At 71.7% G+C, this 57,671-nt stretch carries 48 protein-coding genes and 1 tRNA gene (1 of these 49 only partly in view); 17 read left to right on the top strand and 32 right to left on the bottom strand.

Translation table 11 applies throughout. The annotated features are described in order from the left end of the window. Together ACIPKM_RS13985 and ACIPKM_RS13980 are read right to left on the bottom strand one after the other, a co-directional pair. Nucleotides 1-409, bottom strand: partial view of a DEAD/DEAH box helicase gene (locus ACIPKM_RS13985; RefSeq protein ID WP_070416539.1) — the start only. The gene continues 1,721 nt to the left of window position 1, outside the view; 409 of the gene's 2,130 nt are visible here — the first part of the coding sequence; its start codon is at nt 407-409; its stop codon lies off the left edge, out of view. Between the two features lie 465 nt (nt 410-874). Beyond that, nucleotides 875-2,119, bottom strand: coding sequence for an aminoglycoside phosphotransferase family protein (locus tag ACIPKM_RS13980; RefSeq protein WP_071295406.1), 1,245 nt, complete (start codon nt 2,117-2,119; stop codon nt 875-877). Between the two features lie 80 nt (nt 2,120-2,199). Here ACIPKM_RS13980 and ACIPKM_RS13975 point away from each other — a divergent pair, with 80 nt between their 5' ends. Next, entirely contained in the window at nt 2,200-3,294 is a 1,095-nt protein-coding gene (locus ACIPKM_RS13975; protein WP_402736947.1) for an aromatic acid exporter family protein, read from the top strand. 97 nt (nt 3,295-3,391) lie between these two features. Here ACIPKM_RS13975 and ACIPKM_RS13970 read toward each other — a convergent pair whose 3' ends face one another. After that, a complete protein-coding gene (locus ACIPKM_RS13970; protein ID WP_139199160.1) occupies nt 3,392-3,691 on the bottom strand; it encodes a hypothetical protein in 300 nt (99 codons plus the stop codon). 216 nt (nt 3,692-3,907) lie between these two features. Between ACIPKM_RS13970 and ACIPKM_RS13965 the strand changes: the two genes are divergently transcribed. Then, nucleotides 3,908-4,585: a response regulator transcription factor gene (locus ACIPKM_RS13965; RefSeq protein ID WP_070416542.1), complete on the top strand. Its 678-nt coding sequence runs from the start codon at nt 3,908-3,910 to the stop codon at nt 4,583-4,585. Next, complete coding sequence (locus ACIPKM_RS13960) at nt 4,582-6,066, top strand: cell wall metabolism sensor histidine kinase WalK (protein WP_092383996.1); 1,485 nt, start codon at nt 4,582-4,584, stop codon at nt 6,064-6,066. The genes ACIPKM_RS13965 and ACIPKM_RS13960 overlap by 4 nt, the downstream gene beginning before the upstream one ends. 8 nt (nt 6,067-6,074) lie before the next feature. On the opposite strand, the gene ACIPKM_RS13955 is transcribed toward ACIPKM_RS13960, so the two are convergent. The 15 genes from ACIPKM_RS13955 to rplU form a co-directional block, all read right to left on the bottom strand. Beyond that, complete coding sequence (locus ACIPKM_RS13955) at nt 6,075-9,539, bottom strand: error-prone DNA polymerase (RefSeq protein WP_402736946.1); 3,465 nt, start codon at nt 9,537-9,539, stop codon at nt 6,075-6,077. Nucleotides 9,540-9,561: 22 nt separating this feature from the next. Next, nucleotides 9,562-11,139, bottom strand: a complete 1,578-nt coding sequence (locus ACIPKM_RS13950; RefSeq protein ID WP_402737014.1) for a DNA polymerase Y family protein — start codon at nt 11,137-11,139, stop codon at nt 9,562-9,564. A gap of 146 nt (nt 11,140-11,285) precedes the next feature. Beyond that, nucleotides 11,286-11,939, bottom strand: coding sequence for a hypothetical protein (locus ACIPKM_RS13945; protein WP_083295384.1), 654 nt, complete (start codon nt 11,937-11,939; stop codon nt 11,286-11,288). 303 nt (nt 11,940-12,242) lie between these two features. Beyond that, nucleotides 12,243-13,772, bottom strand: a complete 1,530-nt coding sequence (locus ACIPKM_RS13940) for an anthranilate synthase component I family protein (RefSeq protein WP_402736945.1) — start codon at nt 13,770-13,772, stop codon at nt 12,243-12,245. Next, a complete protein-coding gene (locus ACIPKM_RS13935) occupies nt 13,751-14,674 on the bottom strand; it encodes an aldose 1-epimerase family protein (protein ID WP_402736944.1) in 924 nt (307 codons plus the stop codon). Before ACIPKM_RS13935 ends, ACIPKM_RS13940 begins: the two co-directional genes overlap by 22 nt. Before the next feature lie 96 nt (nt 14,675-14,770). Beyond that, nucleotides 14,771-14,846, bottom strand: a tRNA-Ala gene (locus ACIPKM_RS13930). A 118-nt stretch (nt 14,847-14,964) separates the two neighbouring features. Further along, nucleotides 14,965-15,339 (bottom strand): ribosome silencing factor, encoded by a 375-nt coding sequence (rsfS, locus tag ACIPKM_RS13925; RefSeq protein WP_070416546.1) that lies wholly within the window; start codon nt 15,337-15,339, stop codon nt 14,965-14,967. Between the two features lie 106 nt (nt 15,340-15,445). Then, nucleotides 15,446-16,930: a hypothetical protein gene (locus tag ACIPKM_RS13920; protein WP_402736943.1), complete on the bottom strand. Its 1,485-nt coding sequence runs from the start codon at nt 16,928-16,930 to the stop codon at nt 15,446-15,448. Further along, the gene (gene nadD / locus ACIPKM_RS13915) at nt 16,927-17,526 is read right to left on the bottom strand and encodes a nicotinate-nucleotide adenylyltransferase (RefSeq protein WP_022907294.1); all 600 of its coding nucleotides are present in this window, start codon (nt 17,524-17,526) and stop codon (nt 16,927-16,929) included. The genes ACIPKM_RS13920 and nadD overlap by 4 nt, the downstream gene beginning before the upstream one ends. 11 nt (nt 17,527-17,537) lie before the next feature. Beyond that, complete coding sequence (locus tag ACIPKM_RS13910) at nt 17,538-17,738, bottom strand: hypothetical protein (protein ID WP_070416548.1); 201 nt, start codon at nt 17,736-17,738, stop codon at nt 17,538-17,540. Nucleotides 17,739-17,780: 42 nt separating this feature from the next. Beyond that, nucleotides 17,781-19,046 (bottom strand): glutamate-5-semialdehyde dehydrogenase, encoded by a 1,266-nt coding sequence (locus ACIPKM_RS13905; protein ID WP_071295401.1) that lies wholly within the window; start codon nt 19,044-19,046, stop codon nt 17,781-17,783. A gap of 324 nt (nt 19,047-19,370) precedes the next feature. Further along, nucleotides 19,371-20,189: a glutamate 5-kinase gene (gene proB, locus ACIPKM_RS13900; protein ID WP_083403307.1), complete on the bottom strand. Its 819-nt coding sequence runs from the start codon at nt 20,187-20,189 to the stop codon at nt 19,371-19,373. Nucleotides 20,190-20,196: 7 nt separating this feature from the next. Next, nucleotides 20,197-21,738, bottom strand: a complete 1,542-nt coding sequence (gene obgE, locus ACIPKM_RS13895; protein ID WP_070416550.1) for a GTPase ObgE — start codon at nt 21,736-21,738, stop codon at nt 20,197-20,199. A gap of 86 nt (nt 21,739-21,824) precedes the next feature. Continuing rightward, nucleotides 21,825-22,076 (bottom strand): 50S ribosomal protein L27, encoded by a 252-nt coding sequence (gene rpmA, locus ACIPKM_RS13890; RefSeq protein ID WP_070416551.1) that lies wholly within the window; start codon nt 22,074-22,076, stop codon nt 21,825-21,827. 14 nt (nt 22,077-22,090) lie between these two features. Beyond that, nucleotides 22,091-22,399: a 50S ribosomal protein L21 gene (gene rplU, locus ACIPKM_RS13885; RefSeq protein WP_022905369.1), complete on the bottom strand. Its 309-nt coding sequence runs from the start codon at nt 22,397-22,399 to the stop codon at nt 22,091-22,093. A gap of 188 nt (nt 22,400-22,587) precedes the next feature. Between rplU and ACIPKM_RS13880 the strand changes: the two genes are divergently transcribed. After that, the gene (locus ACIPKM_RS13880) at nt 22,588-22,851 is read left to right on the top strand and encodes a DUF4031 domain-containing protein (RefSeq protein ID WP_229085138.1); all 264 of its coding nucleotides are present in this window, start codon (nt 22,588-22,590) and stop codon (nt 22,849-22,851) included. Nucleotides 22,852-23,269: 418 nt separating this feature from the next. On the opposite strand, the gene ACIPKM_RS13875 is transcribed toward ACIPKM_RS13880, so the two are convergent. Beyond that, nucleotides 23,270-24,208: a hypothetical protein gene (locus tag ACIPKM_RS13875; protein WP_071295399.1), complete on the bottom strand. Its 939-nt coding sequence runs from the start codon at nt 24,206-24,208 to the stop codon at nt 23,270-23,272. Nucleotides 24,209-24,210: 2 nt separating this feature from the next. After that, a complete protein-coding gene (locus ACIPKM_RS13870) occupies nt 24,211-27,063 on the bottom strand; it encodes an Rne/Rng family ribonuclease (protein ID WP_402736942.1) in 2,853 nt (950 codons plus the stop codon). Between the two features lie 267 nt (nt 27,064-27,330). Here ACIPKM_RS13870 and ACIPKM_RS13865 point away from each other — a divergent pair, with 267 nt between their 5' ends. Next, on the top strand, nt 27,331-27,933 hold the full coding sequence (locus ACIPKM_RS13865; protein WP_229085097.1) for a vitamin K epoxide reductase family protein: 603 nt from the start codon (nt 27,331-27,333) through the stop codon (nt 27,931-27,933). Between the two features lie 100 nt (nt 27,934-28,033). Then, nucleotides 28,034-28,885: a thioredoxin domain-containing protein gene (locus ACIPKM_RS13860; protein ID WP_175473612.1), complete on the top strand. Its 852-nt coding sequence runs from the start codon at nt 28,034-28,036 to the stop codon at nt 28,883-28,885. 69 nt (nt 28,886-28,954) lie between these two features. On the opposite strand, the gene ACIPKM_RS13855 is transcribed toward ACIPKM_RS13860, so the two are convergent. Genes ACIPKM_RS13855 through ileS form a run of 5 tightly spaced genes read right to left on the bottom strand, consistent with a single transcriptional unit; the run spans nt 28,955 to nt 35,383 of the window. Continuing rightward, nucleotides 28,955-29,803 carry a thioredoxin domain-containing protein gene (locus ACIPKM_RS13855; RefSeq protein ID WP_071295396.1) on the bottom strand — a complete coding sequence of 283 codons (849 nt, stop codon included), beginning with the start codon at nt 29,801-29,803 and terminating at the stop codon, nt 28,955-28,957. 17 nt (nt 29,804-29,820) lie between these two features. Then, nucleotides 29,821-30,240: a nucleoside-diphosphate kinase gene (gene ndk, locus ACIPKM_RS13850; protein WP_402736941.1), complete on the bottom strand. Its 420-nt coding sequence runs from the start codon at nt 30,238-30,240 to the stop codon at nt 29,821-29,823. Between the two features lie 36 nt (nt 30,241-30,276). After that, nucleotides 30,277-30,693, bottom strand: coding sequence for a DUF4233 domain-containing protein (locus tag ACIPKM_RS13845; protein ID WP_070416559.1), 417 nt, complete (start codon nt 30,691-30,693; stop codon nt 30,277-30,279). Beyond that, a complete protein-coding gene (locus ACIPKM_RS13840) occupies nt 30,690-32,135 on the bottom strand; it encodes a bifunctional folylpolyglutamate synthase/dihydrofolate synthase (protein WP_402736940.1) in 1,446 nt (481 codons plus the stop codon). The genes ACIPKM_RS13845 and ACIPKM_RS13840 overlap by 4 nt, the downstream gene beginning before the upstream one ends. Next, nucleotides 32,132-35,383, bottom strand: a complete 3,252-nt coding sequence (gene ileS / locus ACIPKM_RS13835) for an isoleucine--tRNA ligase (RefSeq protein WP_402736939.1) — start codon at nt 35,381-35,383, stop codon at nt 32,132-32,134. Before ileS ends, ACIPKM_RS13840 begins: the two co-directional genes overlap by 4 nt. 249 nt (nt 35,384-35,632) lie before the next feature. Between ileS and ACIPKM_RS13830 the strand changes: the two genes are divergently transcribed. Beyond that, nucleotides 35,633-36,676 carry a cation diffusion facilitator family transporter gene (locus ACIPKM_RS13830; RefSeq protein WP_261647390.1) on the top strand — a complete coding sequence of 348 codons (1,044 nt, stop codon included), beginning with the start codon at nt 35,633-35,635 and terminating at the stop codon, nt 36,674-36,676. A gap of 27 nt (nt 36,677-36,703) precedes the next feature. On the opposite strand, the gene ACIPKM_RS13825 is transcribed toward ACIPKM_RS13830, so the two are convergent. Further along, complete coding sequence (locus tag ACIPKM_RS13825) at nt 36,704-38,200, bottom strand: hypothetical protein (protein ID WP_261647391.1); 1,497 nt, start codon at nt 38,198-38,200, stop codon at nt 36,704-36,706. Nucleotides 38,201-38,226: 26 nt separating this feature from the next. Then, nucleotides 38,227-38,826, bottom strand: coding sequence for a TetR/AcrR family transcriptional regulator (locus tag ACIPKM_RS13820; protein WP_070416563.1), 600 nt, complete (start codon nt 38,824-38,826; stop codon nt 38,227-38,229). Between the two features lie 32 nt (nt 38,827-38,858). Between ACIPKM_RS13820 and ACIPKM_RS13815 the strand changes: the two genes are divergently transcribed. The 4 genes from ACIPKM_RS13815 to ACIPKM_RS13800 are packed head-to-tail and all read left to right on the top strand — an operon-like array spanning nt 38,859 to nt 44,078. Then, complete coding sequence (locus tag ACIPKM_RS13815) at nt 38,859-40,487, top strand: ABC transporter substrate-binding protein (RefSeq protein ID WP_261647392.1); 1,629 nt, start codon at nt 38,859-38,861, stop codon at nt 40,485-40,487. 35 nt (nt 40,488-40,522) lie between these two features. Beyond that, nucleotides 40,523-41,560, top strand: coding sequence for an ABC transporter permease (locus tag ACIPKM_RS13810; protein ID WP_261647393.1), 1,038 nt, complete (start codon nt 40,523-40,525; stop codon nt 41,558-41,560). Continuing rightward, nucleotides 41,557-42,438, top strand: coding sequence for an ABC transporter permease (locus ACIPKM_RS13805; protein ID WP_261647394.1), 882 nt, complete (start codon nt 41,557-41,559; stop codon nt 42,436-42,438). The genes ACIPKM_RS13810 and ACIPKM_RS13805 overlap by 4 nt, the downstream gene beginning before the upstream one ends. Next, nucleotides 42,435-44,078, top strand: a complete 1,644-nt coding sequence (locus ACIPKM_RS13800) for an ATP-binding cassette domain-containing protein (protein ID WP_402736938.1) — start codon at nt 42,435-42,437, stop codon at nt 44,076-44,078. The genes ACIPKM_RS13805 and ACIPKM_RS13800 overlap by 4 nt, the downstream gene beginning before the upstream one ends. 212 nt (nt 44,079-44,290) lie before the next feature. Here ACIPKM_RS13800 and proP read toward each other — a convergent pair whose 3' ends face one another. Then, complete coding sequence (gene proP, locus ACIPKM_RS13795; protein WP_254790819.1) at nt 44,291-45,871, bottom strand: glycine betaine/L-proline transporter ProP; 1,581 nt, start codon at nt 45,869-45,871, stop codon at nt 44,291-44,293. A 274-nt stretch (nt 45,872-46,145) separates the two neighbouring features. On the opposite strand from proP, the gene valS reads away from it, so the two are divergent. Both valS and ACIPKM_RS13785 read left to right on the top strand, forming a co-directional pair. Further along, nucleotides 46,146-48,740, top strand: coding sequence for a valine--tRNA ligase (gene valS / locus ACIPKM_RS13790; RefSeq protein WP_402736937.1), 2,595 nt, complete (start codon nt 46,146-46,148; stop codon nt 48,738-48,740). A 65-nt stretch (nt 48,741-48,805) separates the two neighbouring features. Next, nucleotides 48,806-49,057 (top strand): hypothetical protein, encoded by a 252-nt coding sequence (locus ACIPKM_RS13785; RefSeq protein ID WP_071301756.1) that lies wholly within the window; start codon nt 48,806-48,808, stop codon nt 49,055-49,057. 108 nt (nt 49,058-49,165) lie between these two features. Here ACIPKM_RS13785 and ACIPKM_RS13780 read toward each other — a convergent pair whose 3' ends face one another. Continuing rightward, entirely contained in the window at nt 49,166-50,002 is an 837-nt protein-coding gene (locus ACIPKM_RS13780) for an alpha/beta fold hydrolase (RefSeq protein WP_071295388.1), read from the bottom strand. A gap of 121 nt (nt 50,003-50,123) precedes the next feature. Here ACIPKM_RS13780 and ACIPKM_RS13775 point away from each other — a divergent pair, with 121 nt between their 5' ends. Next, nucleotides 50,124-50,717 (top strand): TetR/AcrR family transcriptional regulator, encoded by a 594-nt coding sequence (locus ACIPKM_RS13775; protein WP_070416569.1) that lies wholly within the window; start codon nt 50,124-50,126, stop codon nt 50,715-50,717. 88 nt (nt 50,718-50,805) lie between these two features. Further along, complete coding sequence (locus ACIPKM_RS13770; RefSeq protein WP_071295387.1) at nt 50,806-52,833, top strand: M3 family metallopeptidase; 2,028 nt, start codon at nt 50,806-50,808, stop codon at nt 52,831-52,833. Between the two features lie 290 nt (nt 52,834-53,123). Here ACIPKM_RS13770 and clpX read toward each other — a convergent pair whose 3' ends face one another. Beyond that, nucleotides 53,124-54,404 (bottom strand): ATP-dependent Clp protease ATP-binding subunit ClpX, encoded by a 1,281-nt coding sequence (gene clpX / locus ACIPKM_RS13765; RefSeq protein WP_022907244.1) that lies wholly within the window; start codon nt 54,402-54,404, stop codon nt 53,124-53,126. 216 nt (nt 54,405-54,620) lie between these two features. Between clpX and ACIPKM_RS13760 the strand changes: the two genes are divergently transcribed. Both ACIPKM_RS13760 and ACIPKM_RS13755 read left to right on the top strand, forming a co-directional pair. Next, entirely contained in the window at nt 54,621-55,352 is a 732-nt protein-coding gene (locus ACIPKM_RS13760; RefSeq protein WP_402736936.1) for a YcnI family protein, read from the top strand. Then, the gene (locus ACIPKM_RS13755) at nt 55,349-56,059 is read left to right on the top strand and encodes a copper resistance protein CopC (RefSeq protein ID WP_402736935.1); all 711 of its coding nucleotides are present in this window, start codon (nt 55,349-55,351) and stop codon (nt 56,057-56,059) included. Before ACIPKM_RS13760 ends, ACIPKM_RS13755 begins: the two co-directional genes overlap by 4 nt. 65 nt (nt 56,060-56,124) lie before the next feature. Here ACIPKM_RS13755 and ACIPKM_RS13750 read toward each other — a convergent pair whose 3' ends face one another. Together ACIPKM_RS13750 and ACIPKM_RS13745 are read right to left on the bottom strand one after the other, a co-directional pair. After that, nucleotides 56,125-56,784 carry an ATP-dependent Clp protease proteolytic subunit gene (locus tag ACIPKM_RS13750; protein WP_070416572.1) on the bottom strand — a complete coding sequence of 220 codons (660 nt, stop codon included), beginning with the start codon at nt 56,782-56,784 and terminating at the stop codon, nt 56,125-56,127. A gap of 29 nt (nt 56,785-56,813) precedes the next feature. Beyond that, the gene (locus tag ACIPKM_RS13745) at nt 56,814-57,443 is read right to left on the bottom strand and encodes an ATP-dependent Clp protease proteolytic subunit (protein WP_070416573.1); all 630 of its coding nucleotides are present in this window, start codon (nt 57,441-57,443) and stop codon (nt 56,814-56,816) included. Between the last annotated feature and the right edge of the window lie 228 nt (nt 57,444-57,671).

The following is a 57,671-nucleotide window of genomic DNA, read 5'->3' as shown; positions in this document are numbered from 1 at the left end:
CGGGCTGCAGTTCCATGCCGCCCGCGATCATCATGTCGCGCTTCACGGTGCGGGTCGTCTCGCTGACCGACGCCTCTTCCGTGAGGAGCTGGATCACGCTGGTGTCCCGCGCCGCGGTCTTCGCGAGGATCGTCGCGACGCCGTCGAGCCGCTTGAGCTGCTCGGCGCGCTGCGAGTCGGTGAGTTCGGTGTCCGCCTTGACCCGTGCGCGTTCCTCGCGCATGAGCAGGGCGACCGCCTGGAACTTCGAACGGTTCGACGCCTTGAGCGGTCCACGCTGCGCCGCCGCCTCGACCTCGCGCACGGCGCGGGCGAGCACGGGGATGACGCCGTCGTTGTCGAGCGGCCTGGTGCGACGCGACGCGGTCCGCGTCCCGCCGGCTGCTCGCCGGGTGCCTGATCGAGCCAACGCTCCTCCTGTTCCGCCCGTTCGTGCGGGCGAGCCGCCCCGCGGGGCGGAAGTCCTGAACCGGCGCCTGGCACGGCTCCGGTGTTCCGGGGGCCACCGTGGCCCACCGCTTCGCCGGTCCCCGTCCGGGGGACGTGGAGTCCCGCGGACCGTTCCCATCGCGGCCACCGGGTGGGGCCGGATGCGACGGTCCGCGCCGGGATCCGGCGCCGTCACACGCACGTGATGCCCCCTCGGAGCGATCACGGACCCGGTTCCCACGTCGGTCAAGTGACCGACTGCTGCGTCCGGAATCGACGCGGCACGCGGGAACGCGGTGCGTGCGCGCTCAGTTTACTCCCCGACCACCGACGGAGGCGACTCGACGACGCCCGCGCGAGTCGCGCCTCCTGGATCCGCCTGCTGTCGGGTCCAGGAGGCGCGGTGCGGACCCGTCCCGCGACCGGCGTCGCGCAGGTGGTCGCGTCAGGCCTGTGGTGCGGAGCGCGGACGGAGGAGGCCGTCGGACGGGACGATCGGCGTCGCCTCCGCGAGGGCCGCCTGCGTCGCCGCCAGCAGCTGCTCCGCCGTGTGGATGCCGTTCGCGGAACCGGTCGTGGCCTGGCCGCCGGCGTGCGCGAGCAGTTGCGCGCCGATCGCCGGGCCGATCCGGTCCGACTGGTCGGGGTTGCGCGCGATCCAGTCCCGCGCGACGGCGTCGGCGAGGCGTTCGGCGGCCGCCCCGCGCTCCGCGTCGCCGCGCGACCGGTGCCACAGCCCCGTGACGACGAGGTGCGCCACCACGGCACCGATGTCGCGGACCGGGTAGCCCCAGCCCGCCGTGTCGATGTCGAGCAGGCCGGAGATGCGCCACGGCTCGTCCTCGTCGACGAAGACCTGCTCGAGGTGCAGGTCGCCGTGCACGACCTGCTTCGTCGCGGTCGCCCAGCCGATCGAGCGTCGACCGATGGCGTCGTAGAGCGCGTCGATCTCCTCGGCGTCCTGCGGCAGCGCGGCGACGAGGGTGCGGCGGTGCCAGTCGGCGTGGTCCATCGCGTCGGCGCGGGCCTGCTGCGTCATCGGGACCGTCGCGATCCGCCCGGTGAGCGCGGCGAGGGAGGCCACGAAGCGCGGGTCGTCCGCGATCTCGAGGATGCGGCTGCCGGCGGGGACCCCGCGGATGCGTTCGAGGACGAGCAGACCGTCCCCACGGCTCGAGAGCACCCGCGGCACCGGCAGTCCGGCGGCGACGAACTGCTCGTGCGACTTCTCGATCGGGGCCACCCGGTGCGGACGCACGACCTTGAGGAAGAGGGTCCCCTCGGCGGCGTCGACCCGCACCACGGCACGCTTGCCCGGTCGGTACGCCGCGACCGTGAGGGTCGGGTCGGTGACCGGCATGCCGAGCGTCGTGAGGAGCTCGGCGACGGCGTCGCGGTACGTCACCTGGGGCAGCACCGGCAGCCCGGGGTCGTTCGGGTACGCCCACACCGAGACCGGCTCACCCGTCGCGGGGTCGGTGACGATCGCGCTGTTCTGGTCGTGGGTCCCGCCGGTGTCGACGTAGGTCAGGACCGTGGCGCGCTGGCCGTTGCGGTCCACGGTGTCGACCTCGTAGCCGTACAGGTAGCCGTTGCCCGAGGGTTCGACCGAGTGCGCGCGTGCGGCCACCACGGAGGTCCCGGAGCCGGCGAAGGCCTGCGGGATGACGCGCTCATGGTTGGGCCACACGAGACCAGTCAACCGGACGGGGCGGGATTCGTCGCGTTCGTGCACGGCTCGGCGCGCGCACCGTGGCTACCGTGGTCGTCGTGAACCCGGTCGCGCGTCTCCGCAGCTCCAGTCGCACGCCGTTCCTGCAGGTCGTCAAGACCGCGGTCGCGGTGGTCGCCGCCGTGCTGCTGTGCCGGTTGCTCATCGACGGCCCGTTCCCGACCTTCGCCGCGATCGCCGCACTGCTCGTGGTGCAGCCGAGCATCAACCAGTCGTTCGTGAAGGGACTCGAGCGCAGCGCCGGGGTCGTCCTCGGCGTCGTGCTCGCCACCGGGTTCCACCTGCTGCTCGGCGACACCGTGTGGGTCGTCCTGCTGGTCATCGTGCTCGCGATCCTCATCGCGTGGGCACTGCGGCTCACCCCGACCTCGGCGACGCAGGTCGGCATCAGCGGCATGCTCGTGCTGACCGCGGGCGTCGTCACGCCGAACTACTCGGCCGACCGGATCCTCGAGACCGTCCTCGGAGCGATCGTCGCCCTCATCGTGAACGCGCTCATCGTGCCGCCGGTGCTGCTCGGTCCGGCGCACCTCGCGGTCGCGCGGCTCGCCCGGGACACCGCCGCCGCGTTCGAGCGGGTCGCGATCGGGCTCACCGAGGGGTGGGACCAGGACCGCTGGCACGAGGCGCTCCTGCAGGCCCGGGCGCTCCGGCAGCAGCACGCCCGCGCCGAGGCGTCGCTCACCGCGGCCCGGGAGTCCCTCACGATGAACCCGCGCGGCGGCCGGCACCGGACCGTCCTCGACGAGGACATCGTCGTGGCCGAACACCTGCGTGTGCTCGTCACCCGGGTCACCGGCATGACCCGGGCGATCCAGGACAACACGGCACCCGACCTCCGGGCCGACCCCGTCGTCGGGAGCATCGCCACCGAGGTCGCCCGGATCGCGGCCGACGTCCGAGCGCTCAGTGCCCGGGTCGCCGCGAAGGAGGTGCCCGTGTCGACCGCCGCGTCCCCTCGGCCCCGGTGGTCGGTGCCGACGTCGCCGCAGCACGACGAGGACGTCACGGAGCCGGCACTCACGGCGCCGCTCGAGGTGATCCGCCCGAACTCGCGGCACTGGATCCTGATCGGGGCGCTGCTCGAGGACATCCGGCGCGTGCGCGAGGAGCTGCTCGGCGAGGACGACTGACGCGGAACGTGGGCGGGCGCGTGCGCGTGCGCGCTCGTGGCGCGTCAGCGTGCGGCGGGCACCGCCTTGCTCACCGGCACGCGACGCGCGTCGCGCGTCAGCGTGCGGCCGACGCTGCCTCGGCCGCCGAGTGCACGATGTCGTCCCAGATCGTCGCCGTCGGCACGGTCGAGTCGCTCGAGACGACCTCGACGCTCGCGAACCGGCTGATCTCGGCCACGACGGCATCGGCCCCCGCGGCACGAGCGGCGACGCTCGCGATGTCCGGGACCGCCGCCCGGAGCTCGGCGACCACACGGTCGCGGCTGTCGTCCTCCATGTCGCCGAGCACGCCGATGCCCTTCCAAGCGGCGTCGAGCTCGGCACGCAGACGGACGAGGGCCGGGTGTTCCGGCATGTCGTTCATGGTGCCCCCACTGCGGATGTGACGTCGGGTACGCCGCTTCCGGTGCGCGAGCATAGCAACGAAGCAAGCAGTCCTCACGTCCCACGAACGGGGGACAGACCGTTCTACCTGTCCGGCCGCCGTGACTGTGACGAGATTCAGCGAGTTCAGCCGTGGGATCTCCCGCATGTACAGGTTCGATGCCACGATGGGGTCGAGGAGGTCGCTATGCGCCTGTTGGTGGTCGAGGACGATGACGAGATGCGCGCGCTCATGGAACGTGGGCTCGCGGCAGAGGGGTACCGCGTCACCGCGGTCGAGAACGGGGTCGAGGCGCTGATCGCGCTCGGCGACCAGGCGTTCGACCTGGCCGTGGTGGACGTCATGATGCCCGGCATGTCCGGCTTCGAGCTCGCCCGACGCATCCGCGAGCGCGAGGACCCGGTCCGGATCCTCCTCGTGACCGCGCGGGACGCCGTGGACGACCGCGTGTTCGGCCTCGACGCCGGCGCCGACGACTACCTCACGAAGCCGTTCGCCTTCGCCGAGCTCACCGCTCGCCTCCGCGCCCTCGGCCGTCGCGAGTCCGCCGGCGCCCCGCGCACCATCGAGGTGGGCGACGTCGCGATCGACTCCGAGGCCCGTCGCATCCTGATCAAGGGCCAGCGGGTCGCCGTGAGCCCCACCGAGTTCGCGCTCCTCCGGCTGCTCGCACGGTCGGTGGGCACCGTGGTCGACCGCCCGAAGATCCTCGAAGAGGTCTGGGACGGCTCGCAGCACGTCGACCCGAACGTCGTCGAGCAGTACATCTCGTACCTCCGCAAGAAGCTGACCTCGCACGAGGCGACGGTCGCGATCTCCACCGTGCGCGGCCGCGGCTACCGGCTCGATCTGCTCGGGGCGTGACCGGTTCCGGGCGTGGCCTGATCCGTCCGCTGCGGAACCTGTCGCTCCGCGCTCGGATCACCATCGGGTCCACGGCGATCGCGGCGGTGGTCATCGTGCTGCTCGTGCTCGTCATGCGGTTCCAGGTCGTCAGCGTCGTCGCGAGTGCCACGCGCACCCTGCTCGACGCGGACGCCGACCCGTACGTGGCCACGCTCGAGGTCGACAGCGATCCCGACCTGTCCCCGCCGGGCAACGCGCAGCTCGTTGCCGTGGTCTCGCCGTCCGGCGACATCGCCCTGTCGACCATGCCGCCCCGCGTCGAGCGCGCGCTCGGCAGCCTCACCGAGACGAAGGCCGGGACGTCCCTCATCCGGGTCGCCGGCTCGGAGTACCGCGTCGTCGTCGAGCACCCCGTCAACCAGGCGGGTCGGTGGACGGTCGTGGCGGCCCGCAACTCGCAGGCCGAGGCCATCGTCGTCGACGACCTGACCTCGACGCTGTCGCTCACCGGGCTCGCGATCCTGGTCGCGTTCGGCGTCGCCTCGTGGGTGCTCGCGACCGCCGCCCTGCGCCCGGTGAACCGGATGCGCCGCGAGGCCGAGCGCCTCTCCGTCGCCCCCGAACGCGCCGAGCTGCCGGTCGGGCCGGCCCAGGACGAACTCGCCTCGCTGGCGACGACCCTCAACGCCTTCCTCGCCCGCACACGCCAGGCCACCGAACGCGAGCGCCAGATGGTCTCGGACGCGAGCCACGAACTCCGCACACCCCTCGCGATCCTGACGACCCAGCTCGACCTGGCGTCCCTCGACGGGGACGACGCGGCCGCCCTCGCCGCCCACATCGAGCGCGCGAAGCTCAGCGTCGCGCGGCTGTCCCGCCTGGCGAACGACCTGCTCGCGCTGTCCCGCATCGAGGAGTCCGAGCGCCGCGAACAGGACGGTGCCGAGCAGCAGCCCACGGGCTGGTCGGACCTCGGCGACGAGGTCATGAGTGCCGTCGACCGCGTCCGGCTCATCGCGTCCGCCAAGGACATCACCGTCGACTTCGACCTGGAGTCCCCGGTCGCCGTCGGGGGTTCCGGCCCGGGCATCGGCGGCGGCACCGTGGAACCGCGGTACCGGCTCGACACCGGTGGCATGGCGCAGCTCGTCACGAACATCGCCGGCAACGCGGTGTCGGCACTCCCCCGCGGCGGCGGCGTCTTCGTCTCGTGGCGCAGTGCCGGCGGCGAGGGGATCCTGCAGATCACGGACGACGGCCCCGGCGTGCCGGAGTCGTTCATCCCCGTCGCCTTCGACCGGTTCACCCGTCCCGACGAGGCCCGGAAGTCCCGCCCGAACCCCGACCCCGCGACCGGCACGATCCCCCTGCCGGGTGGTTCCGGACTCGGGCTCGCGATCGTGCGGGCCGTGGCGGAGCGTGCGGGCGGGACGGCGTCGCTCCGGAACGTGCGGTCCGGCGGGCTCGAGGTCACGATCCGCATCCCCGAGGTGCGGTAGCCGGTCGGTCACTGGAAGTCCCTCGACCGGGTGCGGACCGACAGGGACAGGTGTTCGATCCGGTCGGCCACCAGGTTCACGACCCCGTCCGGCGACCGCTCGAGGATCCCCCGCACGATCACGGCCGGCGCCTCGCGCGCGACCCGTCGGTACCGCCCCCACACCCCGACGCTGCAGATCACGTTCACCAACCCGGTCTCGTCCTCGACGTTCATGAACGTGATGCCGGACGCCGTCGCCGGACGCTGCCGGTGCGTCACGATCCCTCCGACCTCGACCCGCCGTCCGGTCTCGGCCGTCGCGGTGTCCTGGACGCTGAGCACCCCGCGGGCCACGAGGCCGCCACGGACGTGCCGCACGGGATGGTCGTCCGTCGTCATCCCCGTCGACCACATGTCCGCGATGAGGACGTCACCGCTGGTCATCTGCCCGAACAGCGGCGGCTGCACCGTCACCTGGGTGTCGGGCAGCTGGTCGGGACGCTCGGCCGCGGCCTGTGCTGCCGACCACATCCCACCGCGCCGGTCGACCCCGATCGACGCGAAGGCGTCGGCGGCGGCGAGCGCCTCGAGCTGCGCCGTGGTCAGGCCGACACGGCGAGCGAGGTCGGACATGTCGGTGAAGGGACCGTGGGCGTCCCGCTCGGCGACGATCTTCTCGGCGCTCTTCCGGCCGAGCGAGGAGACCTCGGCCAGCCCGAGACGGACCGCGAAGGCGCCGTCCCGCCGGTGCCGCGCCGTGTCGTCGGGCGTGGCCTTGTCGAACGGCAGCACCGGGGGTTGTTCCTCGGCCAGGCAGTCGTCGTGACCCGTCGCGTGGACGTGCGCCGCGCCTCCTGGACCACCGTCGGCGTCGTCGTCGGCGGCGTCGTCGTGCAGCGGCTCCAACGTGGCGTCCACGCCGGAGCGCAGGATGTCCGGTCGCAGGACGGTGACCCCGTGCCGACGGGCGTCGGCCACCAGGGTCTGGGGTGAGTAGAACCCCATCGGCTGCGCACGGAGCAGCGCGGCGAGGAAGGCTCCGGGGTAGTGCAGTCGCATCCACGCGCTCGCGTAGACGATGAGCGCGAAGCTGATGGAGTGGCTCTCCGCGAAGCCGAAGTTCGCGAACGCCTGGATCTTGGCGTAGATGGCGTCGGCGTCCTCGCCGTGGATGTCGTTCGCAGCCATCCCGGCGTAGAGCTTCTCGCGCAGCCGGTCGATCTTCTCGTGCCCGCGCTTCGACCCCATCGCACGCCGGAGCAGGTCGGCGTCGTCCCCCGAGCACCCGCCCACCGCGATCGCCATCTGCATCAGTTGTTCCTGGAAGAGCGGGACGCCGAGGGTCCGCTCGAGCACGGGTTCGAGCGACGGGTGGATGTACGTGATCGGCTCTTCGCCCGTGCGCCGCCGGATGTACGGGTGGACCGCGCCGCCCTGGATCGGCCCGGGGCGCACCAGGGCGACCTCGATCACGAGGTCGTAGAAGCGCCGCGGCAGCAGTCGGGGCAGCGTCCCCATCTGCGCTCGGGACTCCACTTGGAACACCCCGATGGTGTCCGCGCGGCACAGCTGGTCGTAGACGCCCTGTTCCTCCTTCGGGATGGAGTGCATGTCCCACCGCTCCCCGCAGTGCTCGTCGGCGAGGTCGAACGAGTACTGCAGCGCGGCGAGCATGCCGAGCCCGAGCATGTCGAACTTCACGAGCCCCATGTAGGCGCAGTCGTCCTTGTCCCACTGCAGCACCGTCCGGCCGTCCATGCGGGCGTGCTCGATCGGCACGACCTCGCCCACGGGCCGGTCGGTGAGGACCATGCCGCCGGAGTGGATGCCGAGGTGCCGGGGGAACCCGAGCACCTGCTGCGCCATGTCGACCACGGTGTCCGGGATGTCGTGGTCTTGGCTCTCGGTCACCGAGCCCCAGCGTTCGACCTGCTTCGACCAGGCGTCCTGCTGCCCGGGGCTGTGGCCGAGCGCCTTCGCCATGTCCCGCACGGCGCCCTTCGGCCGGTAGGTGATGACGTTCGCGACCTGTGCGGCGTTGAACCGGCCGTACTTCTCGTAGACGTACTGGATGACCTCTTCACGCCGGTCGGAGTCGAAGTCGACGTCGATGTCGGGTTCCTCGTCGCGCATGGCCGACAGGAAACGCTCGAACGGCAGCCCGTAGCGGATCGAGTCGACCGCGGTGATCTCGAGCAGGTAGCAGACCGCCGAGTTCGCCGCCGAGCCGCGGCCCTGGCAGAGGATGCCGCGCTCACGGGCGTACTGCACCATGTCCCGCACGATGAGGAAGTAGCCGGGGAAGTCCTTGTCCTCGATCACCGAGAGCTCGCGCTCGATGCGCTCGCGCTTCTGCGGGTCGACACCGTCCGCGCTGCCGGGGTAGAACCGGCGGGCGCCGCGCCAGGTGAGTTCCCGCAGCCAGGACATCGTGGTGTGCCCGTCGGGGACGTCGATGTCGGGCAACCCGGGCTTGACCGTCTTCAGCCGGAACCCGAGCTCGTCGGCGAGTTCGACGCTGTGCTCGATCGCCCCGGGGTAGCGGGCGAACCGCCGGGTCATCTCCGCCCCCGAGCGGAGGTGGGCCGTCGGTGCGGCCGGCAGCCAGCCGTCGATCTCGTCGAGACTGCGGCGGGCCCGGACCGCGGCGAGCGCCGTCGCCACCGGGAAGCGGTCCGGGGTGGCGTAGTGCACGTTGCCCGTGGCCACCGTGGGCAGCGCGTGCTTCGCGGCGAGCGCGGCCAGGGCGTCGTTCCGCGCGGTGTCCATCGGGTCGCCGTGGTCGGTGAGCTCGACGACGACCCCCGCCGTGCCGAACCGGTCGAGCAGGGCGCGCAGGGCGTCCTCGGCCGCGGACTCGCCCCCGCGCTCGAGCGCCTGCCGGACGGCCCCCTTGCGGCACCCGGTCAGGACGCGCCAGCGCCCGTCCGATCGTGCTGCGAGGTCGTCGAGGTCGTACCGGGGTCGTCCCTTCTCGGCGCCGGCGGCCAGGTGCGCCCGGGTGACGGCGCCGGCGAGCCGGTGGTACCCGTCCTGCCCGTCCGCCAGCAGGAGCAGGTGCGTGCCCTCGGGGTCGGGTACGCCGTTCTGCGGTTCGGTCAACCCGAGGGACAGCTCGGTGCCGTACACCGTGGCGACGGTCGGGTAGACCTCGGCCACCTCGGCCATGCGCGCGGCACCGTAGAAGCCGTCGTGGTCGGTGAGGGCGAGCCCGTGCAGGTGCAACCGAGCGGCCTCTTCGAAGAGCTGTTCCGGGCCGCTCGCGCCGTCGAGGAAGCTGAACGTCGAGTGCGCGTGCAGCTCGGCGTACGGCACGACCGGCACGTTCGTGTCGTCGGCCACCGGCGGGGTCGTCGGCGCGTAGGGCTCGCGCTTGCGGGACCACGCGGGGCTGTCCCCGCCGTCGCCGTCGTGCGTGCTGCCGGGGCTCCGCTTGTCGGACAGCGCACGTTCGAACTGGGACCACGGGATCGGCGGGTTGCTGTACCCCATCAGTGTTCCCCCGTCCGGGCGGTCACGTCGCCACCGCCTCGGCCCACCACCGGTGGTCGGCGAGCACGAGGTACCACGCACGTCCGTCGGCGTCGACGAGCTGCAACCGGTGGAGTCGGCGTCCGCCGGCCTCCCACCAGCGCACGACGAGCGGCCACGGTCCGGCCCACGCGGTCACGGCGTCGAACCGGCCACCACGCTCCCCCTCGGCACGGAACCGTTCCGGGACCCCGGTGAGGACGCCGCGGTCGTCGACGTCGACGGTGCCGCCGTCGCCGGTGACGACGTCCACCGGGCGCGGACGGTCGAGCACGGTCGCCGGCGGCGGACCGGGAAGCTTGCCGGGCCACGGGCGGTCGCGGACGGTCGCCAGCGCACGCTCGCCACCGACGGGAGCGTCGCCCCACGGCACGAGCACCACGCGTTCGGCCAGGGTGCGCCCGCCGCCGATCCGTGGCGTGACCACCCCGTCGTGCCCGACCAGTCCCTGCACGCGGGCGAGACCGTGGTGCACGCGTTCGTCCGGTCCGGTCCCCCAGAGCCCGCGTTCGTGGTTCGCCATGTCGTCGACCGCGACGGGCTCGAGCACCACCTGGACGACCGGCGCCTCGAGCCCGGTCGGGTCCACCCCGCCGGCGAGCTGCCAGCGCACCCGGTCCACCACGTCGGCGGCGTCGAACCACCGCGGGTGCACCCACGTGCGCTCGAGCAGGATGTCCCGCTCGTCGACGATGCCGACCCGGATCGTGGTGGCGACGAGTCCGGCTGCCCGGAGGCGTGCGGCGAAGTCGTCAGCGGAGCGACGGAACGCGAACGCGATCTGGTCGGCACGTTCGAGCGGGGGTTCGAACGACGCCTCGACCCGGAGTTCGGGCGGGACCGCGCGCGCCGCGACCTCTCGCGGGTCACGACCGCCGGCGAGCCGGTGCAGGAACGCCCCGGCGAGTCCGAACCGGTCGCGCACCTGTTCGTCGGCCAGCGCGGCGAACTCGCCGAGGGTCTGGATGCCGAGGCGCCCGAGCAGCATCGCGAGGTCGGCGTCGCCGAGCACGCCGAGCGGCAGCCCGGCCAGGAACGGCGCCGAGCCGTCGACGGGCACGATCCGCACCCGCTCCCCCGGACGTGCCGGGCGAGCCCGTGCGGCCTGTTCAGCGGCGAACGGGGTGTCCGCGACGCCGGCGCGCACCCCGGGAGCGCCGTGGTCGGCAGCGATGCCGGCGAGGGTCGCCGCGGCGGCTCGTTCTCCGCCGTAGTACCGGGCCGGCCCGCGGGACCGCAGCGCGAGGGTGCCCGGGCGGAGGACCTCGACACCGGGGACCGCCGCCTCGACCGCGCGGATGACCGGTTCGAACGCCCGGTGGTCGAGCGCGTCGTCGTAGGGCTGCACGACGAGCTCGGGGCAGCGCGCCTGTGCCTCGCGCACGCGGAGCCCCCGGACCACGCCGTGCTGCCGGGCACTGGCGGAACTGGCGTACACCTGGCCCTTCACCACGAGGGCGAACGGGTGGTCCGGCGGCGACCCGGCAGCGCGAGCGGCCGCGATCACCGGCCAGTCCGGGCACCACAGCACGATCGTCCGGGTCGGCGGGGGCTCGGGCAGCGCCCCACCGCGGGCGAGTGCGTCGGCTCGGATCGACCGCGCATCGGGCACGCCCGCCGCACCCGCGCCGGCCCCGGGCCCGCGTCCGGCGAGGGCACCGGTGACCCGGGACCCGGTCGTCCGGGTCCGGCCGCCGCCCCGGGGGCTCACGACGCCACCGCCACGGGACGCAGCACGGGTGTCGTCCGGCCGGGGCCGGACGCCGCAGCGGTGGGGACGGCGGCCCGGACCGTGCCGTCCGCCGCGGGCAGCAGCAGGTCGGCGTCCACGGGTCGCCCCGCTCCGGCACGACCGGACGCCGACACCGTGACCCGTCGTTCCGTCAGGAAGCCGTGCCCGTCCCCGATGCCGCTCCACTCGGACCGGGTCACCCGCAGCGAGACGTCGGCCCCGGGCCAGGAACCGAGCGCGACGAGCGCACCACCACGCTGTCGCAGCCGTGCCGACAGCCGGGAGACGTCGCCCGGCACCACCCGACCGAGCGGACGGGTGAGGACGATCTGGGCGACGTCCGCCAGCGCGGCCGTCACGGTGAGCCACTGGTCGCCCGGGTCCGGTACGAGCACGAGCCGTTCGAGGTCGATGCCGGCCGCGGCCGCTGCCTCGACCCCGAAGGACGGCACCCCCACCACCGCGCACCAGGCACCGGCGGCCGAGGCTGCCTGCAGCATCGTCATCGCGAGGAGCACCGACTCGTGCACCGAGTAGGACCCGCCCACGCGGATCGCGCCACCCGGCAGGAGCGGTGCGAGCGCCTCGGCCGTGGGCAGCCCCTCGGTGTCGACCCGGGTGGACTCCATTTCGGCCACACGCGACCGCAGCGAGGTGATCCGTTCGAGTGCGGCGCGGGCGTCACCGAGGTGGTCGACCCGCCGCACCGGCCGGGCAGGACCGGGCCGCCCGGTCGGCTCTCCGTGAGCCCCGGGCGATCGGAGTGCCGCCGCCGTCTGCATGCCCTCATATTCGAACATGTGTTCGATGATGTCAATCGGGTCTGACATCCTGTGGACAGTTGCTTCGAACACGCGTTCGACACGCCGTGTGAGCGGTGGATCAGCACCCTGTGGAGGAGTGATCCGGCACCGCCGCCCGACGATCCGCCGTCACCAGCGGGCGACGGCCCCCACACCGGCGAGCACCGAGCGCGTCTTCGTCTCGACCTCGTCCGCCTCGTCCGTGGCGACCGACGACCACGTCACCGCGCCGCCGGCACCGAACGACCGCGACCGCACCGTGCCCCGGTCGTCGATGACCGTCACCAGTGTGCGGATCACCACCGACAGGTCGACCGCGCCGCTGGCCGAGAAGTACCCGATCGCACCCGAGTACAGCCCGCGAGGCCCGTCCTCGAGCCGATCCGCGATCCCCATGGCACTGATCTTCGGCGCGCCGGTCATCGACCCGGGCGGGAACGCGGCGTGCACAACGGCTGCCCGCGACGTCCCCGCGGGCAGGACCGCACCGATCGTCGACACCATCTGGTGCACGCTCGCGTAGGTCTCGACGTCGCAGAGCCGGTCGACGTGCACCGACCCCGGTACCGCCGTCCGGAGCAGGTCGTTCCGGAGCAGGTCGACGATCATGACGTTCTCGGCACGGTCCTTCGCGCTCACGGCGAGTCCGGCACGGATCGCTTCGTCCTCCACAGGGTCGTCGGAGCGCCGTCGGGTCCCCTTGATCGGCTCCGCGGACACCGTCCCGGACGCATCGATCCGCAGGAACCGCTCAGGAGACCGGCTCGCCACGCGCAGCGGGCCGAGCCGTAGGTACGCACCGAACGGGACGGGGTCCGCCGCGCGCAGCCGCAGGTACTCGGTCAGGTGGGGGTCCGTGGCGGGGCCACGCCGCGCCTCCTGGACCGGCGGCACCGCGAAGGCGGTCGTGAGGCACACCTGGAACGCGTTGCCCGCACGGATCTCCGCGCGGCACGCGTCCACCGCCGTCTCGTAGGCGGCGCGCGTGACGCGCCCGGTCGCCGGAGCGGGGCCCGGGAGGAACGGGGCCACGTCGTCGACGTCGACCCGCGTGACCGGGGCGGTCACCGTCTCCAGCCATGCGCGGTTCCGCGCGCTGGCCCCGGGTTCCGCATCGCTCGCCAGGGCGAGTGCCCAGGCGTCACCGGCGGCGTCCACGACCACCGCGCGGTCGACGAACCGCAGGTCCGCGTCCGCGTGCCCCTCGGCCGTCCGGTCGACGCCGTCCGACTCGCGACCGAGCTCGTAGCCGAGGAACCCGACCCAGCCGAGCGCGAAGCCGCAGCCCGCGACCGGTTCCGGCAGCACCGGGGTGCGCGCGAGCAACTCGGTGAGGACCGCGAAGGCGGGTCGGTCCGATCCCTCGGCGGTCGCGACGCCCCCGAACCACGATCGGGACGCCGGGGTCGTCTCGACGAACGCCCGTCGCGTCTCGTGCCGGAACCGCGCTGCGAACGGGCCGTCCGTCAGCGCCAGGACCGACCACCGGGCACGGGCGTGCGCGGTCGGGGGCGAACCGGCCGGCAGCGAGGAGTCGAGCCAGACCACGTCGGCGCCGGACGCGGCGGCGAGGGCGCCGAGGTCGGGAGTCGACGGCAGCCGCCGGACCTCGATCCGGGCGGACGCGGGTGCTGCCGTCAGACCGCCGCGATCGTCCACGAGGCCGCCGACGAGGACCCGGGCTCGAGCACGACGAGTCCGGCGTCGGACCCGGCGTTGAAAGCGTCCGGCGCACAGGTCATCGGCTCGACCGCGAGACCCGCACGGTGGTACTCCGGCACGACGTGGTCGGCGGTGTGCACCTGCGCCCACCCGCACTCCGGGCCGAACGAGGCACGGACACCGCGGCCGTCGGCGGCGGTGAGGACGATCGTCGCGCTGCCGTCGGCGTCGCGGTCGAACCCGGTGAAGGCGTGGTCGATGAACCGGTCGCCGATGCGCGTCGCGGAGCGCAGGTCGAACTCGTCGTGCACGGGCGCGAGGCCCGTCGGGACGAGGCGGTCCTCGGTGACCTCGAGCACCTCGGCCGCGGGCAGCGTCAGGGTCCAGTCGTCGACACGACCCTCGCCGGCGACGAGGTACGGGTGCGGACCGGTCCCCCACGGTGCCGCGTCGGCACCGGTGTTCGTCCCGGTGACCGTCGTGTGCAGCCCCTCGCCGTCGACGCGGTACTCGACGAGCACCTCGACGCGGAACGGGTAGCCGGCCTGTGCAGGCACCGTCGTGCCGAGGACCGCGCGGTCCGGTTCGTGGGCGACGATCCGGAAGTCGGTCCAGGCGACCAGTCCGTGCAGCGCGTGCTGTCGCTTCGGCTCGGTCAGCGCGAGCTCGTGCTCGGTCCCGCCGAACGTGTACTTCCCGTCGACGACCCGGTTCGGCCACGGCGCCAGGACGGCTCCGCGGAAGGCCGGGCGGACCTCGTCGGCGTCGAACGGCACGACCAGGTCGCGTCCCTCGAACCGGAACGTCCGCAGCGTCGCCCCCACCGAGGTGATCTCGGCCGTGTAGCCGCCGGCGGTGATCGTCAGGGCGGAACCGGACAGGGGTGCGTCGCTGCTCATGCGCTCAGCGTACTGGGGACGCGGGAGCCGGATCGCCTCGGGCGCGCGTCCCCGGAACGAGAAGACCCCCGCGGTTCCGGAGAACCGCGGGGGTGATGGTGGATCTGAGGGGACTCGAACCCCTGACCCCCTGCATGCCATGCAGGTGCGCTACCAGCTGCGCCACAGACCCGAAGTGTTGGTGTTCCCACCGACTTCAGTGTGCCCCCGTTCCCCGGAGGCACCATAGAAGCGTACACCATGCGAACGCCGGGTGACGAAATCGTCGCCGCCACCCGGGCGCGTCGCACCTACGCGGTGTGGTCCACCGGGAGCTCGAGCGGGATGGTCGGGCAGTCCGACCAGAGACGCTCGAGCGAGTAGTACTGGCGGTCTTCTTCGTGGAAGACGTGCACGACGATGTCGCCGAAGTCGATGAGGACCCAGCGGCCCTCGCTCCGGCCTTCACGACGGAGCGGCTTGGCCCCGGCTTCGAGGAGGCGCTCTTCGATCTCGTCCGCGATGGCGAGCACGTTGCGCTCGTTCCGGCCGGTCGCGAGCAGGAACACGTCGGTGAGCTGCAGCGGCCCGGTCACGTCGAGGGCGACGAGGTCCTCGGCCTGCTTGGCGTCGGCCGCCTGGGCGGCGATCTGCACGAGTTCCACTGCGCGTGAGGAGGCGGTCACGGATTCCTTCCGGTCGGTCGACCTGGCAGGCTGCCGGATCGCTTGATGGGTCACGATCATAAGCCACCCACCGACACACGGCCAGGCCGTGCGCGGTGGGGAGGACTCAGAACGTGTGGGTCGTGACGAGGGCCACGATGATGACGGCTGCAGCAGCGACGCCGACGGCACCGACCGTCACGCCGAGGATGAGTGGCGTGCGCGACTCCTTCGGCTTGGCCGCCGCGAGGACGACCTGCCGCGTGGAGGTGTGGCTCGACACCGCACGGCTGGCACGGACCGGGCTGGCGTCCGTGTCGGGCTGTTCGTCGTGCTGCTCGAGCAGACGGTCGACCTCGGCACCGTCGATCGGCCGGTGCGATCCGGTCGAGGACAGCGACGCCGGCAGGTCGATCGAGCCGGTGAGGATGACCTCGCCCGTGGCGTTCAGCGCACCCGTCGGGTCGGCGAGGGCCGAGTTCGGCAGGATGATCGCGTTCGTGTTGGTCACGGCGACGCGGCGGGTGCCGGTCTCCTCGTCGTGGACCTCGGCGTCGTTCGAGTCGTGCGCCTGCTGCGACCAGTGGCCGACGGGCGGCTCGAACGCGGTCGTGAGGGGCTTCGGCTCGGCCGGACGCTGGAACGAGGCCGGCACGCGGGGGGCATCGGCGTCGCCATCGGTGTCGCCGGCGGACGACGGCGCGCCACTCGACGTGGGTGCCGAGGCGGCGCGCGCGGGCTGGGCGGCCTTCTGGACCGGGACCTCGTTCGTGTCGTCCTCGTCCAGCGAGAGCGGGAACACCGCCGGCGTGGAGGACTGGATCGGGGTCCGCTGCGCCGTGGCAAGAACGTCCGGCGTGCCCGGGGTTTCCGGAGCGTCTGGCGCGTCCGGCGTGTCCGAGTCGGCATCGGTGTCGGACGGCTCGGTGGCCTCGGGCGGGGCCCAGGTCGAACGGTGGCGACGCGGCTCTTCGCTGTGGGCGGCGGCTTCCTCGAGGGGCTCGATCGCGTCGGGCGATCCGTCCGCCTCGGTCGCCTGCGCCACGGCTGCCTGGTCGAGCACGACCGTCTCGGCCGAGGGCTCGGGGTCGACGGAGGACTCCTGCGCGAGCGGCTCGGGCTCGGCAGTCGACGTGCCCGTCGCGTCCGGCGTGCCCGTCGCGTCCGGCGTGCCAGGGCGCTCCGGTCCACCGTGCAGCGCGTCGACCGAACCGAGGACGTCCTCGACGGTGCGGTCGGACGACTGCGGGGTCGGGTTCTGCAGCGGGACGGGCTGGATCGCCTGCCCCTCGGCCGCACGCAGCTGCCGGATCTGCCGACGGGTGAGCCCGCCCGAGCCGGGGACGATCTCGGTCGCCGAGGCCGGGGGCATCGACGGCACACCGGAGCCGGCGGACGACGGCGACGAGGCCGACGACGGCACGGCGGACTGTGCGGGTGCGCCAGGGGCGGGAGCGACGTGGCTGCCGGGACGGTGGCGCACTTCCGGCTGCTCGGCCGGGGCGGCGACGGTCGGGGGCGGCGTCACGGGCTGCGCACCGCCCGCGGCGGCACGCTCCCGCTCGCGCGCCTGGCGCCGCGACAGAGGCGGCTGCGCGTCGGACGAACTCATGCAACGCTCCGATACAGATGGTGCTTGGAGATGTACTGGACGACACCGTCGGGGACCAAGTACCACACGGGGAAACCACGTCTCACCCGGTCGCGGCAGTCGGTCGACGATATTGCCAGCGCGGGAACTTCGAGCAAGCTTACGTCTCGTTCGGGCAGACCCGTGATGCTCAAGGCGTGTCCCGGACGTGTCACAGCGACGAAGTGCGCGAGGTCCCAGAGGCCATCATGGTCCTTCCAGTCGACAATCTGCTGGACGGCGTCTGCGCCGGAGATGAAGACCAGCTGCGCGTCGGGTCGCTGCTCGTGCAGGTCCTTCAGCGTGTCGACCGTGTAGGTCGGGCCCGGGCGGTCGATGTCCACGCGGCTCACGGTGAACATCGGGTTCGACGCCGTGGCGACGACGGTCATGAGGTAGCGGTGCTCGGCGTCGGTCACACCGGACTTCATGTACGGCTGCCCCGTGGGGACGAAGACCACTTCGTCGAGGTCGAACGCGCGCGCCACTTCGGACGCTGCCACGAGGTGGCCGTTGTGGATCGGGTCGAACGTGCCACCCATCACGCCGATGCGAGGCCGCCCCGTGCTCTCGAGCATGGAGTCGCGGGTCAGTGCTCGGCGCGACCGAACTCGTCGACACCCGTCTCGTGGGTGCGCGTGGCCTCGAACTTGTGCGAGTGGCGGTAGGCCACGTCGCGGAAGCTCCAGGTCACGAACCCGAGGAACGCGAAGAAGAGGGCACCGACGAGCGGGAACACGTACGCGGGGACCCCCGAGGCGTGCTCAGCGGCTTCTGCGAGGAAGGTCATTGATCCGATGCTCCGTTCGGTCGGGGGAATTCGCCGTTCAGTCTAGCCGCGGATCTGTCCCTGCCCGCGCACGATCCATTTGGTGCTCGTCAGCTCGGGCAGCCCCATCGGCCCACGAGCGTGCAGCTTCTGCGTGGAGATCCCCACCTCGGCACCGAACCCGAACTCCCCGCCGTCGGTGAACCGCGTCGAGGCGTTCGCCATCACGACCGCGGAGTCGACCTCGGCCAGGAAGCGCTCGGCCGTGTCGACGTCGTTCGTGACGATCGACTCGGTGTGGTGCGTCGACCAGCGCGCGATGTGCGCCATCGCCGCATCGACGTCGGGCACCACCCGGACGGACAGGTCGAGGTCCATCGACTCGGTCGCCCAGTCGTCGTCCGTCGCCCGGAGCACACCGGGCACGAGCACCCGCGTGGCGTCGTCACCGCGGAGCGTGACGCCGGCGGCCCGCAGCCGGTCGGCCAGCGCGGGCAGGAGCCGGTCGGCCGCCCGCTCGTGCACGAGGAGCGTCTCGAGCGCGTTGCACACGCTGGGCCGCTGCACCTTGCTGTTCAGGACGATGTCGATCGACCGGTCGAGCGGGGCCGACTCGTCGAGGAAGACGTGGATGACCCCGGCACCCGTCTCGATCACGGGCACCTGCGACTCGGTCACGACGGTCTGGATCAGTGACGCGCTGCCCCGCGGGATGAGCACGTCGACGAGCCCGCGTGCCCGCATCAGGTCGGTCGCGCCGGCACGCCCGAACTCGTCGATCGTCTGCACGAGTTCGCGCGGCAACCCAGCCGAGGCGACGGCGTCCTGGATCCGGGCGACGAGCACCGCGTTGGTGTGCTGCGCCGCCGAGCCGCCCCGGAGCACGACCGCGTTGCCGCTCTTCAGCGCGAGGCTGGCGATGTCGACCGTGACGTTCGGCCGCGCTTCGTAGATCGCGCCGACGACCCCGAACGGCACCCGCACCTGGGAGAGCTGCAGCCCGTTCGGCAACCGCGACCCGCGGACGTGCTGCCCGACCGGGTCGGTGAGGCCGACGACGTGCTCGACCGCGGCGGCGAGGGCGTCGATGCGGACGGGATCGAGCCGTAGCCGGTCGAGGAGCCCGGACGAGAGCCCGCTCTCCTCGCCCGCCAAGAGGTCCTCGTGGTTGGCCGCGACGATCTCGTCCGTCGCCTGTCGCACGCCCGCCGCGATCGCGAGGAGCGCCGCGTCCTTCACCGCGGTCGTCGCCGTGGCGAGGACCGACGCCGCGTCGCGCGCAGCGACGAGCTTGTCGGTCAGGGTCGGGGCGGATGCGGTCAGCGACATGGCTCGATTCTAGGCGCGGGGGTCCGCCACATGACGGCGGTCCGGCTCACCTGTGGAGGGCCCTGGAGGCGCGGCTCCTGTGGAGGAGTCAGCACACGCCCGCAGCGTCCTCACCCCTCGGTCCGCGCGCCCCGCGAGCGGGCACGACACGCCGCAGGCGTGCCGCCGAGGTCGCGGAATCCGTCGCTCGGAGACGCCGAGAGTGACGAACAATGCCCCCTCGGCGGACGTGAGCGGCGCGTCGAAGCCGACCCGCGCCTCCCGAACCGAACCGAACCGAACCGAACCGAACGAACCGTACCGAACGAACCGGAACCGAGCCCGTCAGCCCCGCGCCGCCGCCTCGAACCAGGTCCCGACCTGCTCCCCCGCCAACGCCCGCTCCACGAGCGCCGTCGCCGTCACGAGCACCGCCGTGCCGGCCTCGGCCGCGAGCCGGGCGGCAGCGACCTTCGTCCCCGCTCCCCCGGTCCCCACGCCCGCGCCACCGATCGACCCGAACGTGACCCCGGCGAGCTCGTCGCCGAACGGCACGTGCGTGATCGGCTCCGCGCCGGGCTGCTCCGGGGGCCGCGTGTAGAGCGACTCCACGTCGGACAGCAGCACGAGCGCATCGGCCCCGAGCAGCCGGGCCACGAGCGCCGCGAGCCGGTCGTTGTCCCCGAAGCGGATCTCGTGCGTGGCCACGGTGTCGTTCTCGTTCACGATCGGCAGCACCCGCAGTGCGAGCAACCGGTCGATGGCCCGCTGCGCGTTCACCCGGTGCGTCGGGTTCTGCAGGTCCCCCGCGGTCAGGAGGATCTGCGCCGCGACGACCGCGTGCCGGTCGAGTTCCTTCTGGTACCGGAACATCAGGACGTTCTGCCCGGTCGCGGCGGCGGCCTGCTGGGTGGCGAGGTCGTCGGGGCGGCCCTCGAGCCCGAGGAACGGGAACCCGGTGGCGATGGCGCCGGAGGACACGAGGACGACCTCGGTCCCCCGGGCGTGCGCTGCCGCGATGGCGTCGACGAGCGGAGCGATCTGCCCGGTGTTGTCACCGCTGACCGACGACGACCCGACCTTGACCACGATCCGCTTGGCACGCGGGATGTCCTCGCGCCGGGTGACGGGTCCGAGGTCGGTGCGTGCGGTCGTGTCGGTCATGCCGTGGTCAGTCCCTGTCGTCCCGGTCGGCTTCTGCGGGAGACAGGTCTCCGTCCTCCGCCCACAGCCCGGCGATGCGCTCCTGCTCGAGCTCGGCACGCGCCGCGGCCTTGGCGTCCATGCGCTCGAAGTACTCCTCGCGACGCTCGTTGCGGGTCGGACGCGAGGTCGCGCCGATCCGGGCGTCGGTCCCGCGGGCGCTCGTGATGAGCTCCGCGGTCGAGGTGAGCGTGGGCTCCCAGTCGAAGATCGTGCCGCCGTCGCCACCGATGACGACGGTGGACCCGGCGACGGCTCCGGCCTTGAACAGGCCGTCCTCGACGCCGAGCTTCGCCAGGCGGTCGGCGAGGTAGCCGATCGCCTCTTCGTTCGTGAAGTCGGTCTGCTGCACCCAGCGCTCCGGCTTCGCACCGCGGATGCGGTAGAAGCGGTGTTCCTCGCCGCCTTCGGCGCGGATGGTGAAGGGCTTGTCGTCGACCGCCTTGGGGCGGAGGACGATGCGCTCGGCCACCGGCTCGGCGGCACGGGAGGCGCGGGCTTGCTCCACGACGTCGGCCAGCGCGAACGTCAGCTCGCGCAGGCCCTTGCGGGACGCGGTCGAGATCGGGAAGACGCGGTAGCCACGGCCCTCGAGCTCGTCGCGCACGAAGGCGGCGAGCTCTTCGGCCTCGGGCACGTCGACCTTGTTGAGCGCGATCATCTGCGGGCGCTCGAGCAGCGGCACCTGCCCCTCGGGGACCGGGTAGCGCTCGAGTTCGCCGAGGATGACGTCGAGGTCGCTGATCGGGTCACGGCCGGGGTCGAGCGTGGCGCAGTCGATCACGTGCAGGAGTGCCTCGCAGCGCTCGACGTGACGGAGGAACTCGAGGCCGAGGCCCTTGCCCTCCGACGCGCCCTCGATCAGACCGGGGACGTCGGCGACGGTGAAGCGGGTGGACCCGGACTCGACGACGCCGAGGTTCGGCGTGAGGGTCGTGAACGGGTAGTCGGCGATCTTCGGCTTCGCGGCGGAGATCGCGGCGATGAGCGAGGACTTGCCGGCGCTCGGGAACCCGACGAGGGCGACGTCGGCGATGGTCTTCAGCTCGAGGCTGACGTCACCGGCCCAGCCCTCGGTGCCGAGCAGCGCGAACCCGGGGGCCTTGCGCTTCGTGGTCGAGAGCGCGGCGTTGCCGAGACCGCCCTGACCGCCGGGGGCGATGACGACGCGCATTCCCGGCTCGGTCATGTCCGCGAGGACGTCGCCGTTCTCGTCGTACACGACGGTGCCGATCGGCAGCGGGAGCTCGAGCGTCTCACCGCTGATGCCGCTCCGCATGTCGCCCATGCCGGGCTGCCCGTTCTTGGAGGAACGGTGCGGCGAACGGTGGTAGCCGAGCAGGGTCGTCACCTGAGGGTCGGCGACGAGGACGATGTCGCCACCGTCACCGCCGTTGCCGCCGTCCGGGCCGGCCAGCGGCTTGAACTTCTCACGGCGGACCGACACGCAGCCGTTGCCGCCGTTCCCCGCGGTGAGGTGCAGGGTCACGCGGTCGACGAAGGTCGCCATGGGTCCACTCCTTGGTGTTGCAACGAAAGAACGGGAGGGGCGGGCACGTGGCCCGCCCCTCCCGCAGAGTCAGATCGTCGAACTGCTTACGCGTTGACGATGTTGACGACCTTGCGGCCGCCCTTGGTGCCGAACTCGACCGCACCGGCCGAGAGGGCGAACAGCGTGTCGTCGCCACCGCGGCCGACGTTGGCGCCCGGGTGGAAGTGGGTACCGCGCTGGCGGAGGATGATCTCACCGGCGTTGACGACCTCGCCACCGAAGCGCTTCACGCCGAGGCGCTGTGCGTTCGAGTCACGACCGTTGCGAGTGGAGCTCGCACCCTTCTTGTGTGCCATCTTCTACTCCCGCCTTACGCGATCGAGGTGATCTTGACGCGGGTGAGCTCAGCGCGGAAACCCTGACGCTTCTTGTACCCGGTCTTGTTCTTGAACTTCTGGATGACGACCTTCGGACCGCGGAGGTCCTCGAGCACCTCGGCGGTGACCGTCACGTTGGCGAGCTCGGAAGCCGCCGACGTGATCTTGTCACCGTCCACGAGGAGCACCGGGGCGAGGTCGATGTTGCCCTTGTCGTCGGCCTTGGCACGGTCGATCGTGATGATCGTGCCGACCTCGACCTTCTCCTGACGGCCGCCGGCGCGCACTACTGCGTAAACCACGTGGAAATCCTTACGTAACTCTGCTTGAGGGAAGTCTCGGGTGCCCACTTCTGCACGAGCGGTTCCCGGAGGGCCGGGCCCGATCGGCGACGCAGGCAGAACGGCCCGCTGACACCAGGGATCGAGAATACTCGATGCCCCCAGGTCCGGTCAAACGGCGACACACGTACGATTGCCGTGTGACCGTGATGATCGACCCGCCGACGTGGCCCGCACACGACACTCTGTGGTCGCACCTCGTCAGTGACACATCATACGACGAGCTGCACGAGTTCGCTGGACGCGTCGGTATCCCACGCCGTGCGTTCGACCACGACCACTACGACGTGCCGCTGTCGCGCTACGAGGAACTCGTCGCCGCGGGGGCCACGGCGGTCACCGGGCGGGAGCTGGTCCTGCGCCTGATCGGCAGCGGGCTGCGGGTCGCCCAGCGGGACAAGCACACGTTCTGAGCGCGCGGCCGCCCACGCACGGTGCGAGGTTCCGTGCTGGGTGCGGCGGTCGCACCCTCGCGCCCTGCCCGGCACCTCGCACGCGGCACGGCGCGGTGGCGCGCGGCGGTCCAGGAGGCGCGGCGCACCCCCGCCCCGCCGGGCACCTCCCACGGCGCGCGGCCGACTCCCGGGCGCGGCGCGGCGTGGCGCGGCGGTGAGTCGCCAGCGCGCGTGGCGAGCCCGGACGACATCGCCGAGGTCGGACGACGTCGGGGATGTCGCACCCCCGCGTCCGCAACGGACGGCGCACGCACCGTGCGACATGGTCGACGTCGGACGACCTCGACCATGTCGCACCACGTCGGTGCGCGGCGCACGGCGCGCGGCACACGGCGCCCGGCACACGGCCACGAGCCGCACGCGGCCGCTCAGCGGCTCAGCGCGGCGCCGGACCACCCCAGGGGTTCGACGGGGGCTGCGGCGGCGCGTACGGCGGCACCTGGGCCCCCTGCGCCCCCGGCTGACCCGGCTGACCCTGCTGCGACGACGGCTGCACGGTCGCCGGCGGCACCGCGTCGGCCGGTCGGACCGTCCCGGGCGTGCCGGGTGCTCCGGGCGCACGACGTCCGCCCCTTGGCCGCCCGAGCCAGAGCCACGCCGCGGTCGACGTCGCGATGAGCATCAGGGTGAACGGCACACCGGACTGCAGCGGGCGGGTGACGACGTCGATGAGGAGCTGGGCGCCTCCCGAGCGGACGGCGCTGAACGTGCCCGTGAAGACCCCGACGAGCGCCAGGGCGATCGTCCCAGCGGCCCCGGCGAGCACGGCGCGGAGGAGCACCGTCGGCAGCGGGCTCCGTCGGTCGACGGGCGTGAGGAACGCCAGCGCGAGGAAGGCCCCGGCGTAGAACGGGAACGGCGTGGCGAACACCCCGGACACGAACCCGCCGATCAGGCTGCCGCCCGCGCCGTAGCTCGCGAACGGGTGCACCACGAACGAGGCGCCGAGCAGGCCGACGAGCCCCGAGACGAACTCGACGAGGACGATCGACACGACGGCGATGAGTGCGCCGGCCGTGTTCGTGACCGACGCTCCCGGAGCGAAGGCCCGACGCGGATCCGCCGGCGTCCGCGGCTGCCGCGGAGCCGGCGCTGCCCCGCCGTACTGCGGCCCGCGGTACGGGCCGCCCTGCGGCGCACCGTACGGGACGCCGGACTGCTGCGGCCCGCCGTACGGGGCACCGGACTGCTGCGGTCCCCCGTACGCTCCGCCCTGCTGCTGCGGGGCACCGGCGGGCGGCGCGGGCTGGGACCAGCCCGCGCCGTAGTACCCACGATCGTGCTGCGACCGCTGCGGATCGCCGGGGTTCGACATCGTCAGTTCCCCAGGATCACGGCGCCGTCGTCGGTGTCGTCACCCTCGGCCGTCGCCGGTGCGCTGATGCTCGGGGACGAGACGCGACGGGACCGCGAACGGCCCTGCCCCGGCTGCTTGGGCTCCGGGAGCGCCTGCAGCACGGAGTCGAGCAGGGACTCGGCGTCCCCGCTGACCTGGCGCGGCTCGCGCTTCGTGGCGGCGATCGGGATGTCGAGGATCGCGACCGAGGTCTCGGCCGGGGTCACCGGGGCGCTCGAGCTCACCCGACGGCGGGTCGGCGCCTTGGCCGGCGCGTCCTCGACGGCGGGGGCAGCAGCGACCGGAGCCGCAGCAGCCGGAGCCGCAGCAGCCGATGTGTCCTGCTCGGGCGCGGACGGCGCATCGGGCGTCGAGGACGAGCCGGACGCGGTGTCCGCCGTCGTCTCGGGCGCACCGGCACCACGGCCACCACGGCGACGTCGACGCTTCGAGCCCGACGACTGCTCGCCGTGCTCGGACTGCGACGCGCCGGTGTCCGGACCGGACTCGGCGGCGGGAGCCTCCGGAGCCGATGCCGCCGATGTTGCCGATGCCGCCGAACCCGCCGACACTGCAGAGGACGCCGAAGCCGGGGTCGCAGCACCGTCGTGCTCCTCGTGCGGGATGGTCGATGCGGCGATCCGGGACAGCGCGCTCTTCACGTCGTCCGTGATCTGGTGCGCGTGCGACGAGCCGTTCGACGACGAACCGTTGCCGGACCCGCCGTTCGACCCGTTCCCACCGTTCGAACCGTTCGAACCGTTCCCACCGTTGGACCCGCCGTTGCCGGCCCCACCGCGGCTCTTGCGACGGCTCTTCGACGGCCCCGGGTCGGCGTTGTTGTCGTTGACCTTGGCGTTGACCTCGTCGAGGGACTCGCGGAGCCCCACGCCGATCTTCTTGCGGGTCATCTGCACGAGGCCGAGCGAGGTGACCTCGGCGACCTGGTGCTTCGTCCGGTCACGGCTGAGGCACTCGACGAGTCGACGCAGCACGAGGTCGCGGTTCGACTCGAGCACCATGTCGATGAAGTCGACGACGATGATGCCCCCGATGTCCCGCAGGCGGAGCTGGCGGACGATCTCTTCGGCCGCTTCGAGGTTGTTCTTCGTGACGGTCTCCTCGAGGTTGCCGCCGGACCCGACGAACTTCCCCGTGTTGACGTCGACGACCGTCATGGCCTCGGTGCGGTCGATCACGAGCGAACCGCCGGAGGGCAGCCAGACCTTGCGGTCGAGTGCCTTCTCGATCTGCTCGTTGAGGCGGTACTCCTCGAAGGAGTCCGGGCCGTCGTAGATCTCGACGCGGTCCTTGAGGTCCGGCGCGACCGCGGTGAGGTACTCGTCGATCGTCTCGCGCGCCGCGGAGCCGTCGATGATGAGCTTGGTGAAGTCCTCGTTGAAGACGTCGCGGACGATCTTCACGAGCAGGTCCGGCTCCGAGTGGAGCATGACCGGCGCCTGGCCGTTCGCGACCTTCTTCTGGATCGCCTCCCACTGGCTGGTGAGCCGCTGCACGTCGCGGGTGAGCTGTTCCTCGGTCGCGCCCTCGGCGGCGGTGCGGACGATGACGCCCGCGTGCTCCGGGAGGACCTCCTTGAGGATCTTCTTGAGGCGCGCACGCTCGGTGTCCGGCAGCTTGCGCGAGATGCCGTTCATCGAGCCGTTCGGCACGTACACGAGGTAGCGGCCCGGCAGCGAGACCTGGCTCGTCAGACGGGCGCCCTTGTGCCCGACCGGGTCCTTCGTGACCTGCACGAGGACCTTGTCGCCCGGCTTGAGCGCGGCTTCGATCCGACGCCCGTGATTGCCGGTGTCGACCGAGTTCCAGTCGACCTCGCCCGCGTACAGCACGGCGTTGCGACCGCGACCGATGTCGACGAACGCCGCCTCCATCGAGGGCAGGACGTTCTGCACCTTGCCGAGGTACACGTTGCCGATGAGCGACACGTTGTGCGACTTCGTCACGTAGTGCTCAGCGAGGACACCGTCCTCGAGCACGCCGATCTCGATCTTCGAGGCGCTCGACCGGACGATCATCTGCCGGTCGACGCTCTCGCGGCGGGCGAGGAACTCGTCCTCGGTGACGACTTGGCGACGACGACCGGCATCGCGCCCGTCGCGGCGGCGCTGCTTCTTCGCCTCGAGCCGCGTCGAGCCCTTCACCTTCTGCGGCTCGGTGATGTACTCGACCTCGCGGCGGCGGGGCTCCTGGTGGTCCCGCGGCTCGCGGGGCTCGCGCGGCTCACGGCCTTCGCGGTCGGCGCTCGTGCCGCGGCGACGCGACCGGCGGCGTCCGCCGCCCTGCTCGTCGTCGTCGTCCTCGTCGTGACGGGGCGCGCGCTCGGGCAGGTCCGGCAGCACCGGGGCGTGGAAGATCAGGCTGAGCGTGCTCGTCGCCTTGGGGACGAACGGCTCGTCGACGGGCTCCGTCGGACTGGAGGCGCTGCTCGCGTCGGCCTCGACCGTCGCCTCCGGTGCGGCTGCGGTCTCGGTGTCGTCACCGGCCGTGATGACCGGCAGGTCGCCCGTGAGGGTGCTCACGTCGTGCGGCTCGTCGCCGCCGGCGGTCGCCTCGACGGCGACCGACACGGTGGGCGCCTCCGGCGCTCCCCCGGCGTCCGGCGCTGCGTCCGTCACCGCGAGCGTCTCCGCGCCGGCGTCGGACGTGCCGTCCGCCGGAGACCCGGTCACCTGCTCGACGGGACCCGTCTGCGCGGCGTCACCCCGTGCCTCCTGGCCGGCCGACCGGGCGCGCCGACCGCCGAACAGGCGGCCTCGACGCTTCGGTGCGACTTCTTCGTTGTTCGTGTTGTCGTTGTTCTGCTCCACCATGGACCTGGTGCACTCCTTGACCCCGCTCGCATCCTGTCCGGACGGCGGGAATTCTGTAGTTGTAGCGGGTGGCGACCACGCCCCCGCGTTCGCTGTCTTGTGACCGTCGCGTCGCGCGCGTCCCGGTCACGGTGCGCTCTCACCGCACCTGATCGTCCGGGCTGGGCCCGGAAAGCTTTCGTCGTCGTGCGGATGGCCGCACGACCTCCAGGGATTATCGCATGCCGCACGGGGAAAGGACCGGATCGAGCATGCGATGATGACGCCGTGAGCACGCCAGCACCTGCCGTCCGCCGTCCGATCGCCATGGGCGTCTTCCTCCTGATCACCGGTGCCGTCGGCCTGTACGGGGCATTCCGACTGGTCATCGACGAGTTCGAGAAGTACGCGCACCCCCAGGCAGTGCTGTCCTGCGACGTCAACCCGTTCATCAACTGCTCGGACGTGATGGCCAGCTGGCAGGGGCACCTGCTCGGGTTCCCGAACCCGCTGCTCGGCGTCATGGGCTTCGTCGCGCCGATCGCCGTCGCGGTCATGCTCCTGGCCGGGTTCCGGAACGGTTCGCGCTGGTTCTGGATCGCGTTCAACGCGGGCGTGTTCCTGGCGTGGGTCTTCGTCACGTGGCTCTTCACCCAGACCGTCTGGTTCATCGGCGCGCTCTGCCCGTGGTGCATGCTCGTGTGGTCGATGACGATCCCGATGTTCTGGGTGTTCACGATCTGGAACGCCGCGCAGGGACGCTTCGGCGCCGGCGCCCAGCGGCTCGGTCGGACCCTGCTGCCCTTCTGCTGGGCCTTCCCGCTGGCGAACTACCTGTTCATCGCCGTGTCGATCCTCATCGTGTTCCCGCGGGTCCTCTCCTCCTTCTGAGCGCCCGCTGAGCGTTGCCGATGACGCGTCATCGAATTCCTGGGTCCTTCCCAGCCAGATCGGCCGATCGGCCGACCGGCACGACCTACGCTCGATGGCGATGAGCGAGAACGAGAGCAAGAAGGCCCGGCGGGAGGCAGCGCGGGAGCGCGCACGCCTCGCCCGCGCGAAGGAGCAGGCGCGTCGACGCCGCAACAAGACCCTGGGGATCAGCGGCATCATCGTCGGCGCGCTCGCGGTCGCCGCGATCGTCGTCGTGGTGGTCGCGAACTCCGTGCAACCCGCCGGCCCCGGGCCGAAGAACATGGCGAGCGACGGTGTGCTCCTGACGGGGTCGAACGGGCAGATCGTCCCGGTCACCACGAAGGCCACGCCGGAGGGCGGGAAGCCGACCCCGACGAAGCAGGACGACTCGGTCGCGAACATCACGGTGTACTCGGACTACATGTGCCCGTACTGCAACCAGTTCGAGACGAGCCAGATGTCCCAGATCCAGCAGTGGGTGAAGGACGGCTCGGCGACGCTCGAGCTGCACCCGTTCAACCTGCTCGACCGTGTGTCCCTCGGGTCGAAGTACTCGACCCGTTCGGCTGCCGCCGCAGCCTGCGTCGCGAACTACGACCCGGACGCGTTCCTCGCGTACAACACGTCGCTCTACGAGAACCAGCCGTCCGAGAGCACGCGCGGCCTCACGAACGACAAGCTCGCATCGCTGGCGAAGGCCGCAGGGGCGACGAACGAGAACGTGGCGTCCTGCATCACGGACCAGGAGTTCGCCGGGTGGGTTGCCGACGCGACGAACCGGGTGCTGAACGACCCGATCCCGAACTCGTCGCTCGACAAGGTCACCGGTACCCCCACCGTGATCGTCAACGGCAAGCAGTACAACGGCTCGCTCACCGACACGGACGCCTTCGCCGCGTTCGTGGAGCAGAACGGCGGGAAGGCGTAGTCCTGCCCGCCCCAGACGACGACGGCCCCCGCTTCCGATCGGAAGCGGGGGCCGTCGTCGTACAGCGTGCTACTTCGACGCGGCGTCGATCTCGGTGATGACGTCGGTCAGCGTGGCGATCTTCTTGCCGTTCACGAGGACGGTCGGCGTGCCGAAGCCCTGCGTGCCCTGCAGTGCCGGATCGGCCAGCACGGCGTTCGTGGACTTCGTCACCCACCCGCGGAAGCGCTCGCTCGACAGGCACTCGGAGACGTTCGACCCGGTCGCGCCGCCGGCCGTGACGAGCTTCGCGATCTCGGCGTTCGTCAGGCCCTTCGTGCCCTCCTCCGGCTGGTTGTCGAAGAACTGCGTCTGGACGTCGAGGAACTTGTCCGGCGCGTAGTTCGCGACGCACATCGCGGCGTTCGCGGCACGGCTGGCGTACCGCGAGTTCTGGTAGCTGCGGTCGAGGATCGACACGGGCTGGATCGCGAGGGTCGCGTCGCCGGACTTCACCTTGTCGAGGATCTGGTCGGCGTAGGCGGCCTCGAACTGCTTGCAGACCGGGCAGGCCCAGTCGACGTACTCGGTGACCTGGACCTTCCCGTCGGCGGCCGCGGTGGGCACCGGGGACGGGGTGGCCTTCGCCGACACCGCGCCGGAGGTCACGGGGGTGACCGTGCCGTCGCTGCCGGTGAACTGGATCGCACCGGTCGCCATGTTCTTCGGCCCGGCCGCGGACACGGCCGGCTGGTTGTTCACGTTCACCACCACGATCGCGACGATCGCGGCGACGGCGATGATCCCGAGGCCGATGCCGCCCTGCAGGAACCAGCGGTTGCGGCGCTTGCGGCGCTTCTCGGCCTCGGCGCGCTGCCGGGCGACGTCACGGGCGTGCTGGCGACGCTCGTTCTTCGAGGGACGGTCGTTGTTCGTCACGCGTCGGTCCCCCGGACTCAGGCGAACCAGAGCGCGAGCTCGCGCGCCGACGACTCGGGGCTGTCGGAGCCGTGCACGAGGTTCTGCTGCACCGTGAGGCCCCAGTCGCGGCCGAGGTCGCCGCGGATCGTCCCGGGCGCGGCCGAGGTCGGGTCGGTGGTGCCGGCGAGCGACCGGAAGCCGGCGATGACGCCGTTGCCGGCGACGCGCACGGCGACGACCGGGCCGGACTGCATGAACTCGACGAGGGGCTCGAAGAACGGCTTGCCCTGGTGCTCCTCGTAGTGGGCGTCGAGCAGGTCACGGGGCGCCGTCACCATCTTCAGGTCGACGATCTCGTAGCCCTTGGCCTCGATCCGGCGGAGGATCTCACCGGTGAGCTGGCGGGCGACGCCGTCGGGCTTGACGAGGACGAGGGTCTCTTCGAGATCGGACACGCGGAACTCCTGGTGTTTCGTGGTCGAACGGGGTGGTCAGTCCTCGCCGAGGGCCGCGCGTCTCGCGGCGTTCTGACGGTCGAGCTGACCGCCCTTGACGAAGCAGAAGACCCACAGCGCCAGGAACACCACGGCCACGGCGAACATGAACGGTTCGATGAACCCGGTGGCGAGGATGGCCGCCTGCAGCAGCCACCCGAACCCTACACCGGCGCGGTTGCCGGTCAGGCGAGAGGCCAGCGCCAGCACGATCATCGAGCCGATGCCACCGCCGAACGCGACCGCCGGCGGGAGCGTCCCCTTGCCGAACACGACGAGCATCGGGAAGAAGAACATGATCGCCTCGAGCACGAGGGTGATCGACAGCAGGCTCTCCCGTGCACCGCGATCGCGTCGCGGCCGACGGGTTCGCGGTGCGCGTGGGGTCCTGGAGGCGCGGCCCGCGTCCGTCACTTCGTCCCGCCTTCGGCGTGGACCAGGTCCATGACGCGGCCCACCATCACGATCGAGCCCGCGACGAGCACCATGGCGTCGTCCGCCTCGGCGTCGTCCGCGAGGTCACGGGCTTCCTGGAGGGCGGCCTCGAGCGACGGCTCGACGACGACCCGGTCCTCGCCGACCTCGTCGACGACGACCCGGGCGAACTCGTCCGCGTCGAGGGCGCGCTCCCCCGGCGGCTGGGTCACGACGAAGGTCGCGACGGTGTCCTTGAGCGCGCGGACGAAGCCGCGGGCGTCCTTGTCGCCGAGGATGCCGACGACGCCGACCACGTGCTCGGACGGGAACGCCACGGGGAGCGCCTCGGCGAGCGCGCGTGCGCCGTGCGGGTTGTGCGCCGCGTCGACCACCACGGTCGGACCCGTGGCGATCGGCTGGAGTCGGCCGGGGCTGGTCGCACCGGCGAGTCCCTCGGACAGGACGTCCTCGTCGAGGGCCTGCGAGCCGCGGCCGAGGAAGGCCTCGACGGCGGCGATCGCGACGGCGGCGTTGTGCGCCTGGTGCCGGCCGAAGAGCGGCAGGAACAGGTCGTCGTAGCGTCCGGCGACGCCCTGCACGGTGATGAGCTGGCCGCCGACGGCCGGCGTCACGTCGACGAGCCGGAAGCCGTCCCCCTCGACCGCGAGGGTCGACTCGGTGAGCTCGGCCGCGCGCTGCAGCTCGGCGAGCGCCTCGGGCGTCTGTGCGCTCGAGACGATCGACGACGAGGGCTTGATGATCCCGGACTTCGTGCGGGCGATCTCGGCGACGGTCCCGCCGAGCTGCTTGGCGTGGTCGATCGCGATCGGCGTGAACACCTGCACCTGGCTCTGCACGACGTTGGTGGAGTCCCACTCGCCGCCCATGCCGACCTCGATCACGGCGACGTCGACCGGCGCCTCGGCGAAGCACGCCAGGGCGAGGACGGTCAGCGCCTCGAAGAAGGTCAGCGGGAGCTCACCCTTGTCGGTGAGCTCCTGGTCGGTCATCTCGAGGATCGGGGCGATGTCGTCCCAGTTCTCCACGAAGCGGTCGGCGGCGATCGGGGTGCCGTCGATGACGATGCGCTCCCGGATCGACACCAGGTGCGGGCTCGTCATGAGTCCGGTCCGGAGGCCGTGTGCCCGGACGATGCTCTCGGCCATGCGCGCGGTCGAGGTCTTGCCGTTCGTGCCGGTCAGGTGGATCACCGGGTACGACAGGTGCGGGTCGCCGAGGAGCTCGACGGCACGCCGGGTCGCGGACAGCCGGTGTTCGGGCGACTGCTCGCCGATCCGGGCGTACAGGGCCGCCTCGACGCGCTTGACCTCGTCGTCGTCCGCGCCGTAGGGCACGGCGTCGGCGGGGTCCGTCGCACCGGCGGGGCCGACGGGGATCTCGATGCCGTCCTCGGACGGTTCTTCGGGGTACTCGCTCATGCGCGTGACACCTCCACGGTCACCTTCGCACCGTCACCGACGTCGGTGGTGGTGGCGTCTGCCCCGAGGGGCACGATCTCGACGCTCGTCGACAGGGTCTCCCCCGCGATGAGCTGCTGGTGGGTGCGGACCGCCGCGTCGGCGACCTCGTCCGCACCGAGGGTGAGGACGATGCGGTCGCTGACGTCGAGGTCGGCGTCACGGCGGGCCTGCTGGACGGCGCGGACGACGTCGCGGGCGAGCCCCTCGGCCTCGAGCTCGGGCGTCGTCACGGTGTCGAGCACCGCGAAGCCGCCGCCGTCGAGGAACGCCACCGCCACGGAGTCGTCGGCGACGGTGAGGTCGAGCGTGTACTCGCCCTCGACGAGGTCGACGCCGCCGACGGTCACGCCGGACTCGGTCGTGGTCCAGTCGCCCTTCTTGGCGGCCGGGATGACCTGCTGGACCTGCTTGCCGATGCGGGGTCCGGCGGCACGGGCGTTCACGGTGAGCTTCCGCTCGATGCCGTACCGACCGAGCGACGACTCCTCCTGCTGCTCGAGCACGACCTGCTTGACGTTGAGCTCGTCGCGGAGGATGTCCACGAAGGGCTCGACGGCCGCCGGGTCGGGCACCACGAGCGTCAGGGTGGCGAGGGGCAGGCGGACGCGCTTGCCGGTGGCCTTGCGGAGCGCGAGCCCCTTCGAGGCGACGTCCCGCACGCGGTCCATGGCGTCGACGAGCGCCTGGTCGGCCGGGAACTCCTCGGCGTCGGGGAAGTCCTCGAGGTGGACGCTGCGGCCGCCGGTCAGTCCCCGCCAGACCGCGTCGGTCACGAGCGGGGCGAGGGGTGCGGCGACGCGGGTGAGCGTCTCGAGCACGGTGTACAGCGTGTCGAACGCGGCACGGGCCTCGGGCGAGGACTCGGCGCCGAGCCAGAACTTGTCGCGCGACCGGCGCACGTACCAGTTCGTCAGCACGTCGGCGAAGTCGCGGACGGCCTGGGCGGCGAGCGGGGTGTCGAGCGCGTCGAGGTGCTGCTGCACGTCCGACACGAGCACCCGGGTCTTCGCGAGCAGGTAGCGGTCGAGCACGTCGGTGCTCGCCGTGCTCCGCGACGCCTGGTACCCGGACTCCCCCGACGCGTTCGCGTAGAGGGTGAAGAAGTAGTACGTCGACCAGAGCGGCAGCAGGAACTCGCGGACGCCCTGGCGGATGCCCTCTTCCGTGACGACGAGGTTCCCGCCGCGGATGACCGACGACGACATCAGGAACCAGCGCATCGCGTCGGCACCGTCGCGGTCGAACACCTCGGAGACGTCCGGGTAGTTCCGGAGGGACTTCGACATCTTCTGGCCGTCGGAGCCGAGCACGATGCCGTGGCTGATGACGTTCTTGTACGCCGGCCGGTCGAACAGCGCGGTGGACAGCACGTGCATGACGTAGAACCAGCCGCGGGTCTGCCCGATGTACTCGACGATGAAGTCGGCCGGGTTGTGCGACTCGAACCACTCGCGGTTCTCGAACGGGTAGTGCACCTGGGCGTACGGCATCGACCCGGAGTCGAACCAGACGTCGAACACGTCGGTGATCCGGCGCATCGTCGACTTCCCGGTGGGGTCGTCCGGGTTGGGGCGCGTCAGGTCGTCGATGAACGGGCGGTGCAGGTCGACCTCGCCGTCGGCGTTCACCGGCAGTCGACCGAAGTCACGCTCGATCTCCTCGAGTGAGCCGTACACGTCGGTGCGCGGGTGTTCGGGGTCGTCGGACTGCCACACCGGGATCGGCGTGCCGAAGTACCGGTTGCGGGACACCGACCAGTCGATGGCGTTGCCGACCCACTTGCCGAACTGACCGTCCTTGACGTTGTCCGGCACCCAGTTGATGTCCTGGTTGAGCTCGCCCATGCGGTCGCGGAACTCGGTCACGCGGACGAACCAGCTCGACACGGCCTTGTAGATGAGGGGCTTCCGGCAGCGCCAGCAGTGCGGGTAGCTGTGCTCGTAGGACGCCTGGCGGAGCAGTCGACCGGCGTCGCGGACGGCCTTCGTGAGGGGCTTGTTCGCGTCCGACCAGAGCATGCCGGCGACCTCGCCGAACTGCGACGTGAAGACACCGCCCTCGTCGAGCGACAGCACCACGGGGATCCCCGCGGCGGCGCAGACCACCTGGTCGTCGGCACCGTAGGCCGGGGCCTGGTGCACGATCCCGGTGCCCTCGCCCGTCTCGACGTAGTCGGCGACGAGGATCTTCCAGGCGTTCTCCATGCCCTCGGTCTCCGCGAGGAAGTCGAAGAGGCGCTCGTACTCGACGCCGTCGAGCTCCGCACCCGTCAGGGTGCGGACGACCGCGGCAGCGGCGTCCTCGGCGCTCTCGTAGCCGAGGTCCTTCGCGTACGCGGCCACGGTGTCCGACGCCAGCATGTACCGGGCGGAACCGGCGGTGCCACCGTCAGCCGCGCCTCCTGGGCCGGCGGGCAGCACCACGTACGAAACCGCAGGCCCGACGGCCAGCGCGGCGTTCGTGGGCAGGGTCCAGGGGGTCGTCGTCCAGGCGAGCGCACGCACGCCGGCCAGCCCGAGCGACTCGGCGCGCGCACCCCGCAGCGGGAACGACACCGTGACGGACTGGTCCTGGCGCATCTTGTAGACGTCGTCGTCCATGCGCAGCTCGTGGTTCGACAGCGGCGTCTGGTCGTTCCAGCAGTACGGCAGGACCCGGAAGCCCTCGTACGCGAGCCCCTTGTCCCAGAGCTGCTTCCACGCCCACAGCACGCTCTCCATGAACGTCACGTCGAGGGTCTTGTAGTCGTTCTCGAAGTCGACCCAGCGCGCCTGGCGGGTGACGTACTGCTGCCACTCGTCGGTGTACTGCAGGACGGACTTCTTGGCGGCGGCGTTGAAGACGTCGACGCCCATCTCGTCGATCTCGTGCTTCTCGGTGATGCCGAGCTGGCGCATCGCCTCGAGCTCGGCGGGCAGGCCGTGCGTGTCCCAGCCGAAGCGACGGTGCACCTGCTTGCCGCGCATGGTCTGGTAGCGCGGGAAGACGTCCTTCGCGTACCCGGTCAGGAGGTGGCCGTAGTGCGGCAGGCCGTTGGCGAACGGCGGGCCGTCGTAGAACGTCCACTCGTCGCAGCCCTCGCGCTGGTCGATCGACGCCTGGAACGTGCCGTCGCCCTTCCAGAAGGCGAGGATCCCCTGCTCGACGGCGGGGAAGGACGGCGACGGGACGACGCCGTCTGCGTCGGAATCAAGTGGGTAGCGCACCGCGGGGCTCCTGTGGGTTGCCGGTTCTCAGGACCACGAGGACGGAGCAGGCTCCGCGGTACCACCTCGCTTGCCGCTCCGGGTGACCCGGGGCGACCGCTCGTTGCCGGGGCGTGCGCGGCCCGGTCCGCCCGGTTCTACTGCCGGCGGTCGATGGTGCTGACGGCCGGGTTCTTCCGGAGGCTCCCCGGTGATGGCCGGATCGACGCCTGTGTGCACGAGTTTAGCGGACGAGAGCATGCTGGAGCGATGCCCTCGTCAGATGCTGCCCCCGCGCAGCAGGAGCGTCCCGATTCCCTGCTCACCGTCGTCATCGCGTTCGGCGCGAACCTGCTCGTCGCGATCGCCAAGACGATCGCCTCCCTGATCTCCGGATCGGCGTCCATGGTCGCCGAGGCCGCACACTCGTGGGCCGACACCGGCAACGAGATCTTCCTGCTCGTCGCCGAACGGCGTGGCTCGAGGAAGCGCGACACCGCGCACCCGCTCGGCTACGGCCGTGAGACGTACATCTGGTCGATGTTCGCCGCGTTCGGCCTCTTCACCGCCGGCGCCATCGTCTCGATCTACCACGGCATCACCGAGCTCGGGGACACCGGGCCGGCCGAGGACGTGCTCCTGAACTACATCGTCCTCGGGCTGTCGTTCTGCCTCGAGGGCACGAGCTTCCTGCAGGCGTACCGGCAGGCGCACGGCGCGGCGACGAAGCGGCGGGTGCCGGTGCTCCGGCACGTCCTGCAGTCGTCGAACCCGACCCTCCGTGCCGTCTTCGCCGAGGACGCCGCGGCGCTCATCGGCCTCGTGGTCGCGTTCCTCGGGGTGTTCCTCCACCAGGTCACCGGCCTCGCGGTCTTCGACGCCATCGGCTCGATCGCGATCGGCATCCTGCTCGGGGTCGTCGCGATCGTCCTGATCGACCGCAACCGCCGGTTCCTGCTCGGGGAGAGCACGTCCCCGGAGCTCGAGAACGCGGTGCTCGTCGAGATGCTCGGGCGGTCGCAGATCGAGCGCGTCACCTACCTGCACCTCGAGTTCGTCGGGCCCTCGCGGGTCTACCTCGTCGCCGCGGTCGACCTGACCGGCAACGAGAACGAGGAGCACGTGGCGGTGCGGTTGCGCGACGTCGAGAAGTCCCTCGAGGAGAGCCAGTACATCGAGGAGGCCGTGCTCACCCTGAGCTACCCCGGCGACGAGTCGCTCGTGCCGACGGGCGACGATGTGCCCGAGGTGGTGCGGGACGGGACGGCCGAGGACGTCGCCGCGGGCGGGGCCGGCACGCTCCGGACGGACTGAGCCGCACGCGGCTGCTGCGCGGTCGGGTCAGCCGCGGTCGGCGGGCACCAGGGTGGCGGTGTCCCCGCGGCGCTCGATCACCAGGCCGTCCCGCACGACCCACACCCGCAGCGCGTCGAGCCGGAACTCCTCGAACCGCTCCGGGTGCTCCCGCAGCAGGGCCCGCAGGTCGTCGTCCATCGGGAACCGCGGGTCGATCCCGGCGACGAGCACGCCGTAGTCCCCGTGCGTCACCCCCTGGGTCGCGCCACGACGGCCGATGAACACCGCGAACGACTGCTGCGCCGACCCCGACACGAGGACCCGGACGTCGTCCGGCACCCCGCGTTCCTCGAGGACCCCCTCGAGCCGGGCGAACCCGGTGGTGCGCGTCTCGGCGACGGTCCGCACCACGACGACCGCGGGGACGATCGTCACGACGACGGCGAGGAGCGCCACCACGGTCGTGAGCGGCGGCCGCAGCCGGGCGAGCCGGGTGTACCCGACCGCGGCGAGCGCGATGATCCAGGGCATCCACGCCTGGTAGTAGTGCGGCAGTGCGACGTTGGCCGTCGAGTAGAAGACGACGAGGATCCCGAGCGCGATCCCGAGGAGCGCGACGAGCCGGTCCGGGCGGATCGCGAACGCCGCGGCCGTGCCGACCAGGAGCACGACGACCGTCGGCCACCCGACCCCCTCGACGACCCGCACGAAGTTCGTCCACCACGGCGCGATCATGTACGTCTTCCCGAGGACCGAGATGATGTGCCCGCGGGTGTCGTGCTTGCCCTGGAACTCGATCATGAAGGTGATCGCCCGGACCCCGCCGACGGGCACGTACGCGACGACGAACACCACGGCGAACGCCGCGGCGGCCGCGACGCCCCCGGTCAGCAGCCCGGACCAGCGCCGGAACAGCAGCGGGATCGCGACGAGCGCGAGCACGAGGACGGTGGTGGTGACCTTCGACGTGACCGACAGCGCCAGCAGGGCACCGGCGAGCGCCATCCACCACCAGCCGTCCCAGGCCGTGGTCCGGTCGGCGGGGCGTCGGGGTCGGGTCGCCCACTGCCAGGCCGCGGCGAGCGCCGCCACGGCGAAGAAGGTCATCAGCGGTTCGAGGAGGGCGAGCCGGTCGATCCGTGCGGCCGTGCCGGACGCGACGTCCGCCCACGTCGGCGAGTCCCCACGCGGCGTGAGCCACCAGAGCCCGGCGGCGAGCACGGCGCCCCAGTACCCGATCGGACGCCGGAGCCAGGCGAACAGGACGATGCCGGTGCCGAACGAGGCTGTCGCGGCGACGAGACGGGGCCCGAGCACGCCCTCGCCGAACACGAGCTGCGCGACGCCGAACAGGTACTTGCCGGTCGGCGGGTGCTGCAGGTTCGAGGTGAGCACCCCGTGCACGTAGTCCCACCCGGCCCGCGTGTAGGTGAACTCGTCGACGTAGGTGCTCTGTCTGCCGATGTGCCAGTACGCGACGAACACCCCCGCGAGGGCGACCACGGCGAAGACCGCGGTTCGTGTCCATCGCGCGCGGGTCATGGGGAGAGAGCCTATTGGGCCGGACCTCAGTGGGAGTCGAGACCCGCTGCGACCGGGGTGAGCGCCGCCCCGACGTACTCGACGAGCGGTCGGCGCCCGACCCCGTCCGAGACCCAGACGCCGAAGGCCGCTGCGGCCGCCCCGAGCATGGCGCCGGAAACCGTCTGGGGCCAGAGCGCCGCCGGGTGCTCCCCCGTCCGGCGGGCGACGAAGGCCGCCACCGCCGCGTGCTGGGCCGTCACCCGTGCCGCGACGCTCGCCACGAGCTCGGCCCCGATGCCCATCACCTCGGCCTGTGCGATCGCCCAGGGGACCCGGTCGGGGTCGTGGGCGCGGGCGGTGGCGAGCAGCGCGGCCTCGACGGCCCGCACCGCGGACTCCTCGGTCGAGGCGGCGAGGCACGCCGGGAGCGTCGCGACCGCGGCGTCGAGGTCGAGCCAGAGCACGTCGGACTTCGCCGTGAAGTAGTTGAAGAACGTCGCACGGCTGACCCCGGCCCGTGCGGCGATCTGGTCGACCGTGGTCCGGCCGTAGCCCTGTTCGAGGAACAGCTCGGCCGCGGCGTCGGCGAGCACCTCGGCGCTCGAGCGTCGGGGGCGGCCACCGCGGCGCATCGGTTCGTCCATGGGCCCCAGTAAACCGCTAGACTCGTCCAGCCATGATCTTGGACTCAGTACAGAAAACCACCGCAGTGGTCGCCGGCGCCGCCGCACTCCTCCTCGTGCTCGCCGGCTGCACCGGTGGCGGCACCGCGACGTCGAACAGCACACCGGTCGACGGCGGCACGCTCACGTACGCCTCGGGCGACGCCGAACCCACCTGCCTCGACCCGCACGTCGGCGGCAACTACCCGCAGGCGCTCCTGTCCACCCAGTACATCGAGGAGCTCACCGCGCTCGACGACGGCAAGCCCGTCCCCGCGCTGGCGAAGTCGTGGACGACGAGCGACGACGGCAGGACGCTCACCTTCACGCTCCGCGACGACGTGACCTTCACCGACGGCACGCCCTTCGACGCCGCCGCGGTCGTGGCGAACATCGAGCACGTGCAGGACCCGGCGACCGCGTCGAGCACGGGGTACCTCGCGCTGCAGTCGATCACGAAGGCGACGGCCACCGACGACCACACCGTCACCCTGACGCTGAGCCGGCCGGACAGCGCGCTGCTCGAGTCGTTCTCGCAGCCGTGGGTCGGCATGGAGTCCCCGAAGGCGCTGGAGCGCTCGCAGGCGGTGAACTGCGAGTCGCCGGTCGGCACCGGCCCGTTCGAGGTCACCGGCTGGAAGCACGGCGACCGGGTGACGCTCCGCAAGAACGCCGACTACACGCCGCTCCGCGGCAGCACGGAGCCCCGCCTCGACGGCATCACGTGGCGCTTCCTGCCCGACTCGACCTCGCGGTACGCGGCACTGCAGTCCGGCCAGGTCGACGTCATCGACAACGCCCAGCCCGACCAGCTCACGGCAGCGTCGTCGAAGGGGTCCATCCGCGACCTCGACGCTCCGCGCCCCGGTGCGTCGAACCGCCTCGAGCTGAACTCCGGCCACGGGGTCTTCCGTGACGAGGCCGTCCGCAAGGCCTTCATCGCCGGCGCCGAGATCGACCCCGGCATCCGGTCGCTCTTCCTCGGGACGGCGAAGCGCTCGTACTCGGTGCTCTCCAGCGTCGAGCCGTACGGGTACTCCGACAAGAGCCTGTTCGAGTACTCACCGACGAAGGCGAAGCGACTCCTCGACGACGCCGGCTGGAAGGTGGGCAGCGACGGCATCCGCGAGAAGGACGGCGAGCAGCTGACCGTCACGTTCCCGGTGTCGACGAACCAGTCCGTCCCCGCCGAGCGCAGCCTGTTCCAGCAGATCCAGGCCTCCGAGAAGGCCGTCGGCTTCAAGGTCGTGCTGCAGGAGCTCGACCTCTCCAGCTGGTACGCGGCCCTCGCGGCGAACGAGTACGACGTCGTCAGCGCGCCGTACACGAAGGTGGGCGCGGACGTCCTCCGCATCCTGTACGACTCCGCCAGCATCACGCCGGCACCGTCCGGGTACTTCGCGAACCTCGCCCAGCTCGACGACCCGGAGCTCGACGACCTGCTCCAGCGGGCAGCGCAGACCTCGGACGCGTCCGAGCGCGGCGACCTCTACGAGCAGGCGCAGGAGATCATCCTGTCCAGCGGCACCGTCCTCCCGCTCTACGACCAGCAGAACCACTTCCTGCTGCGGTCGAGCGTGCACGGTGTGCAGACCACCGCGGTGTCGACGCCGTGGTTCGGCACGGCCTGGATCGACCGCTGATCGCGACCTCGCGATCGTCGGACGGGAGGCACGGATTGCGTCGCGGACGTCGAGGCACGCCCGCCGCGTGGTCGGCGTGGACCCTGTGGGGACTGCGCCGCCTGGCCGGCGGCATCGGGGTGCTCTGGGCGGTCGCCACGATCGTGTTCGTCGCGATCCGGCTCATCCCGGGCGACCCGGCGCTCGCGATCCTCGGCGGACCGGGCTCCCAGGCCTCGGCCGAGGCGGTCGCGCAGGTCCGGCAGGAGTACGGCCTCGACCGGCCGGTGCTCGTGCAGTACGCGGTGTTCCTCGGGCGTCTGGCGACCGGGCACCTCGGTGACTCGTACGCGTTCCGGACGCCGGTGTCGACGCTCCTCGGGCAGCAGCTCCCGGTCACACTGACCCTGGCCGTTGTCGGGCTCGTCGTCGCCTGGGTGCTCGCGATCGTCGCCGCGTGGTGGTCGACGCAGCGCGGTCGGTTCGCCGCGGGGCTCACGAGCGCCCTGAGCGTCACCGCGAGCGTCACCCCGCACTTCTGGCTCGGCAGCGTCCTCATCGTGGTGTTCGCCAGCGCCCTCGGCTGGGTGCCGGCGGTCAGCGACGGCTCGGTCCGTGGCTGGGTGCTGCCGGTCGTCACGGTGGCCGTGCCGGTCGCGGGGTACCTCGCCGAGACCGTCCGGGACGGCGTGGTCGACGCCCAGCGGTCGGCCTTCGCACTCGCGGCCCGCAGTCGTGGCGAGACCCGCGCGGGACTGTTCGGCCGGCACCTGCTCCGGCACGCCGCACTCCCGGGGATCGCCCTGTCCGCCTGGGCGTTCGGTTCGCTCGTGTCCGGTGCGGTCGTCGTCGAGTCGGTGTTCGCGCTCCCGGGCATCGGGCGCGCACTCGTGACCGCGGTGACGCAGCGGGACATGCCGCTCGTCGCGGGCATCGCGCTGGTGTCGGCCGCCGCGTACGTGGTCGTGCTCGCCGTCGCGGACCTCGTCGAGCGCGTGGTGGACCCGCGTGCCGGCGGGACGGCCGGGGCGGGGGCGGGGGCGACCCGGCGTCGCGCCCCGCGCGTCACCCGGCACGGGGCGGGCGCACGGTGAGCGGGATCGCCGAACCGCGCCTCCAGGCCGGTGCCCAGGGTGACGCGTCCGCCGGACGGTCCGAGCGAGTCCGTGGGGGGACGCTCGGCCCGGCCGGATGGACCGCTGCCGCCGTGGTGGCGCTGGCCGTGGTCGCGGCGGTGTGGCCGTCGCTGCTCGGCGGTGGCGACCCGCTCGCCGTGCACCCGGCGCAAGCGCTCCAGGCGCCGTCGTGGTCGAGTCCGTTCGGCACCGACGAGTCCGGGCGGGACGTCCTCGCCCGGGTCGTCGCCGGGACCCGGGCGTCGCTCGTGGTCGGTGTGGTCGCGACGCTCGTCGGCGGCGGGGTCGGGGTCGTGCTCGGCGTGGTCGCGGGACTCGGCGGACGCGTCGTCGACGGGGTCGTCGGCCGACTGACCGAGGTCGCGTTCGCGCTCCCCCTGCTCCTCGTGGCGCTCGTCGTCATCGCGGTGACCGGCCCCGGGCCCGTCCCGGCAATGCTCGCGGTCGGGTTCGCCACGGCGCCCGGGTACGCCCGGATCGTCCGCGGGCTCGTGCTCCGGGCGCGCCGCTCGCAGGTCGTCGAGACCGCCGTGCTGATGGGCCGCTCCCCCGCCGTGATCACCGTGCAGCACGTGCTCCCCGCGGCGCTCTGGCCGGTCGTGGCGGTCGGGACGCTCGGCGTCGGGCAGGCGATCGTCTGGGCCTCGGCGCTGAGCTACCTCGGCGTCGGCACCCCGCCACCCGCGCCGGAGTGGGGCGCGATGCTGGCCGACGGTCGCACGTACCTGCAGACGGCCCCGTGGATGAGCACCTTCCCCGGCCTCGCGATCGTGGTCCTCGCGACCGCGGTGACCGTGCTCGGCCGGGCGATCCGACGAACAGGAGCGATCCGATGACCGTGCTCGACGTGCAGGGGCTGACCGTCACGATCGGCGGGGCAGCGGTCGTGCAGGACGTCGCGCTGCACGTCGATGCCGGCGAGTGCGTCGCGCTCGTCGGTGCCTCCGGCTCCGGCAAGACCGTCACCGCACGGGCGGCGCTCGGCCTGTCGGCGCCCGGTTCCTCGGTCCGGGTCGACCGGCTGACCGTGGCCGGGCTCGACGTCCGGGCGTTCTCGGACCGCAGGTGGCGGAGCGTGCGCGGCTCGCGGGTCGGCTACGTCGGCCAGGAGGCCCTGGGCGCCCTGGACCCGCTGCGTCCCGTCGGGCGTGAGGTCGCGGACGCCCTCCGGCTGCACACGGACATGACGGCGGCGCAGCGGGTGGGGGCCGTGCGGGACGCGCTCGTCGCAGTCGGCCTCGACCCGGCGCTCGCCACGGACGGTCGGCTCGCGGGCACCCTGTCCGGAGGGATGCGCCAGCGCGCCCTCATCGCCGCGGCCACGGTCGGGTCGCCGGCGCTCGTCGTCGCCGACGAACCGACGACGGCGCTCGACGCCGGGGTCGCGGTCACCGTGATGGAGCAGCTGCGTGCGGCCCAGTCGCGCGGCGCCGGGCTGCTCGTCATCACGCACGACCTCGGGCTCGTCGCGGGGTGGGCGGACCGGGTGGTCGTCGTGCACGAGGGTCGCGTGGTGGAGCAGGGGCCGGTGGCCTCGGTGTTCGCGGCGCCGCAGCACGAGGCGACGCGGGCGCTGGTGCGGGCGGCGGGCGCGGGGCCCGGCGGGTCAGGCGGGTCTGCAGTGTGCGAGGTGCCGGACACGGTGCGGGGGTCGGAGCCCCGCACGGAGCGCGGAACCTCGCACGGTGCGGGCGTGGTGCTCGCGGCCGAGGGGCTCGCGCGGGCGTTCGACGGCGTCCCCGCCGTGCGCGACGTGTCGTTCGGGCTCGAGCGCGGGCGCGTCCTCGGCGTGATCGGTGCGTCGGGGTCCGGCAAGACCACGCTCGCGAGGATGCTCCTCGGCCTCGAACTCCCCGACGCCGGCACCGTCACGCTCGACTCGTCGCCGTGGGTGCCGCTCGACGAACGCACCCGCCGGCCCCTGCGGCACCGGGTGTCCGCGGTGGTGCAGGACCCCGGGGCGACGTTCGACGAGCGGTGGAGCGTGGAGCGGGTCCTCGCGGACGCGTTCACCGGCGGCGCCGAGCGGTCGGCCCGTGGTGCGCTCGGTCCCCGCATCGACGCGGCGCTCGACCAGGTGGGGCTCGACCCGGCACTCCGCCGACGCTCGCCGCTGACGCTGTCCGGCGGGCAACGGCAGCGCCTGGCGATCGCCCGCGCACTCGCGACGTCGCCCGAGGTGATCGTGCTCGACGAACCGGTCACGGCACTCGACGCCACGGTGCAGGACGCGGTGCTGACGCTCCTCGAGGGGCTCCGGGACAGCACGGGCGTGGCGATGGTCTTCGTGTCGCACGATCTCCGGGCCGTCCGGCGGATGGCCGACGACGTGCTGGTCGTGCACGAGGGCCGGGTCGTCGAGCACGGCCCCGCCGCGACGGTGTTCGACCGCCCGACGCACGCCGTGACCGCGCGCTTGCTGCGGGCCGCCGAGCGGCTCGCCGCGGGCCCGCGGCCCGAGGCCGGCGCCGCGTAGCGCGGCCGCGGCCGCGCGCCGCGCGCCGCGCGGCGCCTGCGTTCTCACGCGCTCAGCGACACCTCACGGGCGCGAGGAGCCGTGAACTGTCGCGCAGCGCGAAACTTCGCGAACCGCGCCGCCGCCGCGCCGCCGCGCACCGCGCCCGGACGAGCGGAGGCACGGCGCGACGTCCGAGGCGGACGCGCACCGTGCCTCCAGGCAGCCGACGGCTACGAGCCCGCGGGCTCCTTCGAACCGTCACCGGACGACGGCACGTCGCCCGAGATGATCGGGATCTCGCTCGTCGAGAAGTCCTTCGCCCAGTCGGACTGCGCCAGCTCGGACTCCGGGTCGTTGTAGTCCTTGATGACGCCGGCGATCTCGTCCTCGTGCGCCACCGTGGGGCCGGACCCCATCAGCGGCGTCGCGGCCGTCTCCTTGGTGAAGTAGACGGCGACGAGCCCGATCAGGGCGGCCAGCATCAGGTAGAACGCCGGGATGTCCTCGGCCCAGCCGTAGCCGGCGTCCTTCGCGGCGTTGATGAGCGCCGAGGTCGCGAGCGGGGTCGTCCCACCGAAGAGCGACACCGACACGTTGAACGCGATGGCGAGCGCGCCGTAGCGGATGATCGTCGGGAACAGCGCCGGCAGGGTCGACGGCATGGTCGAGGTGAACGTCACGAGCACGACACCCAGGATCAGGAGTCCCGCGAAGACCCCCACGCCGGTACCGGTCTGCACCAGCTTGAGCGCCGGCCACGACAGCAGGATGAACCCGACGCAACCCGCGGCGAGTACGGGACGTCGGCCGAACTTGTCGGAGAGGCGACCGCCGAACGTGATGACGACCATCATGAGGATCATCACGATCACGATGAGGATCAGGCCGAACGTGGCGTTCTGGCCGAGGTTCTGCTCGAGGTACGTCGGCATGTACGACAGGAGCATGTAGTCGGTCACGTTGAACACGAGGACCAGACCGATGCAGATGATCAGCGAGCGCCAGTTCTCGGCGAAGAGCTTGAGGAACGGGGTCTTCTGCCCCTCGCGCTCGGCGGCCTGCTCCTGCTGCTTCTGGAACGCCGGGGTCTCCTCCAGCTTGAGGCGCAGGTAGAGACCGATCAGGCCGAGCGGGCCGGCGATGATGAACGGGATGCGCCAGCCCCAGCTGAGCAGGGCGTCCTCGGAGAGGCCGAACTGCAGGCCCGTGACGATCGATGCGCCGAGCACGTAGCCGGCGAGGGTGCCGAACTCGAGCCACGAGCCCATGAACCCGCGGCGCTTGTCCGGCGAGTACTCGGCGATGAACGTCGCCGCGCCGCCGTACTCACCACCGGTCGAGAAGCCCTGCACGAACCGCGCCACCAGCAGCAGCACGGGAGCCCAGAAGCCGATCGAGTTGTAGCTCGGGATCAGGCCGATCATGAGCGTGCCCGCGGCCATCAGGATCATCGTGAGGGCGAGGACCTTCTGCCGGCCGATCCGGTCGCCGATCGGGCCGAAGACCGCACCGCCGATGGGGCGCACGATGAACGCGGCGGCGAAGAAGCCGAAGGTCGCGACGATGTTCGCGGCGGGGTCGCCCTCGGGGAGGAACACCTTCGAGATCGTCACCGTGAGGTAGGCGAAGATGCCGAAGTCGAACCACTCCATGGCGTTGCCGAGCGCGGCGGCCGCGACGGCACGCTTGAGCAGCGACTCCTCGACGACGGTGACGTCGTCCTCGGTCAGCTTGCGGCGTGCGCGCTTCGCGGCGCCCTTGGTGCGCAGGGGGCGGTCGCCCCGTGCGTTTCCTGCTTCGTTCGGTGCCAAGTGAGTTCCTCCGGTAGTGCTGTGTCTTGCCTTCGGGCGCCCGGCGGACGGCGACGCTGCAGTCCCTGCGAACCCCGCGTCCGCCGGACAAACTCCGACAGACTATCAGCTGCCCGGCGTGTCTGCCGGATCCGTGTGCTATTGGCCACCGGAGGGTCGGTGCGAGCCGCTACGATCGTGGGACTGCGCAGCACGCGCACACACTCAGGCACCTCATCACGGACTCGGTGCCGCACACAGCGGTCGCAGCACCGCACCGAACGGAAGGCCCGCCATGTCGAAGCCCATGCCCGAGAAGCCCACGGTGGACGGACTCGAAGACGTCTGGGGCCCGGTCTGGGAGCAGGACGGCACCTACCGGTTCGACCGCGACGCCGCCGGCGACCGCAGCAACGTCTACTCGATCGACACCCCGCCGCCGACCGCCTCCGGTTCGCTCCACATCGGGCACGTGTTCTCGTACACGCACACCGACCTCAAGGCCCGGTACGAGCGCATGCGCGGCAAGCACGTCTTCTACCCGATGGGCTGGGACGACAACGGTCTCCCCACCGAGCGCCGCGTGCAGAACTACTACGGCGTCCGTTGCGACCCGCAGCTCCCCTACGACGCCACCTTCGTGCCGCCGTTCGAGGGCGGGGACAACAAGTCCTCGAAGGCGGCCGACCAGATCCCGGTGTCGCGCCGCAACTTCATCGAGCTGTGCGAGCGCCTGACCGTGCAGGACGAGCAGCAGTTCGAGCACCTCTTCCGCACGCTCGGCCTCTCCGTGGACTGGACGCAGTCGTACCGGACGATCGACGACACCTCGCGGGCGAGCGCCCAGCGTGCCTTCCTCCGCAACCTCGAGCGTGGTGAGGCCTACCAGGCCGACGCCCCGACGCTCTGGGACGTCACGTTCCGCACGGCCGTGGCCCAGGCCGAGCTCGAGGACAAGGAGATGCCGGGCGCGTACCACGGCATCGCCTTCCACCGCACGGACGGCGGCGACGACGTCGTCATCCAGACCACCCGCCCCGAGCTGCTCCCCGCGTGCGTCGCCCTCGTCGCGCACCCGGACGACGAGCGCTTCCAGGACCTCTTCGGCACGACGGTCCGCTCCCCCCTGTTCGACGTCGAGGTCCCGGTGCTCGCGCACCACCTCGCGCAGCAGGACAAGGGCGCCGGCATCGCGATGGTCTGCACCTTCGGCGACACCACCGACGTCGTGTGGTGGCGCGAGCTGCAGCTGCCGAACCGCGCGATCATCGGGTTCGACGGCCGCGTCCGCTCCGACGAGCCGGCCTGGATCGAGTCCGACGGCGGCAAGGCGCTCTACGCCGAGATGGCCGGCAAGACCGTGTTCTCGGCGAAGAAGGTCGTCGTGGACGCCCTGACCGAGTCTGGCGAGCTGATCGGCGACGTGAAGACGATCAACCACCCCGTGAAGTTCTTCGAGAAGGGCGACAAGCCGCTCGAGATCGTCTCGACCCGTCAGTGGTACATCGTGAACGGTGCCCGCGACGAGCAGCTCAAGGCGACCCTCCGGCAGCGCGGCGACGAGATCGCGTTCCACCCGGACTTCATGCGCGTCCGGTACGACAACTGGGTCGGCGGCCTCTCCGGCGACTGGCTCATCTCGCGCCAGCGCTTCTTCGGCGTGCCGCTGCCGGTCTGGTACCCGCTCGACGCCGACGGCAACCCGGTCTTCGACCAGCCGATCGTCCCGACCGAGGCACAGCTCCCCGTCGACCCGGCGTCCGAGCCGGCCCCGGGCTACACCGAGGACCAGCGCGGTGTCGCCGGCGGGTTCCAGGGCGAGCTCGACGTGATGGACACCTGGGCCACCTCGTCGCTCACCCCGCAGCTCGCGGGCAAGTGGGAGACCGACCCGGCGCTCTACGACCTCGTCTACCCCTACGACGTCCGCCCGCAGGCGCAGGACATCATCCGCACGTGGCTGTTCACGACGGTGCTCCGCAGCCAGCTCGAAGCGGACAGCGTGCCGTGGAAGCACGCGAGCATCTCCGGCTTCATCGTGGACCCCGACCGCAAGAAGATGTCGAAGTCGAAGGGCAACGTCGTCACGCCGCTGTCCATCCTCGAGCAGCACGGTGCCGACGCGGTCCGCTACTGGGCGGCCTCGTCGAAGCTCGGGACCGACGCGGCGTTCGACCCGCAGAACCCGAAGCAGATCAAGGTCGGTCGTCGTCTGGCGATCAAGGTCCTCAACGCCGCGAAGTTCGTCTACGGCTTCCCGCTGCCCGAGGGCGCCACGAGCGTCACCGAGCCGCTCGACGTCGACGTGCTCGCCGAGCTCGGGTCGGTCATCGACCAGGCCACCACGGCGTTCGACGCGTTCGACCACGCCCGTGCCCTCGAGGTGATCGAGCGCTTCTTCTGGACCTTCTGCGACGACTACCTCGAGCTCGTCAAGGAGCGCGCGTACGGCACCGCCTCGGACGCGACGCACGAGACCCAGGCGAGCGCGGTCCTCGCGCTCCGCGCCGCGATCGACGCGCTGCTGCGCCTGCTGGCACCGTTCCTCCCGTTCGCGACGGAGGAAGTGTGGGCCTGGACCCACGAGACCAGCGTGCACCGCGCCTCCTGGCCGACCGTGGCCGAGCTGCCCACGCAGGCCGAGCCGACGGGGCTCCTCGGGGCGGTGGGCCAGGCGCTCATCGGCATCCGCGGGGCGAAGACGGCTGCCAAGGCGTCCCAGAAGACGCCCGTGACGCGCGCCGTCGTGCAGGCCCCGGCCGAGACGCGGGCGCTCATCGAGCGCGCGGCGGTCGACCTGGCGGCTGTCGGCCGCATCGAGAACCTGTCGTTCGAGGACGGCGCGGAACTGGCCGTCACCGAGATCGAGCTGGCGGAACAGCAGGCGTAACGTCGGTCGTCCGGGCCGGGTCGCGTGTGCGATCCGGCCCGGCCACCACCGGACTGGAGGCACGGATGCAGTTGGGCAGACGCTGGAACGTGGGTGCCGAGGCACCCGGGCAACTCCCCGAGGCGATGGTCGTCGCCGTGCGGGGCGTCGAGGACGAGCTCGCGTCGGAATCGGTCGACACGGCGGGGTGGGGCTGGACCCTGACCTTCCTCGAGGGCAAGCCGATGGTCGCGCTCGACGACGGCACCTCGATCCACCTCGACGACGCCGGGCACGCCCAGGTCACGAACCCCGACGACGCCCCCGAGGAGGATTGAGGGCGCAGCGCGCCCGCGCACCCGCGCCCGCGCATCGCTTGGTGAGCAGAAATGGTCGGGTCCCGCTGGGGAACCCGACCATTTCCGCTCACGATGCGAGCACGCGCACTACTTCGCGAGCCACCCCAGGAGCACCTCGTTCACCTCGGCGGTGTGCGTGGTGAGCAGGCCGTGCGGGGCGCCCTCGATCTCGACGTACTCCGCCGCGGGCAGAGCCTTGGTGAAGCGTCGGCCGGTGGCGTCGATCGGCAGGATGTTGTCCGCCGTGCCGTGCACGATCAGCGCGGGGACGGTGACCTTCGGGATGTCCTGACGGAAGTCGGTCGGCCACGTCAACGGTGCTGCGGCGGACGCGATCGCACCCGACCCGGCAGCGACGTTCCACGCGTTCCGGACGGCCTCCTCCGAGATGCGGGAGCCGAGGTTGTCCGACAGGTTGAAGAAGTCCTGGTAGAAGTTCGTGAAGTACGCGTACCGGTCCTTCTTCACGTCGGCGGCGATGCCCTCGAAGAACGACATCGGGCCGGCGCCGTCGGGGTTGTCGTCGGTGATCGCCAGGAAGGGCTCGAGCGAGGCCAGGAACGCGACCTTCGCGATCCGGTCCTCGCCGTGACGGCCGATGTACCGGGCGATCTCGCCGGTGCCCATCGAGAAGCCGACGAGGATCACGTCGTGCAGGTCGAGGGTCGTCAGGACCGTGTGGAGGTCGTCGGCGAAGGTGTCGTAGTCGTACCCGGTCGACGGCTGCGAGGACTGCCCGAACCCACGGCGGTCGTACGTGATCACGCGGTAGCCGGCGTCGAGCAGGGCCGGGACCTGGCCCTCCCACGAGTTGCCGTCGAGCGGGAAGCCGTGGATCAGCACGATCGGCTGGCCGGTTCCCTTGTCCTCGTAGTGGAGTTCGATGTCGACGCTGTTCTCGGTCCCGACGGTGATGGCACCCATGGTCGTTCCTTCCCTGAACCTCGCGGAGAACGGTCGTTCTCCGTCGATGTGGTTTACACTAGAGAACGGTCGTTCCCGGCGCAAGTCGAGAACGGTGAACACGCAGCGAACGGGGTACGCCATGGCAACCAGCACGCTCCCGACCGTCGACCCCGACGTCCGGGCACACATCGTCGACGTCGCCGACCAGCTCTTCTACGCGCGTGGCATCCAGTCCGTCGGCATGGACGAGATCCGCACCGGCGCCGGGGTGTCGCTCAAGAAGCTCTACGCCGCGTTCCCCGGCAAGGAGCAGCTGATCGCAGCGGTCCTCGCCGGACGCCACGACGTCTGGGAACACGGGGTCCACGGCGCGGTCGACACCGCCACCACCCCGCGTGACAAGCTGCTCGCGGTCTACGACTTCCTCGAGTCGTGGTTCGGCGACGACACCTTCCGCGGCTGCGGGTTCATCAACGCGTTCGGCGAGCTCGGAGCCACCTCCCCCGCCGTCGCCGAGATCGCCCGTGCCCACAAGGACTCGTTCCAGCGCTTCGTGCAGGACCTCGCGGCCTCGGTCGTCCGCGACCCCGCCACGGCCGAGGAACTCGCCGCCCAGCTCGCCCTCCTCGCCGAGGGGGCACAGACCACGGCCGCCATCGCCGGGTCGACGACGCCGGCGCGGCACGCGCGGCGGGCAGCCGAGACCCTCATCGACGCGGCGACGCGCGCCTGAGACGCGACCGACTCTCGGACAGGAGGCGCGGGGCGGGTCCGCACCGCGCCTCCCGTCCGACAGCGTCACCGGTCCGTAGGGTGGAGCGATGGCAACCCCGTTCGATGGACCGAGCACCCTTCCCTACGCCCTCCCGCCGTTCCGCGAGGTACGGCTCGAGCACTACCGCCCCGCGTTCGACGCCGGCATGGCCGAGCAGCGCACCGAGGTCGAGGCGATCGCCGCCTCCCCCGACGAACCCACCTTCGAGAACACGCTCGTGGCGCTCGAGCGCACCGGGCAGCTGCTCGCCCGCGTGAGCCACGTGTTCTTCACGCTGTCGTCGGCGGACTCGACGCCGGAGCTGCACGACCTCGAGGCCGAGGTCTCCCCGCTCCTCGCCGCGCACCGCGACGCGATCACGCTCGACGGACGTCTGTACGCGCGGGTGGCGGCGGTCCGCGATTCGCTCGACGACCGGGCCGACCTCACCGACGAGGACCGTCGGCTGGTCGAGCGCACGCACACCGAGATGACCCTCGCGGGCGCCGGGCTCGACGACGCCGGTAAGGAGCGACTCACCGCGATCAACCAGGAGCTCTCGACGCTCACGACGACCTTCGAGCGGAACCTGCTCGAGGACACGAACGACCTCGCCGTGCACGTTTCGGATGCTTCGGAACTGTCCGGCCTCGACGACGGCGCGAGGTCCGCCGCCGCCGCAGCCGCTGCCGACCGGGGGCTCGACGGCTGGCTCATCACACTGCCGCTCTACACCGGGCATCCGTGGCTGTCGTCGCTGGCCGACCGCGGGCTGCGTCGGCGGATCATGGAGGCGTCGCTCTCCCGTGGCCGTCGGGGCAACGACCACGACAACCGCGACGTCCTCCTGCGCATCGTCCGACTCCGGGCCGAGCGCGCCGAACTCCTCGGCTTCCCGAACCACGCCGCGGTCGTCACGGCCGACGAGACCGCCGGGACGCCCGAAGCCGTCGACGGTCTGCTGTCGTCGCTCGTCGGCGCGGCCGCTCGCAACGCCGACGACGAACGGGACGTCCGCGCCCGGGTGCTCGGTCACGAGGTCGAGTCGTGGGACTGGGCGTACGCGACCGAACTCCTGCGCGGCGAGCAGTTCGCGGCGGACAGCTCGGCGCTCCGCCCCTACTTCGAGGCCGACCGGGTGCTGCACGACGGTGTCTTCCACGCTGCCGGCGAGCTCTACGGCCTGACCTTCACCGAGCGCCCCGACCTGCACGGGTACAACGATGAGGTACGGGTGTTCGAAGTGCGCGGCGCCTCGGGTGAGGAGGTCGGGCTCTACCTGCTCGACCTCTACACGCGGGACGGCAAGCGCGGCGGCGCGTGGATGAACCCCGTCGTGGAGCAGTCCGCGCTGCTCGGGACGCTGCCGGTCGTCGTGAACAACCTCAACGTCGCGAAGCCGGCCGCCGGATCGCCGACGCTCCTGATCCAGGACGAGGTCGAGACGCTCTTCCACGAGTTCGGGCACGCACTGCACGGCCTCATCGCCCGCACCACCTACCCCCGTTTCTCGGGCACGAACGTGGAGCGGGACTTCGTCGAGTTCCCGTCGCAGGTGAACGAGATGTGGGTGTCGTGGCCGTCCGTCCTGGCGAACTACGCCAAGCACCACGAGACCGGGGCGCCGCTGCCGCCGGAGCTCGTCCTGGGGCTCAGCGACTCCGCGGGGTTCAACGAGGGGTTCGCGACGACGGAGTACCTCGCCGCGGCGCTGCTCGACCAGGCGTGGCACCGCCTCTCCGCTGCCTCGGCGGCTTCCGTGACCTCGGTCGAGGACTTCGAGCGGGCGGCTCTGGAATCCGCGGGCATCGCGGTCGAGGCCGTCCCGCCGCGGTACTCGTCGACGTACTTCGCGCACACGTTCTCGGGCGGGTACGACGCCGGGTACTACGGGTACATCTGGTCCGAGGTGCTCGATGCCGACACGGTGGAGTGGTTCCGCTCGAACGGTGGGCTCTCGCGCGCAGCGGGTGAGCGGTTCGCGGCGAAGTTGCTCGGGGTCGGTGGGGCGAAGGACCCGCTCGAGGCGTACCGGGACTTCCGCGGGCGCGATGCCGAGGTGGGGCCGCTGTTGCGGCGCCGCGGGCTGGAGTAGGGGCGCGGGGCGCGCCGCGCGCGGCGCGCGGGCGGGTGACGCCGTGCTGCGGCGCAAGCTGCTGGCGCACAACCAAAGTCACCCCGAACCGCGCGCATGCGCGGCTCGGGGCGACTTGCGTTGTGCGCCGCGCGCCGACGCGCAGCGTCGAACCACGTTTCCGACGTCGAACCGCCACCGAACGCCGGTTCGACGTCGGAAACGTGGTTCGACGTGCGCCCGGCCCGCCCAGCCGCCGCGCGAGCCGCCAGCTGGCGCGCGGCGCGCAAGCGCGCGCCGCGCGCGCCCCGCTACGCGGACTTCTCGACGCGCTTCGCCCTCGGCCGCGGGACGATCGTCGGCGCAGCGTTCTCGAGCACCGACTCGCGGGTGATCACGACGCGTGCGACATCGTCGTCCGACGGCACGTCGAACATCACCGGCCCGAGCACCTCTTCGAGGATCGCCCGGAGCCCACGAGCACCCGTCTGCCGCAGTACCGCGAGGTCCGCGATCGCCTCGAGCGCACCCCGATCGAACTCGAGCTCCACCCCGTCGATCTGGAACATCCGCTGGTACTGCTTCACGAGCGCGTTCTTCGGCTCGGTCAGGATCTGCATGAGCGCCGACTGGTCGAGCTGCGACACCGTGGTCACGACGGGGAGACGCCCGATGAACTCCGGGATGAGCCCGAACTTGTGCAGGTCTTCCGGCAGGACGTCGGCGTAGAGGTCCTGCTGGTCGAGCGGGCTGTGCAGGGGTGCACCGAAGCCGATGCCCCGCTTGCCGACGCGCGACGAGACGATGTCCTCGAGCCCGGCGAATGCACCGGCCACGATGAACAGCACGTTCGTCGTGTCGATCTGGATGAACTCCTGATGCGGGTGCTTCCGACCGCCCTGCGGCGGGACCGAGGCGACCGTGCCTTCGAGGATCTTGAGCAGCGCCTGCTGCACGCCTTCGCCCGAGACGTCGCGCGTGATCGACGGGTTCTCGGCCTTGCGCGCGATCTTGTCGACCTCGTCGATGTAGATGATGCCGGTCTCGGCACGCTTCACGTCGTAGTCGGCTGCCTGGATGAGCTTGAGCAGGATGTTCTCGACGTCTTCGCCGACGTACCCGGCTTCGGTCAGGGCAGTTGCGTCCGCGACGGCGAAGGGCACGTTGAGCCGCTTCGCGAGGGTCTGGGCGAGGTAGGTCTTGCCGCAGCCGGTCGGCCCGATGAGCAGGATGTTCGACTTCGCGATCTCGATGTCGTCGCGGTCTTCCGCTGCGGTGATCTGCCCCTGCGCGCGGATGCGCTTGTAGTGGTTGTAGACCGCCACTGCGAGGGAGCGCTTCGCCGGGTCCTGCCCGATGACGTACTCCTGCAGGAAGTCGAAGATCTCGCGCGGCTTGGGGAGCTCGAAGTCACCGCTGGCGGTGTCCTCGCCGGCTTCGGCCAGTCGCTCTTCGATGATCTCGTTGCACAACTCGACGCACTCGTCGCAGATGTACACCCCGGGACCGGCGATCAGCTGCTGGACCTGCTTCTGGCTCTTGCCGCAGAAGGAGCACTTGAGCAGGTCAGCGCTCTCTCCGATGCGTGCCATGTCGGTGCCCTCCTTGGTAGACCGATGCAGGTCGACGACCTGCCCGACTCCTACCGAGCCTAATCGCAACCGGTGACACCGACCGCGACGCCGAGCCGGTTTCGCCCGGCGCGTTCGCCCAGGGCGTTCGATCCTGCTACCGTGTCCACGACTTCTCTACAAGTTGTAGAAGCCGCAATCGCGGGTCGGAGGACCCGCAGTCCCGGAAGGAACCCCATGTCCAAGCGCCTCGCCGTCGTCGGCACCGCGACCCTCGGCGTCACCGCTGCGATCGTCCTCGGCACCGCGGGTGTCGCCAGCGCCCACGTCTCGGCGACGGCCACCTCGACCGCGGCGAACTCGTACACGACGGCCACCTTCTCGGTCCCGCACGGCTGCGACGGCTCCCCCACGACGAAGATCGAGTTCCAGGTGCCGGAGTCCGTCATCGAGGTCACGCCGACCGTCAACCCGAACTGGACGATCACGAAGGCCACGGCGCCGTACACGAGCCCGTCGGCCTCCGCGGACGACGAGTCCGCCGAGGACGCGGGCGAACGCGTCACGAGCATCACCTACACGGCGAAGACCCCGCTCCCCGCCGACGAGCGGGACACCTTCGCGCTGTCCTTCTCGCTCCCGGACGGCAAGCCCGGCGACCTCGTCGAGTTCCCGGCCCTGCAGACCTGCGAGAAGGGCTCGGTCGAGTGGAACCAGGAGCAGAAGGCCGGAGAAGCCGAGCCCGAGCACCCCGCGCCCTCGATCACGCTGACCGCGGCCGAGGCCACCGACGACGACGGTGACCCGGTCGCCGCCACCCCCACGGCCGCAGCCGCAGCGGCAGCGGAGTCCACGCCCGCCGACCCCGACCTCGTCGGACGCTTCCTCGGCCTCGGCGGCCTGGTGCTCGGCGCAGCCGCCCTGGTCGTCGCCGTCGCCGGCACCCGCCGTCGGAGCGCCTCCAAGTGACGGAGCGCGACACCTCGACGGGGCGCGTCACGACGACGGACCGCGTCACGTCGCCGGAGCGGTCACCGCGCCTCCGGCGGGCCTGGAGGCGCGGTGCCGGTGTCGCCGCCACCCTCGCCATCGCAGGCGGTGCGGTGCTCGGCCTGGCCGGCCCCGCCAGCGCGCACAACTACATGATCGCTTCGACCCCGAAGGTCGACGGCACGCTGACCGCGCTGCCGAAGGCCTTCGAGATCACGACGAACGACAAGCTGCTCGACATCGACGACACGAACTCGGGCTTCGCCTACCGGATCGTCGGCCCCGACGGGAAGTACTACGAGGACGGCTGCCTCGACGTGGACGGCCCCTCGATGACCACGAAGGCGGCACTCGGCGCCTCGGGGAAGTACACCGTCGAGTGGCAGATCGTCTCCGCCGACGGGCACACCGTGTCCGACGAGTACCGCTTCACGTGGGACGCCCCCGCGGGGTTCACCCCGGCGAAGGGCTCGTCCACCCCGCCCGTCTGCGCCACGGCCGGCAGTGCGGCGAGTGCCAGTGCCGACACCACGGGCACCGCCTCGGGCGACACCGACTCCACGACGTCCGACGCCCTCTGGATCGGTGCCGGCGGCGTCGTGCTCGTCGCGCTCGTCGTCGCGCTCCTGCTGCTCCTCCGTCGTCGCCCCGCCCCCGCGGCCGACGACGACCCCACCGACGACTGACCGCACCGCACGACGAAGGCCCCGCACCGATCGGTGCGGGGCCTTCGTCGTGCGGGTCGCCGGTCCTACTTGACGAGCGCCGGCAGGTTCTTGCGGCTCGTGAGGACCTGGTCGATCAGGCCGTACTCGAGCGCCTCTTCGGCGGACATGATCTTGTCGCGCTCGATGTCGTTGTTGACCTGCTCCGGCGTGCGGTTCGAGTGCTTCGACAGGGTCTCCTCGAGCCAGGTGCGCATGCGGAGGATCTCCGCTGCCTGGATCTCGATGTCGGAGGCCTGACCGCCGCCCTGCTGGACCGCCGGCTGGTGGATGAGCACGCGGGCGTTCGGGAGCGCCAGACGCTTGCCGGGGGTACCGGCAGCGAGGAGCACCGACGCCGCCGAGGCAGCCTGACCGAGGCAGACCGTCTGGATCTGCGGACGGATGTACTGCATCGTGTCGTAGATCGCCGTCATCGCGGTGAACGAGCCACCGGGCGAGTTGATGTACATCACGATGTCACGGTCCGGGTCCATCGACTCGAGCACGAGCAGCTGGGCCATGACGTCGTCGGCCGACGCGTCGTCGACCTGGACGCCGAGGAACACGATGCGGTCCTCGAACAGCTTCGCGTACGGGTCCTGCCGCTTGTAGCCGTAGGCCGTGCGCTCTTCGAAGCTCGGCAGGATGTACCGATCAGTGGGGGCCGGGACGTTCTGCGCGCCACCGAGCATGGGGAGATGCATTCTCGTTTCCTTTTCTTCGGTGGGTGGGGTCAGGACTGGGCGTCGGGCTCGGCCGCGTCGGTGGGGGTCTCGCCGTCGCCGACGGTGCCACCACCGCCGATGACCTCGGTCGACGATGCACGGAGGTGGTCGACGAAGCCGTACTCGAGGGCTTCCTGCGCCGTGAACCAGTTGTCGCGGTCGTTGTCCTTGAGGATCTGCTCGATCGACTTGCCGGTCTGCTCCGCCGTGAGCTCGGCCATCCGCTGCTTCATGTCGAGGATGACCTTCGCCTGCGTCTGGATGTCGGCGGCCGTACCACCGAACCCACCCGACGGCTGGTGCAGGAGCACACGCGCGTTCGGGGTGATGTAGCGCTTGCCCGGGGTGCCCGACGAGAGCAGGAACTGCCCCATCGAGGCGGCGAGGCCGATGCCCACCGTGACGATGTCGTTCGGCACGAACTGCATCGTGTCGTAGATCGCCATACCGGCGGTGATCGAGCCACCGGGCGAGTTGATGTAGAGGTAGATGTCCTTCTCAGGGTCCTCGGCGGCGAGCATCAGCAGCTTGGCTGCGATCTCGTTCGAGTTGTCGTCGCGGACCTCGGAGCCGAGCCACACGATCCGGTCTCTCAGAAGGCGGTCAAAAACACTGGGGTTCAGTGTCGCTTCGGCCATGGAAAAGCTCCCGTTCAGTTGTCGCTTGTTGTCGAACTTATCGGGTGCAACGCACCACTTCTCGTCTGTTCGCTGTCGGCAATGCGGTGGTGCCGAAATACGGGACGGGAGGCGCGGGGGCCGCGGGGCCCCCGCCCCCCCGCCCGCCGGGGGGGGGGGGGGGGCCGCCCGGGGCTCGGGCCCCACCCGCGGGGAGCCCACCCCCGGCACGGGGGGGCTTTGCACCTC

This window comes from Curtobacterium sp. NPDC086286, from assembly GCF_044746255.1.
GTDB lineage: Bacteria > Actinomycetota > Actinomycetes > Actinomycetales > Microbacteriaceae > Curtobacterium.
Note: the sequence above shows the minus strand (reverse complement) of the source record. Positions and strands in the feature narration are given on the sequence as shown.

Excerpts from the sequence above, each read along its gene's own strand:
- ACIPKM_RS13775 (WP_070416569.1), top strand. The coding sequence starts at position 50,124 with ATGGCAACCAGCACGCTCCCGACCGTCGACCCCGACGTCCGGGCACAC.
- ACIPKM_RS13875 (WP_071295399.1), bottom strand. The coding sequence starts at position 24,208 with ATGTCGAACCCCGGCGATCCGCAGCGGTCGCAGCACGATCGTGGGTAC.
- ACIPKM_RS13870 (WP_402736942.1), bottom strand. The coding sequence starts at position 27,063 with ATGGTGGAGCAGAACAACGACAACACGAACAACGAAGAAGTCGCACCG.
- ACIPKM_RS13920 (WP_402736943.1), bottom strand. The coding sequence starts at position 16,930 with ATGAGTTCGTCCGACGCGCAGCCGCCTCTGTCGCGGCGCCAGGCGCGC.
- ACIPKM_RS13745 (WP_070416573.1), bottom strand. The coding sequence starts at position 57,443 with ATGGCCGAAGCGACACTGAACCCCAGTGTTTTTGACCGCCTTCTGAGA.
- ACIPKM_RS13965 (WP_070416542.1), top strand. The coding sequence starts at position 3,908 with ATGCGCCTGTTGGTGGTCGAGGACGATGACGAGATGCGCGCGCTCATG.
- ACIPKM_RS13945 (WP_083295384.1), bottom strand. The coding sequence starts at position 11,939 with ATGGAGTCCACCCGGGTCGACACCGAGGGGCTGCCCACGGCCGAGGCG.
- nadD (WP_022907294.1), bottom strand. The coding sequence starts at position 17,526 with ATGCTCGAGAGCACGGGGCGGCCTCGCATCGGCGTGATGGGTGGCACG.
- ACIPKM_RS13830 (WP_261647390.1), top strand. The coding sequence starts at position 35,633 with ATGCCCTCGTCAGATGCTGCCCCCGCGCAGCAGGAGCGTCCCGATTCC.
- ACIPKM_RS13905 (WP_071295401.1), bottom strand. The coding sequence starts at position 19,046 with ATGTCGCTGACCGCATCCGCCCCGACCCTGACCGACAAGCTCGTCGCT.
- ACIPKM_RS13770 (WP_071295387.1), top strand. The coding sequence starts at position 50,806 with ATGGCAACCCCGTTCGATGGACCGAGCACCCTTCCCTACGCCCTCCCG.
- ACIPKM_RS13935 (WP_402736944.1), bottom strand. The coding sequence starts at position 14,674 with ATGAGCAGCGACGCACCCCTGTCCGGTTCCGCCCTGACGATCACCGCC.
- ACIPKM_RS13880 (WP_229085138.1), top strand. The coding sequence starts at position 22,588 with ATGATCGACCCGCCGACGTGGCCCGCACACGACACTCTGTGGTCGCAC.
- ACIPKM_RS13815 (WP_261647392.1), top strand. The coding sequence starts at position 38,859 with ATGATCTTGGACTCAGTACAGAAAACCACCGCAGTGGTCGCCGGCGCC.
- ACIPKM_RS13760 (WP_402736936.1), top strand. The coding sequence starts at position 54,621 with ATGTCCAAGCGCCTCGCCGTCGTCGGCACCGCGACCCTCGGCGTCACC.
- ACIPKM_RS13750 (WP_070416572.1), bottom strand. The coding sequence starts at position 56,784 with ATGCATCTCCCCATGCTCGGTGGCGCGCAGAACGTCCCGGCCCCCACT.
- ACIPKM_RS13955 (WP_402736946.1), bottom strand. The coding sequence starts at position 9,539 with ATGGGGTACAGCAACCCGCCGATCCCGTGGTCCCAGTTCGAACGTGCG.
- ACIPKM_RS13785 (WP_071301756.1), top strand. The coding sequence starts at position 48,806 with ATGCAGTTGGGCAGACGCTGGAACGTGGGTGCCGAGGCACCCGGGCAA.
- clpX (WP_022907244.1), bottom strand. The coding sequence starts at position 54,404 with ATGGCACGCATCGGAGAGAGCGCTGACCTGCTCAAGTGCTCCTTCTGC.
- ACIPKM_RS13820 (WP_070416563.1), bottom strand. The coding sequence starts at position 38,826 with ATGGACGAACCGATGCGCCGCGGTGGCCGCCCCCGACGCTCGAGCGCC.
- ACIPKM_RS13910 (WP_070416548.1), bottom strand. The coding sequence starts at position 17,738 with ATGACCTTCCTCGCAGAAGCCGCTGAGCACGCCTCGGGGGTCCCCGCG.
- ACIPKM_RS13825 (WP_261647391.1), bottom strand. The coding sequence starts at position 38,200 with ATGACCCGCGCGCGATGGACACGAACCGCGGTCTTCGCCGTGGTCGCC.
- ACIPKM_RS13840 (WP_402736940.1), bottom strand. The coding sequence starts at position 32,135 with ATGAGCGAGTACCCCGAAGAACCGTCCGAGGACGGCATCGAGATCCCC.
- obgE (WP_070416550.1), bottom strand. The coding sequence starts at position 21,738 with ATGGCGACCTTCGTCGACCGCGTGACCCTGCACCTCACCGCGGGGAAC.
- ACIPKM_RS13780 (WP_071295388.1), bottom strand. The coding sequence starts at position 50,002 with ATGGGTGCCATCACCGTCGGGACCGAGAACAGCGTCGACATCGAACTC.
- ACIPKM_RS13860 (WP_175473612.1), top strand. The coding sequence starts at position 28,034 with ATGAGCGAGAACGAGAGCAAGAAGGCCCGGCGGGAGGCAGCGCGGGAG.
- proB (WP_083403307.1), bottom strand. The coding sequence starts at position 20,189 with ATGACCGACACGACCGCACGCACCGACCTCGGACCCGTCACCCGGCGC.
- ACIPKM_RS13970 (WP_139199160.1), bottom strand. The coding sequence starts at position 3,691 with ATGCCGGAACACCCGGCCCTCGTCCGTCTGCGTGCCGAGCTCGACGCC.
- rpmA (WP_070416551.1), bottom strand. The coding sequence starts at position 22,076 with ATGGCACACAAGAAGGGTGCGAGCTCCACTCGCAACGGTCGTGACTCG.
- valS (WP_402736937.1), top strand. The coding sequence starts at position 46,146 with ATGTCGAAGCCCATGCCCGAGAAGCCCACGGTGGACGGACTCGAAGAC.
- ACIPKM_RS13800 (WP_402736938.1), top strand. The coding sequence starts at position 42,435 with ATGACCGTGCTCGACGTGCAGGGGCTGACCGTCACGATCGGCGGGGCA.